The organism is Micromonospora sp. NPDC005553 (assembly GCF_042871765.1).
In the GTDB taxonomy this organism is placed as follows: Bacteria; Actinomycetota; Actinomycetes; order Mycobacteriales; family Micromonosporaceae; genus Micromonospora.
In genome coordinates this window covers 1-56392 of sequence record NZ_JBIAJD010000009.1, presented here as the reverse complement: position 1 = coordinate 56392, position 56392 = coordinate 1, and the positions used below count along the sequence as shown (strand labels likewise).

The 56392-nt window shown below is 71.4% G+C and carries 53 protein-coding genes, 1 tRNA gene and 3 pseudogenes (1 of these 57 cut by a window edge); 36 read left to right on the top strand and 21 right to left on the bottom strand.

The features are described from left to right. Window positions 1-71: the 5' end (the start) of a sensor histidine kinase gene (locus ACFYPG_RS30015; protein ID WP_387354632.1), read on the bottom strand. It extends 1108 nt beyond the left edge of the window; only the first 71 of its 1179 coding nucleotides appear in the window; the start codon lies at window positions 69-71; its stop codon lies off the left edge, out of view. Between the two features lie 328 nt (window positions 72-399). Here ACFYPG_RS30015 and ACFYPG_RS30010 point away from each other — a divergent pair, with 328 nt between their 5' ends. Together ACFYPG_RS30010 and ACFYPG_RS30005 are read left to right on the top strand one after the other, a co-directional pair. Next, window positions 400-1383, top strand: a complete 984-nt coding sequence (locus ACFYPG_RS30010) for a hypothetical protein (protein WP_355008938.1) — start codon at window positions 400-402, stop codon at window positions 1381-1383. Between the two features lie 31 nt (window positions 1384-1414). After that, window positions 1415-1849, top strand: a complete 435-nt coding sequence (locus ACFYPG_RS30005) for a VOC family protein (RefSeq protein ID WP_387354591.1) — start codon at window positions 1415-1417, stop codon at window positions 1847-1849. An 8-nt stretch (window positions 1850-1857) separates the two neighbouring features. Here ACFYPG_RS30005 and ACFYPG_RS30000 read toward each other — a convergent pair whose 3' ends face one another. Next, complete coding sequence (locus ACFYPG_RS30000) at window positions 1858-2898, bottom strand: hypothetical protein (protein WP_387354590.1); 1041 nt, start codon at window positions 2896-2898, stop codon at window positions 1858-1860. Continuing rightward, a complete protein-coding gene (locus ACFYPG_RS29995; RefSeq protein WP_387354589.1) occupies window positions 2898-3395 on the bottom strand; it encodes a SigE family RNA polymerase sigma factor in 498 nt (165 codons plus the stop codon). The genes ACFYPG_RS30000 and ACFYPG_RS29995 overlap by 1 nt, the downstream gene beginning before the upstream one ends. Before the next feature lie 707 nt (window positions 3396-4102). Here ACFYPG_RS29995 and ACFYPG_RS29990 point away from each other — a divergent pair. Then, a complete protein-coding gene (locus ACFYPG_RS29990; RefSeq protein ID WP_387354588.1) occupies window positions 4103-4405 on the top strand; it encodes a MerR family transcriptional regulator in 303 nt (100 codons plus the stop codon). Between the two features lie 150 nt (window positions 4406-4555). Here the strand turns inward: ACFYPG_RS29990 and ACFYPG_RS29985 are convergent, their stop codons facing one another. Both ACFYPG_RS29985 and ACFYPG_RS29980 read right to left on the bottom strand, forming a co-directional pair. Continuing rightward, a complete protein-coding gene (locus ACFYPG_RS29985; RefSeq protein WP_387354587.1) occupies window positions 4556-5287 on the bottom strand; it encodes an LPXTG cell wall anchor domain-containing protein in 732 nt (243 codons plus the stop codon). 224 nt (window positions 5288-5511) lie between these two features. Continuing rightward, window positions 5512-5584 (bottom strand) — tRNA-Arg (locus ACFYPG_RS29980). Between the two features lie 160 nt (window positions 5585-5744). Between ACFYPG_RS29980 and ACFYPG_RS29975 the strand changes: the two genes are divergently transcribed. Further along, window positions 5745-6440, top strand: a complete 696-nt coding sequence (locus ACFYPG_RS29975; protein ID WP_387354586.1) for a hypothetical protein — start codon at window positions 5745-5747, stop codon at window positions 6438-6440. A 184-nt stretch (window positions 6441-6624) separates the two neighbouring features. Here the strand turns inward: ACFYPG_RS29975 and ACFYPG_RS29970 are convergent. Together ACFYPG_RS29970 and ACFYPG_RS29965 are read right to left on the bottom strand one after the other, a co-directional pair. Further along, a pseudogene (locus tag ACFYPG_RS29970) lies at window positions 6625-7632 on the bottom strand (alpha/beta hydrolase); the annotation flags it as partial. A 150-nt stretch (window positions 7633-7782) separates the two neighbouring features. Further along, window positions 7783-8202 carry an HPF/RaiA family ribosome-associated protein gene (locus ACFYPG_RS29965; protein WP_355008931.1) on the bottom strand — a complete coding sequence of 140 codons (420 nt, stop codon included), beginning with the start codon at window positions 8200-8202 and terminating at the stop codon, window positions 7783-7785. Between the two features lie 303 nt (window positions 8203-8505). Between ACFYPG_RS29965 and ACFYPG_RS29960 the strand changes: the two genes are divergently transcribed. From ACFYPG_RS29960 to ACFYPG_RS29950, 3 genes and pseudogenes are all read left to right on the top strand, one after another. Further along, complete coding sequence (locus tag ACFYPG_RS29960; RefSeq protein ID WP_355008930.1) at window positions 8506-9303, top strand: single-stranded DNA-binding protein; 798 nt, start codon at window positions 8506-8508, stop codon at window positions 9301-9303. Between the two features lie 215 nt (window positions 9304-9518). After that, window positions 9519-10499 (top strand): annotated as a pseudogene (locus ACFYPG_RS29955) (cobalamin biosynthesis protein); the annotation flags it as partial. Window positions 10500-10630: 131 nt separating this feature from the next. Continuing rightward, the gene (locus ACFYPG_RS29950) at window positions 10631-12190 is read left to right on the top strand and encodes a cobyric acid synthase (RefSeq protein ID WP_387354585.1); all 1560 of its coding nucleotides are present in this window, start codon (window positions 10631-10633) and stop codon (window positions 12188-12190) included. 200 nt (window positions 12191-12390) lie between these two features. On the opposite strand, the gene ACFYPG_RS29945 is transcribed toward ACFYPG_RS29950, so the two are convergent. Further along, on the bottom strand, window positions 12391-12792 hold the full coding sequence (locus ACFYPG_RS29945) for a rhodanese-like domain-containing protein (protein ID WP_355009007.1): 402 nt from the start codon (window positions 12790-12792) through the stop codon (window positions 12391-12393). Window positions 12793-13149: 357 nt separating this feature from the next. Here ACFYPG_RS29945 and ACFYPG_RS29940 point away from each other — a divergent pair, with 357 nt between their 5' ends. From ACFYPG_RS29940 to ACFYPG_RS29920, 5 genes are all read left to right on the top strand, one after another. Continuing rightward, a complete protein-coding gene (locus tag ACFYPG_RS29940) occupies window positions 13150-13794 on the top strand; it encodes a uridine kinase (RefSeq protein ID WP_387354584.1) in 645 nt (214 codons plus the stop codon). A gap of 67 nt (window positions 13795-13861) precedes the next feature. After that, entirely contained in the window at window positions 13862-15007 is a 1146-nt protein-coding gene (locus tag ACFYPG_RS29935; protein WP_357202977.1) for a M48 family metallopeptidase, read from the top strand. A 36-nt stretch (window positions 15008-15043) separates the two neighbouring features. Beyond that, window positions 15044-16387 carry a dipeptidase gene (locus ACFYPG_RS29930; protein ID WP_357228731.1) on the top strand — a complete coding sequence of 448 codons (1344 nt, stop codon included), beginning with the start codon at window positions 15044-15046 and terminating at the stop codon, window positions 16385-16387. 77 nt (window positions 16388-16464) lie between these two features. Next, window positions 16465-16671 (top strand): hypothetical protein, encoded by a 207-nt coding sequence (locus ACFYPG_RS29925; protein WP_030333429.1) that lies wholly within the window; start codon window positions 16465-16467, stop codon window positions 16669-16671. Window positions 16672-16762: 91 nt separating this feature from the next. After that, window positions 16763-18355, top strand: coding sequence for an ATP-dependent DNA ligase (locus tag ACFYPG_RS29920; protein ID WP_387354583.1), 1593 nt, complete (start codon window positions 16763-16765; stop codon window positions 18353-18355). Between the two features lie 10 nt (window positions 18356-18365). Here the strand turns inward: ACFYPG_RS29920 and ACFYPG_RS29915 are convergent, their stop codons facing one another. Next, on the bottom strand, window positions 18366-19187 hold the full coding sequence (locus tag ACFYPG_RS29915) for an SURF1 family protein (RefSeq protein WP_387354582.1): 822 nt from the start codon (window positions 19185-19187) through the stop codon (window positions 18366-18368). Window positions 19188-19392: 205 nt separating this feature from the next. Here ACFYPG_RS29915 and ACFYPG_RS29910 point away from each other — a divergent pair, with 205 nt between their 5' ends. Together ACFYPG_RS29910 and ACFYPG_RS29905 are read left to right on the top strand one after the other, a co-directional pair. Next, entirely contained in the window at window positions 19393-20796 is a 1404-nt protein-coding gene (locus tag ACFYPG_RS29910; protein ID WP_355008925.1) for a cobyrinate a,c-diamide synthase, read from the top strand. Beyond that, window positions 20793-21362, top strand: coding sequence for a GNAT family protein (locus ACFYPG_RS29905; protein WP_355008924.1), 570 nt, complete (start codon window positions 20793-20795; stop codon window positions 21360-21362). The genes ACFYPG_RS29910 and ACFYPG_RS29905 overlap by 4 nt, the downstream gene beginning before the upstream one ends. A 90-nt stretch (window positions 21363-21452) precedes the next feature. Here the strand turns inward: ACFYPG_RS29905 and ACFYPG_RS29900 are convergent, their stop codons facing one another. Next, window positions 21453-23582, bottom strand: a complete 2130-nt coding sequence (locus ACFYPG_RS29900; RefSeq protein ID WP_355008923.1) for a transglycosylase domain-containing protein — start codon at window positions 23580-23582, stop codon at window positions 21453-21455. A gap of 121 nt (window positions 23583-23703) precedes the next feature. On the opposite strand from ACFYPG_RS29900, the gene cobC reads away from it, so the two are divergent. Genes cobC through cobA form a run of 3 tightly spaced genes read left to right on the top strand, consistent with a single transcriptional unit; the run spans window position 23704 to window position 27252 of the window. After that, window positions 23704-24789, top strand: coding sequence for an Rv2231c family pyridoxal phosphate-dependent protein CobC (gene cobC, locus ACFYPG_RS29895; protein WP_387354581.1), 1086 nt, complete (start codon window positions 23704-23706; stop codon window positions 24787-24789). Continuing rightward, window positions 24789-25889: a nicotinate-nucleotide--dimethylbenzimidazole phosphoribosyltransferase gene (gene cobT / locus ACFYPG_RS29890; RefSeq protein ID WP_355008921.1), complete on the top strand. Its 1101-nt coding sequence runs from the start codon at window positions 24789-24791 to the stop codon at window positions 25887-25889. Before cobC ends, cobT begins: the two co-directional genes overlap by 1 nt. Window positions 25890-25929: 40 nt before the next feature. Beyond that, on the top strand, window positions 25930-27252 hold the full coding sequence (gene cobA / locus ACFYPG_RS29885; RefSeq protein WP_387354580.1) for a uroporphyrinogen-III C-methyltransferase: 1323 nt from the start codon (window positions 25930-25932) through the stop codon (window positions 27250-27252). 98 nt (window positions 27253-27350) lie between these two features. Here the strand turns inward: cobA and otsB are convergent, their stop codons facing one another. The 4 genes from otsB to ACFYPG_RS29865 form a co-directional block, all read right to left on the bottom strand. After that, window positions 27351-29915, bottom strand: a complete 2565-nt coding sequence (gene otsB, locus ACFYPG_RS29880) for a trehalose-phosphatase (protein WP_387354630.1) — start codon at window positions 29913-29915, stop codon at window positions 27351-27353. Between the two features lie 41 nt (window positions 29916-29956). Continuing rightward, a complete protein-coding gene (locus tag ACFYPG_RS29875; RefSeq protein ID WP_030333449.1) occupies window positions 29957-31357 on the bottom strand; it encodes a trehalose-6-phosphate synthase in 1401 nt (466 codons plus the stop codon). A 143-nt stretch (window positions 31358-31500) separates the two neighbouring features. Further along, on the bottom strand, window positions 31501-31893 hold the full coding sequence (locus ACFYPG_RS29870; protein WP_387354579.1) for a hypothetical protein: 393 nt from the start codon (window positions 31891-31893) through the stop codon (window positions 31501-31503). Next, window positions 31890-32174 carry a hypothetical protein gene (locus ACFYPG_RS29865; RefSeq protein WP_387354578.1) on the bottom strand — a complete coding sequence of 95 codons (285 nt, stop codon included), beginning with the start codon at window positions 32172-32174 and terminating at the stop codon, window positions 31890-31892. Before ACFYPG_RS29865 ends, ACFYPG_RS29870 begins: the two co-directional genes overlap by 4 nt. 209 nt (window positions 32175-32383) lie before the next feature. Here ACFYPG_RS29865 and ettA point away from each other — a divergent pair, with 209 nt between their 5' ends. From ettA to ACFYPG_RS29845, 4 genes are all read left to right on the top strand, one after another. Beyond that, a complete protein-coding gene (gene ettA, locus ACFYPG_RS29860; protein ID WP_355008917.1) occupies window positions 32384-34060 on the top strand; it encodes an energy-dependent translational throttle protein EttA in 1677 nt (558 codons plus the stop codon). 12 nt (window positions 34061-34072) lie between these two features. Beyond that, on the top strand, window positions 34073-34519 hold the full coding sequence (locus ACFYPG_RS29855) for a thioesterase family protein (protein WP_141910847.1): 447 nt from the start codon (window positions 34073-34075) through the stop codon (window positions 34517-34519). Further along, complete coding sequence (locus ACFYPG_RS29850) at window positions 34516-35265, top strand: hypothetical protein (RefSeq protein WP_387354577.1); 750 nt, start codon at window positions 34516-34518, stop codon at window positions 35263-35265. The genes ACFYPG_RS29855 and ACFYPG_RS29850 overlap by 4 nt, the downstream gene beginning before the upstream one ends. Window positions 35266-35396: 131 nt before the next feature. After that, a complete protein-coding gene (locus ACFYPG_RS29845; RefSeq protein WP_355008914.1) occupies window positions 35397-35981 on the top strand; it encodes a YbjN domain-containing protein in 585 nt (194 codons plus the stop codon). Between the two features lie 21 nt (window positions 35982-36002). Here ACFYPG_RS29845 and ACFYPG_RS29840 read toward each other — a convergent pair whose 3' ends face one another. The 3 genes from ACFYPG_RS29840 to ACFYPG_RS29830 form a co-directional block, all read right to left on the bottom strand. Next, the gene (locus tag ACFYPG_RS29840) at window positions 36003-36431 is read right to left on the bottom strand and encodes a globin (protein WP_387354576.1); all 429 of its coding nucleotides are present in this window, start codon (window positions 36429-36431) and stop codon (window positions 36003-36005) included. 124 nt (window positions 36432-36555) lie between these two features. Continuing rightward, the gene (locus tag ACFYPG_RS29835) at window positions 36556-37941 is read right to left on the bottom strand and encodes an MFS transporter (protein ID WP_355008912.1); all 1386 of its coding nucleotides are present in this window, start codon (window positions 37939-37941) and stop codon (window positions 36556-36558) included. Between the two features lie 233 nt (window positions 37942-38174). After that, window positions 38175-39233, bottom strand: a complete 1059-nt coding sequence (locus ACFYPG_RS29830; RefSeq protein ID WP_387354575.1) for a mechanosensitive ion channel family protein — start codon at window positions 39231-39233, stop codon at window positions 38175-38177. Window positions 39234-39650: 417 nt separating this feature from the next. Between ACFYPG_RS29830 and ACFYPG_RS29825 the strand changes: the two genes are divergently transcribed. After that, on the top strand, window positions 39651-40187 hold the full coding sequence (locus ACFYPG_RS29825) for an HNH endonuclease (RefSeq protein WP_030333470.1): 537 nt from the start codon (window positions 39651-39653) through the stop codon (window positions 40185-40187). A gap of 15 nt (window positions 40188-40202) precedes the next feature. Here ACFYPG_RS29825 and ACFYPG_RS29820 read toward each other — a convergent pair whose 3' ends face one another. After that, a complete protein-coding gene (locus tag ACFYPG_RS29820; RefSeq protein ID WP_387354574.1) occupies window positions 40203-41783 on the bottom strand; it encodes a DUF6194 family protein in 1581 nt (526 codons plus the stop codon). A gap of 3 nt (window positions 41784-41786) precedes the next feature. Between ACFYPG_RS29820 and ACFYPG_RS29815 the strand changes: the two genes are divergently transcribed. From ACFYPG_RS29815 to ACFYPG_RS29805, 3 genes are all read left to right on the top strand, one after another. Further along, entirely contained in the window at window positions 41787-42611 is an 825-nt protein-coding gene (locus ACFYPG_RS29815; protein ID WP_387354573.1) for a MerR family transcriptional regulator, read from the top strand. An 89-nt stretch (window positions 42612-42700) separates the two neighbouring features. Beyond that, complete coding sequence (locus tag ACFYPG_RS29810; RefSeq protein WP_355008909.1) at window positions 42701-42979, top strand: type II toxin-antitoxin system prevent-host-death family antitoxin; 279 nt, start codon at window positions 42701-42703, stop codon at window positions 42977-42979. Then, window positions 42976-43386 carry a type II toxin-antitoxin system VapC family toxin gene (locus tag ACFYPG_RS29805; protein WP_355008908.1) on the top strand — a complete coding sequence of 137 codons (411 nt, stop codon included), beginning with the start codon at window positions 42976-42978 and terminating at the stop codon, window positions 43384-43386. The genes ACFYPG_RS29810 and ACFYPG_RS29805 overlap by 4 nt, the downstream gene beginning before the upstream one ends. A gap of 23 nt (window positions 43387-43409) precedes the next feature. Here the strand turns inward: ACFYPG_RS29805 and ACFYPG_RS29800 are convergent, their stop codons facing one another. From ACFYPG_RS29800 to ACFYPG_RS29790, 3 genes are all read right to left on the bottom strand, one after another. Continuing rightward, window positions 43410-44183, bottom strand: a complete 774-nt coding sequence (locus ACFYPG_RS29800; protein WP_355009002.1) for a class F sortase — start codon at window positions 44181-44183, stop codon at window positions 43410-43412. Between the two features lie 75 nt (window positions 44184-44258). Next, window positions 44259-44783, bottom strand: a complete 525-nt coding sequence (locus tag ACFYPG_RS29795) for a hypothetical protein (protein ID WP_355008907.1) — start codon at window positions 44781-44783, stop codon at window positions 44259-44261. Between the two features lie 222 nt (window positions 44784-45005). Further along, window positions 45006-45461: an Lrp/AsnC family transcriptional regulator gene (locus ACFYPG_RS29790; RefSeq protein WP_387354572.1), complete on the bottom strand. Its 456-nt coding sequence runs from the start codon at window positions 45459-45461 to the stop codon at window positions 45006-45008. Between the two features lie 148 nt (window positions 45462-45609). Here ACFYPG_RS29790 and ACFYPG_RS29785 point away from each other — a divergent pair, with 148 nt between their 5' ends. The 11 genes and pseudogenes from ACFYPG_RS29785 (at window position 45610) to ACFYPG_RS29735 (ending at window position 56246) form a co-directional block, all read left to right on the top strand. After that, window positions 45610-46512, top strand: a complete 903-nt coding sequence (locus tag ACFYPG_RS29785) for a tryptophan 2,3-dioxygenase family protein (RefSeq protein ID WP_355009001.1) — start codon at window positions 45610-45612, stop codon at window positions 46510-46512. Further along, window positions 46488-47789, top strand: a pseudogene (gene kynU / locus ACFYPG_RS29780) (kynureninase); the annotation flags it as partial. The gene ACFYPG_RS29785 and the pseudogene kynU, both read left to right, overlap by 25 nt. 74 nt (window positions 47790-47863) lie before the next feature. Continuing rightward, window positions 47864-49201 carry an FAD-dependent oxidoreductase gene (locus ACFYPG_RS29775; RefSeq protein ID WP_387354571.1) on the top strand — a complete coding sequence of 446 codons (1338 nt, stop codon included), beginning with the start codon at window positions 47864-47866 and terminating at the stop codon, window positions 49199-49201. A gap of 23 nt (window positions 49202-49224) precedes the next feature. Continuing rightward, window positions 49225-50706: a 2-hydroxymuconic semialdehyde dehydrogenase gene (locus ACFYPG_RS29770; protein WP_387354628.1), complete on the top strand. Its 1482-nt coding sequence runs from the start codon at window positions 49225-49227 to the stop codon at window positions 50704-50706. Window positions 50707-50726: 20 nt separating this feature from the next. Further along, complete coding sequence (locus ACFYPG_RS29765; RefSeq protein ID WP_387354570.1) at window positions 50727-51524, top strand: 2-keto-4-pentenoate hydratase; 798 nt, start codon at window positions 50727-50729, stop codon at window positions 51522-51524. Beyond that, window positions 51521-52456 (top strand): acetaldehyde dehydrogenase (acetylating), encoded by a 936-nt coding sequence (locus tag ACFYPG_RS29760; protein WP_355008903.1) that lies wholly within the window; start codon window positions 51521-51523, stop codon window positions 52454-52456. The genes ACFYPG_RS29765 and ACFYPG_RS29760 overlap by 4 nt, the downstream gene beginning before the upstream one ends. Then, a complete protein-coding gene (dmpG, locus tag ACFYPG_RS29755; RefSeq protein WP_387354569.1) occupies window positions 52453-53535 on the top strand; it encodes a 4-hydroxy-2-oxovalerate aldolase in 1083 nt (360 codons plus the stop codon). The genes ACFYPG_RS29760 and dmpG overlap by 4 nt, the downstream gene beginning before the upstream one ends. Further along, window positions 53532-54305 (top strand): fumarylacetoacetate hydrolase family protein, encoded by a 774-nt coding sequence (locus ACFYPG_RS29750; RefSeq protein WP_355008901.1) that lies wholly within the window; start codon window positions 53532-53534, stop codon window positions 54303-54305. Before dmpG ends, ACFYPG_RS29750 begins: the two co-directional genes overlap by 4 nt. Continuing rightward, entirely contained in the window at window positions 54302-54724 is a 423-nt protein-coding gene (locus ACFYPG_RS29745; RefSeq protein ID WP_355008900.1) for a RidA family protein, read from the top strand. The genes ACFYPG_RS29750 and ACFYPG_RS29745 overlap by 4 nt, the downstream gene beginning before the upstream one ends. Then, window positions 54721-55245 (top strand): 3-hydroxyanthranilate 3,4-dioxygenase, encoded by a 525-nt coding sequence (locus ACFYPG_RS29740; RefSeq protein ID WP_355008899.1) that lies wholly within the window; start codon window positions 54721-54723, stop codon window positions 55243-55245. The genes ACFYPG_RS29745 and ACFYPG_RS29740 overlap by 4 nt, the downstream gene beginning before the upstream one ends. Continuing rightward, complete coding sequence (locus ACFYPG_RS29735) at window positions 55245-56246, top strand: amidohydrolase family protein (protein ID WP_355008898.1); 1002 nt, start codon at window positions 55245-55247, stop codon at window positions 56244-56246. The genes ACFYPG_RS29740 and ACFYPG_RS29735 overlap by 1 nt, the downstream gene beginning before the upstream one ends. Window positions 56247-56392 lie beyond the last annotated feature (146 nt).

The window sequence follows — 56392 nt, the reverse complement described above, 5'->3', positions numbered from 1 at the left end:
AGGCCCAGGGCTCCGCCGGCCGGATTGTCCAGCGTGGGCGGCGGCACGGTTGGGGTGGCAACGGCCGGCATCGGGAAGTGTCCTTCCGACAACGACCCGGTCCGGGTCCACGCGGCGTAGATCGACATCGGACAATAGCATGGCGGACCGTGACGGGGTCATCCCTTGTGTGCGGAGTGTCGCTAATGTGTCACTGTGTGCAGCGGGCTGAAGGAGGCCCCAGCGCGGCGGGCGGGCGTGATCCACTCGCGTTCACGAAAGTCGGGGTGTCCGGAGCCGGCTGACCACCCGACATCATGAAAACCGAGTCGATCACCGGGTGCGATGGAGCGACCACCCGACCGGAACCGGGGGCGCCCGTCGTCCGTCTCATCCCTGGATGGAAAGGTGGTGAGCCGGATGCGCTCGTCCCGTACGGCACTCGCGGTGGCACTGCTCGGCATGACGTTGGGCGGCTGCGGTGGCACGGAGGTTGGGCCGGGTCGGGCCGACGAGCCCGCTCCGGCTCAGATCGTCGACGGGTGGACCTCCTGCGCCACGGAGGCGCCCAGGGCCGGCGAGATGACCACGGAGGCGTCGCCACCGGCCGTGGACGAGCCGACGATCGGTCGCATCGACCCCACGTTCACACCGGTCGCGGCGGTGGTCTGCGGGCGGGAGATTCGGCCGGGGCCCAACGGCGGCCAGGAGCAGGTCGCCACCGAGCGACGCGCCGAGGAGATCACACGGCTGCTCACCGCGCTGCGCCTTCCCGACGAACAGGCCGACGGGGAGGTCGCCTGCACCCTCGACATGGTCATTCCGCCGTGGCTCGCACTGGTGGACGAGCGGGGGCGTTGGCTTCGGCCCCACATCCCGACGGACTCCTGCGACAAGCCGCGCCCCGAGGTGATCGCCGCTCTGGCCGGGCCGCAGTGGACCACTGTGGACACGCGTACCATCCGGCAGGTCGAATCCGCGGCGGCCGAGGCCGCCGGGTGCGCCCAGCAGTGGACGGACCTGGTGTGGGTGGAGACCCGCAACGGCCGCCCCGGGCCGCCTCCGCCGGCCCGCTCGACCGCCGGGCCGCTGCGCCTCTGCGTCTACGAGGTGCCCGCGTCGCTTCAGGAGGGCGAGAAACCGCCGGGTGATTTCGTGTACGGCGGCCCGCTGCCGGCCGAGCGTCAGGCGGGCGTGCTCCGGGGGCTGTCCAACCGCCGGGCGGTGGTCGACTGTGCCACCCCGGCGAGCCGCTTCGCGGTGCTGCGCCCGCTCGAAGGGGCGGGCCCCGACCGATATGTGGAACTCGACGGTTGCCAACGGTTCCTGGTCGCGCCAGCGACGGGCGGTGCGCAACTTGGCCAGGGCGACGCCGCTCTGGCCGCCTTGCTGGGGCCCGTCTAGAAAGTCGGGGGTACGCGCTACCGTCCCGGTCATGGCAGCTCGGATTTCCCTCACCCTCGACTCCACGGACGCACAGGTGCTCGCCGCCTTCTGGAAGGAGGCCCTGGGCTACATCGACGAGCCACCACCGCCGCCCTTCGCCACCCGCGCGGAGTGGCACGCGCAGTTCGACCTGCCAGAGGACGACCTTCCCGAGCACGGGGCGTGGCTGTGCGACCCCGACGGTGTCGGCCCCTACCTCTCCATCCTCACTGTGCCCGAGCCCAAGACGGCGAAGAACCGGCTCCACATCGACATCCGGGTGCCCGGCCACGGCAACTCCGACGAGCAGTGGGCGCGGATCCGGGCTGAGGCCGAGCGGCTGGCGCGCGCCGGCGGACGGGTCCTGGCGGAGTTCGACCAGCAACACGTGGTGATGGCCGACCCGGAGGGCAACGAATTTTGCGTGGCCGCGTCCTCAGCCTGAGCACTGTGTCACCAGGTCTCCAGGCGGTCGAGGTCGCGGGCCGGCCGGTACCCGCCGAGGATCGCCAAGCCCTCCGCCTCGGTGTAGCCGTTCCCCCAACCCTTGCGGAACGCCTCGACGACGCAGGGCTTGACGGTCATCTCCAGGACGTCACTGCCTTGCCGGCGAGCCCGGTACGGGCCGGCGACGAGATCCCCGCGCCGGGCGTCGCGGGTCGGGGCGGGTTGCGCCCGAACGGTCAGCCAACGGCCGGACGCGTCACCGACCACCAGAGCGCCCTCCACGAAGAAGTCCCGCGCCGACCGGCCGAGCGTGACCGAGCACTCCAGCAGCCGTCCCTCGGGCGGCAGCGACTCCAGGCGGAACGGCACGACGCACCGGTGGGCGCCGTCGAACCGCATCCGGCTCGCCGTACCCGTCGCGTCGTCAAGGGTGGTCGCGTAGGTTTCCACCTGGGCCCAGAGCCCGTCGGCGGGTTGCCAGCGGACGAACCACAGCTTTCGGTCGCCGGACGGATCGAACCAGGCGACCCCCGAGCGGTCGCCGACCCGTATCTCGGTCCGTCCCTGCGGTCGCCCCTGCGAGGACAACGTCTGCGGGAGCCCGTCGAGCAACGCCTCGGTGCGCCCCAACACGAAACGGGCCTGACCGCTCGGGCCCCGGAACTCGACGCTCTCGATGCCGCGCCCGGTGCGCCACGAGGCGAAGTCGGCACCGTTCACCAGGGTGTCGGTAGTGAAGTGCACTGTCGCGGGATCGGCGCCGACCTCCTCGGGGCGTAGGGTCCCATCGCTCTGCGCCTTCGGCAGCATCAGTGCCGCAGCCGGCATGACCGGGTCATCGGTGCTCCGAACGCCCGGGATCGCCAGCACCACCGAGGTGAGAGCGACACACGCCGCTGCCACGCCGCCGGTGATCAGCCCCCGCCGCCGCAGTCGCAACCGCCGGCCCCGATGCCGGGCCTGTTGCACTATCGGCGTCGGGTCGATGTCGCCTCCCGCCCGATGCCTGAGCGTGGTGGCAAGCTGCTCGTCGAGGTCACTGAACATCAGAGCTCTCCTGCCCATGCGTGGGTTGCCGCACCCTGTCGTCGACGCAGCGCCGCCAGGGCCCGCTTGGCGTGTGTGCGTACCGTCCCGGTCGAACAGGCGAGGATCTCGGCGATCGACGTGTCGTCCAGATCCTCGTAGTAGCGCAGCACGATCACGGTTCGCTGACGCGCCGGCAGATCACAGACCAACCGCCACAGCGCGTCGCGCTCGGCCACGCCGGCGGCCTCGTCCACCCCGTCGGCCCGATCGAGCACCGCGGCAACCGAGATCTCCCGGCTGCTGAGCCGACGCCACCACGAGTTGTGGGTGTTGACGAGCATGCGCCGGACGTACGCGTCCGGCTGGTCCGTCCGCGAGATGCGCCCCCACCGGGCGTAGGCCCGGGCGAGGACCTCCTGAACCAGGTCCTCGGCTCGGTGCTCGTCACCGGTCAGCAGCCGGGCGAGCCGCACCAGCGCCGAAGTGCGAGCGAACGCGTACTCCTCGAACGTCACGCCCTATTAACGCCGTAGGCCGACCGACCCGTAGACACCCGCCGGGCACTTTGTGCGCAGCTTGCCGACCAACCTCGGGACGCGCCTGCCTGTGGAGGCGTCGGCGGGGCTACCTCCGTCTCTGTCGGGAAAAAATCTATGAGCGAAGCGCTAGACATCCGTGCCAGCGCCGGCTAATGTTCCTGGGGTCGAGAGAGCAAACAAAGACGCTGACGTTGCCGCCCCGCACGAGGGCGAAGGAGTGGAGCCCAGGAAGCTCGTAGGGCCTGCTCAGCTCGGCGACGGGCAGTTGCCGTCGCTAGGTAGTACGTGGAAGGCGTGTGACAGCGGGTGGGGCCGACGCTTGTTCAGGGCTTCACCCGAGGTGAGAAAGGTTCGTCGCACGTGTCAGGGCCATGAAGTCGCGTGGGGCTCGGACACCGACGGACAGCACGGAGTACGACAGAGGAAATCAGAGGCAAGGGAGGGCATTACACCGTTGGATCGCCCGCTGCCAGTCGCTTTCGTGGGCTGGGCGCGGACACCGCAGTTTCCATCGAACGAGAGGTGGTCTTCGGTCACGCTTATGCGATCCTCGCACCCGAAGTCGTCAGTGACGGCTGGTGCGGACAAGACAAGCCGACGTTCTGTCGGTAGATGGTGTTCCTGACCCACAACCCTTGGGCCCCGGTGCTTCCGAGCACCGGGGCCCTCGTGATGGAGGTTCCATGGCTCAACCCGACGACATGTTCGACGATGAGGACTACCCCGCCTACACGATGGGCCGTGCCGCCGAGATCCTCGGCTGCTCGCAGGACTTCCTACGCCGACTCGGCGAAGCGAAACTGATCGACCCGCAGCGCTCCAGTGGCGGGCACCGCCGCTACTCCCGCTACCAACTGCGCCTTGCCGCGAGAGCCCGGGAGATGTGCGACCAGGGCACCGACATGGCCTCGGCCTGCCGGATCATCATCCTTGAGGACCAACTCGAAGAGGCCCTTCAGCGCAATGAGCGCCACCAGCAGGGCTGAGCTGGTTGCGGCGCTGATGGCGGCGGTCACAGCCGCGTGGATCATGCTGGTCTCGGCTGCGTGAGAGCGTGCCGCCGCATCCACTACGGCCAAGCACGGCGCGGAAGCGCCCGGCCCGACGAAGCATCGAGCCGGGCGCATCAGGCTGAGCTATGCCACGAAGCGTGAACGGCGTCGGCGCCCGATCAGGTAGCCCGCGCCGCCGAGGAGCAGGAGCACACTGCCAATGCCGGCCACGGTCGCGGTGTCGGCACCGGTAACGGGCAGCCCACCGCCCTCGCCACCCTCGCCGCCGGGGGCACCCGGGCTGGCGGAGGCAGTAGGAGTCGGTGCAGCGGTCGTCGAGGCGCTGGGCGTAGCGCTCGGTGTGGGTTGAGACGTCGGCGTCGGGGTGGGCTGAGACGCGCAGTCGAGCTCACGGGCGGCGTACAGGCCGTCGTTCAGGTAAGCCAGATAGGCATCGACTGCCGCCTCGCGGAGCACCGTCTGCGCGGCCGCCTCCACGTTGGGGCCAGCATCCGTCAGCGTGCGAACCACAGTGATCCGCAAAGCCGTTGACCAGGCTGCCTGCACATTCGTCTTGAGGAACGCGCGGAGCTCTTCCTCAGTGCCCTTCAGTGCCTCCTGAATGGCACCCGGCAGAATGGGCAACGAGTCGGCGTTCGCCGCGGACAGGATCTGGGCGGCCAACACCCGTATCTCCTGCTCGGGAGCGGTGTCCAGGTCGATGGTGAAAAGCTCGCGGATGTCCTTGTACGTCTTGCGCTCGACCGTCTGGCAGGCCTCGTTCAGCCCGGGCGATTCGATCTGAGCCATCGCCGGTGCCGCCGGAATCAAAAAGGCCAGCGCCAATAGGGCGCCGGCCGGGAACTTCCATCGCATGTGGTCTTCCTCCCCGTTGCAAGCAAAAACACGGAGATACTACCGTCAGTGCGCGAAAGGGCAAGATGGATAGACGTCCCCGCCTGCGTCGCGGCCGCCTTCAGATCGTTGCGCCCAGTACGAGGTTCCCGCTCGTCCGGTGCCTCGCCCCGAACCGTGCTGAGAGGCCGCCGCGGTGATCGTCTCGACCGGGCACGGCAAGCCGCTGACCTGCTGTGGTGAAGTGCGCCCGGCAGGATTCGAACCTGCGGCCTTGGGATTAGAAGTCCCCTGCTCTATCCGCTGAGCTACGGGCGCGTGTGGCGTGGATGTCGCGCCCAGAGGGTACCGCCGTCCCACTGCCCGACGGCGAAAAGGGTGCCCGCGTCCACGTTGCCGAGCAGAGTCTCACGTCCGCCGGGGAGCGGGCATCCGGGTTACCGCGGGACGGCCTCGCCGTGGACCGTACCGTTGGCTGGTGTTGCTGGATTCCGACGCCGAGAGCGACGTCGCCTACGAGCTGTGCCAGGTCGTCGGTCGCGCCATCCTGCCGTACCGGTCATCGGGCGACGTCGGTACCGCGTTCTTCTTCCAGGGTGGCGACGACCCGGTGGGAGAGTCGCTGCTGACGGCGGCCGACCTGGTGGGCGGTTCGGGTGGTGAGTTGACCCTGCGGGCCAGCGTCACCGAGCCGGCGGGAGTGGCCCCGGCCGTCATTTCCGAGGCCGAGATCGTGCCCGGTTGGGCCCGCTTCGCGGGCGATGGGGTCGCCGTGTTGCCGACCGCTGGCCTGCACCGGTATGCCGGCGACGGCGGCTGGCGGTGGCGCGTGCAGCCGGTGCCGGCGGGGATCGCCGCCGGGCCCGAGGTGGTCGCCCGCCTCGGCGCCGACACCAGTTCCGCTTTCGTGCTGGCCCACGGGGTACGCGAAGACGGGTCGCGGCCGCTGGAGGTCGCGATCGAGCGGGTGGTCCGCGACGGGGATGCCGTGCTGATCACCACCGAGCTGCCCCCGGGGTACGTCGGCGCGCCGGTCTTCATCGTGCAGGCCGAAGCCACCGGTGAGGTTTCCCCGTACTGCCTGGGCCTGGTCCTGCCCGGTGTCGGCGCGCACCCGGTCGCGACCTTCGACCGGATCAGCGCCATCCTTCCGGCGACGCCCGGCGACGTCTGAACCGCGCCCGGCCTGGTCAGCCGCCGGCCGTCGTCGCCTTCGCCGCGTCGGCCGGCTGTACGTCGGCCGGCGCTGTGTCAGTGCGGTCGGCATCGGTGGGCGCGGCAGCAGCTGGGACCGCGTCCGTTCGCGCGGCGTCGGGTGGGGTGGCATTGGTCCGGGCGGCGTCGGGTGGGGTGGCATTGGTCCGGGCGGCGTCGGGTGGGGCGGCATTGGTCGGCGCGGCGTCGGCTGGGGCGGTGGGGCCGGCGGCGAGGAACGCCTCGGCCCAGCGGCCCACCTCGTCGAAGACCTTCGTCCGCACGGCCGGGCCGGAGAGCGTGAGGTCGTGCAACCCGCCGTCGAAGCGCGCCAGTGTGACGTGGCGACCGAGGCGGGGCGCATAGCGGACCATGTGCTCGACGTCCAGTACGGCGTCGGCCAGGGTCGCGTTGTCGTGCCACTTGGTGCCCCGGAATGACCGGGTCGAGCAGGCCAGCAGGACCGGCACCTGGATGTCCAGCCCGGCGCGCAGCCGGCGTTGCCCGGTGCGGATCGCGTTCAGCCAACCGGCCCGGACCGGGAACCCGGCCAGCGGCTTCCACGCCAGGTCGTAGGTCCACTCGCCGCGGTGGTCGGAGTGGATGCTCTCGCCGTACACAGTGCCCAGCCCGAACGGCAGGATGCGGTGCGGTGCCCTGCGGCCCAGCCGGGACACGGCGGCCGCGAGGGGTCGACGGACCGCCCAGGGGGCGTTCAGGTCGAAGAAGGGGCTGTTGAGCACCAGGCCGTCGATGGTGCCGGTGTCGCGGCGGGCGTCCGCCCAGAGCGAGATGATCAGGCCACCGGTGGAGTGGCCCATCGCCAGCAGGGTGTCGTGCCCGTCGTCCTTGCGGATGATCTCGGCGGCGGCGTCCAGCTCGGGGAAGTAGTCGCTGATGTCGCGGCAGAAGTTCGGGGTCTGGGCCGGGAGCAGACTCCGGCCGTATTTACGCAGGTCGAGCGCGTAGAAATCCCAGCCTCGCTCGGCGAAGAAGTCAGCCAGGTGAGTCTGGAAGAAGTAGTCGACGAAGCCGTGCACGTAGAGCACGGCCCGCCCGGTGGGGCGCTCGGCCCGCCGCCGGACCAGCGTCGCGACAACGGGGCCTTCGTCGTCGGTGCCCAGGTCGATCGTCTGCCGCTCGTACGGCGGCCCCAACACGTCCGGTTCCACGAACGCGACGCTACGCCGCCAACTTACCCAGCGGTAGCCCACGCCCGCCCGATGCTCGCCCCCGCGATCTTGCACTTTGTGTCCCGGCGTAAGGGGTGATTGCCGCCATTCGGCGTTCGAAAGTGCAAGATCGCGGGGGTGTGGCGTGGGTCAGGCGGTTTCCGCGTCGGCGCGGAGGGCCGGGTCGACGGGCTCGTCGGCGTCGATCTGCGGCTGCGGGACATCGCGCAGGTGCTTGTTGTGCCGGGGCTCCTGGCGGGTCTTGGCGTCGTTGAGCTTGCGGCGCAGGTCGTCCCGGACGTCATTGAGGGCGGCGTGCAGGTCCTCCTCGGTGGAGGTGGTGACGATCTTCTGGCGGCCGGCGATCCAGCACTCCAGGGTGACCTTCTGACCGCGCGCCTCCCGGTCCTTCACCGACACCTCCAGCTCGGTGGCGTCGGCGTGGAAGCTGGCGAGCCGGGCGTCGAGGGTGCCGAACTGCTCGGCGATCCAGTTGCGGTCGCCCTGCGAGAACCCGGCGCCCACCCGCAGGCACTCAGCCACGGTGGCCGGGTTCGCCACGGCGCTCATCGCTGCGCCTCGGAAGCGTTCGCGGAGCCGATGGTAGTGATCATCATGGCGCTGACCTCTCGTCGACGTGGAGCTGTCGGTGGTGCGTTGATCAAGTCCTTACCCAGTTCGGGCGGCCTGGGAAACCGTGGACGGCGGGTCGGGTGGGTCGGGCGTACCACAGCAGGCCTTGATCAGGGCGTTGTCCACAGGTGGGTTCGTCATCCACAGGCCGGGGACGGGTGCTCACGAAGGGCGCCTTCAGTGTCGATGCTCGTGTCGAGTCGACTCGCGCTGGCAGGCCCCGATCCCCCTGGAGGGACGATGTTCGACACTTACGTGACAATCGTCGGCAATGTGCTGACTACGCCCGAGTGGCGGCGTACGACCCAGAGCAACACCCTGGTGGCCAACTTCAAGGTCGCGTCCACCGCCCGGCGACTCGACCGGGACAGCGGCCGGTGGGTTGACGGCAATTCGCTCCGCGTCCGCGTCAACTGCTGGCGCAAGCTCGCCGAGGGGGTGGCGGCCTCCGTCATGGTCGGCGATCCGGTGGTGGTCTGCGGGCGGCTCTACACCCGCGACTGGACCGACGACGGCGGTAACCACCGCACGCTCTACGAGTTGGAGGCGGTGGCCGTCGGCCATGACCTCTCCCGGGGGCGCGCCCGTTTCCTGCGCAACCGGCCGAGCATGGCGACCAGCACGGTGGAGGACGCGGAGGCCGAGAGCCGGGTGCACGGCGAGCCCACCGAGCCGGTGCCGGCCGGGCAGGCGCCAGTGCTGCCCGACGGCAGTGCGTTGGACGACGACTTCGAGCTGCCCGACTACGCGGAGCTGCGAACCAGCCCGTTCGGCAACGTCCCGGCGGACGACGACAGCCCTCCGAGCGGCGGCGTCTTCGGTGACGGCGGAGCACTTGCGAGCGGCGGACAGGGCGGGCCGGCCGACGCTGCGCCGGCACTCGACGACGAGCTGGCCCCGTCGCCCGAGGTGGACGACGACAACGCCGACGGTGACCTGGACGACGAGTTGGGGTCGGTGCCCGACGAGGGGCAGCCGGAGCCGGCGCAGCCCGGTCGAGGGCGGCGTGGTCGGGGCCGGATTCCGCAACCAGCCTGACCGATCGGCTCGGCCGTCGCGGTTGAGCGGCACGACGGGGGCGGGGTGGCGGCGCGACCAGCGTCGTCACCCCGCGTGACAGGACGTCGGCGGGTTTGTCGACCTGTCACTCACGGGTTCTCGTTGCCGGTGCGGCACCGTGGGTTGGGCTGGTTCACGGAATGCTCGTCTAGGCTGGCCGGCCGGAGGTGGTGCGGGTGCGACGGACAGCGCCGATGGCGAACGCGGTGGGGATGCTGGCCGGGTACGCGCTGGACAGGGTGCTCGGTGACCCCCGCCGGTGGCACCCGGTGGCCGGCTTCGGGCAGGCAGCGGGCGCGCTGGAGCGCCACCTCTACCGCCCGGACCGAACGGCGGGTACGGCATTCACCGCGCTGGCCGTGGGCGGGCCGGTGTTGCTCGGGGCGGTCGCCGCGGCGGCTACCCGCCACCGGCCGGTGACCCGGGCGGTGCTGGTGGCGGCCGGCACCTGGACCGTGTTGGGCGGCCGCACGCTACGGCACGAGGCGACCGTCATGGGTCGTACGCTGCGTGACGGTGACCTGCCCGCTGCCCGGCGACGTCTCGGTCACCTCTGCGGGCGGGACCCGTCGACGCTGGGCGAGTCGGAGCTGGCCCGTGCCACAGTCGAGTCGGTAGCGGAGAACACCTCCGACGCGGTGGTCGCTCCGCTGCTCTGGGGTGCGGTCGCTGGTCTGCCCGGGCTGCTGGGCTACCGCGCGGCGAACACCCTCGATGCGATGGTCGGGCACCGGTCGACGCGCTACGCGCGGTTCGGCACGCCGGCCGCTCGGCTGGACGACGCGCTCAACCTCCTGCCGTCCCGGCTGACCGGGCTGCTCACCATCGCCGTCGCGCCGGTCGCGCACGGCGACCGGCAGCACGCCTGGCAGGTGTGGCGGCGGGACCGCAACGACCACCCGAGCCCCAACGCCGGTCAGTGCGAGGCGGCGATGGCGGGCGCGCTCGGGGTCCGCCTCGGTGGTCGAAACGTCTATTTCGGGCGCTCCGAGGTGCGGCCGTTCCTCGGCGACGGTCCCCGCCCCGAGGCGCGGCACCTGAAGCGGGCCGCCCGGATCTCCGGCGCGGTGGGGCTGGCCGCCGTCGGGTTGGCCGCCGCGTACCCGGTGACGCTCGGCCGGCTGGTTGGTGCGCTGAGCAGGCGTGCACTGACCGGTGCCGTGGGCCGGCGAGGGTCGGCGGAGATGGCCGGAGGGCGCGGGTGGGGCGGCGTGGCCGGGGCCCTGCGGTCGGCCGGTGCCGGTGAGCACGGGCTGCGGGCCGTCGGTATGGGCAGGGTCGTCGGGGTGCGCCGGGGGAGTGGGAGGTGAGCGGCGGGCTGCTGGTGGCCGGCACGACGTCCGACGCCGGCAAGAGCGTGCTCACCGCCGGCATCTGCCGTTGGCTGCACCGGCAGGGCGTGAAGGTGGCGCCGTACAAGGCGCAGAACATGTCGAACAACTCGGCGGTGGTCGTCGGGGCGGACGGGCGTGGCGGCGAGATCGGGCGCGCCCAGGCCATGCAGGCCGCGGCGTGCGGGCTCGCACCCGACCTGCGGTTCAACCCGGTGCTGCTCAAGCCGGGCAGCGACCTGGCCAGTCAGGTGGTGCTGCTGGGCGAGGCGGTCGACACGATCACCGCGGGCACCTTCCGGCAGTTGCGTCCCCGGCTCGCCGAGACCGCGTACGCCGCGCTGGCCGAGCTGCGCGAGACGTACGACGTGGTGATCTGCGAGGGCGCCGGCAGCCCTGCGGAGATCAACCTGCGGGCCGGTGACTACGTCAACATGGGGTTGGCCCGGCACGCCAACCTGCCCACCATCGTCGTCGGCGACATCGACCGGGGCGGTGTCTTCGCCTCGATGTTCGGCACCGTGGCCCTGCTCGACCCGGCCGACCAGGCGCTGATCGCCGGATTCGTGATCAACAAGTTCCGGGGCGACCTCGGGCTGCTCCAGCCGGGTCTGGATATGTTGCGTCAGGTCACCGGCCGTCCCACGTACGGGGTGCTGCCCTGGTCACTGGACCTGTGGCTCGACGCGGAGGACTCACTCGCCTACGGTCGGGTGCTCGGTCGACCCGCCGCCCCGCACGGCAGCGAATGGCTGGACGTGGCCGTCGTCCGCCTACCCCGGATCAGCAACGCCACCGACGTGGAGGCGCTCGCCACCGAGCCGGGCGTCCGGGTGCGCCTCACCATCGAACCGGCCGAACTGGCCGCCGCCGATCTGGTCGTCCTACCGGGTTCCAAGTCCACCGTCGCCGACCTCGGGTGGCTGCGCGAGACCGGTCTCGCCGACGCGGTGGCCACCCATGTGGCAGCCGGCAAGCCCCTGCTCGGCCTCTGCGGTGGCTTCCAGATGCTCGGCCGTGCCATTCACGATCCGGTGGAGAGCCGGCAGGGCAGCGTGCCGGGGCTCGGCCTGCTGCCCATCGACATCACCTTCGACCCGCGCAAGACCGTCCGGCAGTCGGTGGGCACCGGCCCCGGTGGCCTTCCGGTGCGGGGCTACGAGATCCACCATGGGTACGTCTCACAGGCCGACCCGAGCCTGACCCCGTTGCTGACCAGCGACGAGGGCGTCGCAGAGGGCGCCGTGCTCGGCGTGGTGCACGGCACGCACTGGCACGGGGCGTTCGAGTCCGACGAGTTCCGCCGGTGGTTCCTCACCGAGGCCGCTCGTCTGGCCGGTCGCAGCGGGTTCCGGGTCGCACCGGCCACCAGCTTCGCCGCCGCCCGGGAACAGTCACTCGAGCTGCTCGGCGACCTGGTCGAGGAACACCTGGACACCGATGCCCTCTGGCGTCTCATCGAAGCCGGCCCACCCGCCGACCTGCCCTTCATCCCACCCGGCCCTCCACCGGTCAAACCCACGTCCGAGAACTAGCTGTATCGCCCAGCCCGTTGCCTTCGCCCACCGCGAATGCGCCGGCCTGGTCGATCATGGAGTTGTGGTGCCCGTTGCACCCCGACTGGCCACTTACGTCCCCCACCACAACTCCATGATCGACCGGTCAGGGTCAGGGTCAGGGTCAGGGGCTGGGGCAGAGGTGGGTCGGGGTTTGGGGCAGAGGGTTCGGTTCGGGGTTAAGGGCGGATGTCGGCGGGACGGTCGGTGGTGGGCAGGCCGGCGGCGAGCCAGGCGTCCACGCCGCCGATCATGTCGGTGGCCCGGCGCAGCCCGAGGGTCTGCAGGCTGGCGGCGGCCAGGCTGGAGCTGTAACCCTGTCGGCACACCAGGATGATCTCCCGGTCGTACCCGGTGGCTTCCGGGATCCGCCAGGCGCTGGCCGGATCGAGGCGCCACTCCAGTACGGTCCGGTCGACGACGACCGCGCCCGGCAGGTCGCCCTGTTCGCGGCGCTGCAGTTCGGTACGGGTGTCGACCAGCAACGCGCCGCCGCGGACCGCCTCGACGGTCTGCTGCGGAGTCAGTCGGTGCAGCCCGGCACGGGCCTGTTCGAGTAGGGCGTCTATACCGGGGCTCATCACGTCTCGGAGCACCACCCGATCATGCCGATTCGGTGGCACCCCGGGCGGCGAACGGGCCGCCCGTCACCCGTCGCCGCCCCAATTCCCCCGGACGTGACGGTGGCCGGCCGGGGCGGTCAGCCGGACGTGTCAGGGTGACCCACCACGCCGCCCCACCGGGCATGATCGACTCGGCTTCAATGAAGTCGCGGTGTCCGGCCGACAGGGATACCGCGACTTCAAGGAAGCCGAGTCGATCACCGTGGTCAGCGGCCGTCGCGGCATACTTCGGGTCATGGGCCACGCGAGGTCGGGCCAGGCCAAGTCGCGTCTCGCCAGGTCGCGCCTGGCCACGCCGCGCTGCACTCGGAGGCTGTGCTGAACCCGGAGACTGGCCTGCCGACCGTGGCGGTTGTCGAGGCGTACGCCGAACTGGCTCGTCGGGTGCTCGCGGGCCCGGCGCGGTTGGGGCGGACCCGGCTGGTCGCGGTCGACGGGCCGAGTGGCGCGGGTAAGAGCCGGTTCGCCGCGCAGCTCGCGGATGCCCTGGCGGGGCCGCTCGGCGGCCGACCGCCGGTGGTGCACACCGACGACCTGCTCGACGGGTGGGACGACCAGGTCACCTTCTGGCCCCGGCTCGACGAGGGGGTGCTCGCCCCGCTGCGTGTCGGTGAGCCGGGTGCCTACCGGCGGTACAGCTGGGTCCGGCGGTGTTTCCTGCCCCGGCCGGTTCCGGTTCCGGTGGCTCCGGTGCTGGTGGTCGAGGGGGTCAGCGCCGCTCGGGCGGTCGTCCGGCCGGAGCTGACGCTGGCCGTGTTCGTCACCGCGCCCGCGTCGCTGCGGCTGGCTCGCGCGGTGGTCCGGGACGGGCCGGAGATCCTGCCCGAGCTGCGCCGCTGGCATGACGGCGAGCGGGCGCACTTCGCCGTCGATGAGACCGCGACCCACGCCGACCTGGTGGTGGACGGCGCGCCGACACTGCCGTACGACGCGGACCGGTACTACGTGCGGCTGCGATGAGCGGGGCATGGACGTGGGCCACGGTCTGCGGCACGATGCGGAGAGCTACGGCGAACGGGGAGCCACCATGACGGCAGCGGACGCGCCAGCGCGGCGTCGGATCACCCTCACCGGCATCAGCTCGCGGGCCTGGGAGCACCCGGCCGACCGGGGTGCCCTGGTCGCGCTGCGGGAGCTGCGCGGTTTCGACGACGTGGTGCGGGCGTTCTTCGGGATGTGGAACGAGCGGGGTTTCCGGCTGTCCGTGCTGGCCTCCGGCATCCGGGTCGACCACCGGCAGTATCCGGCGGTGTGGCAGCGCTACACCGAGGCCGCGGCGGCGCTCGACGTGGCCGAACTGCCCGAGCTTTACGTGACCCAGTCGCCCTGGTTGGGCGCCGAGGCGGTCGGGCTGGAGCGGCCGTTCATCGTGCTGAACTCCGCCTGCGTGCAGCAGTTCGACGAGGACGAACTGCGCTGCCTGCTCGGCCACGAGTTGGGCCACGTGGGCAGCGGGCACGCGGTCTACAAGACCATGCTCATGATCCTCACCCGGTGGGCGGCCAACCTGAGCTGGTTGCCGGTCGGCGCGATCGCGCTGCGCGCCATCATCGCGGCGATGCTGGAGTGGTGGCGCAAGGCGGAGCTCTCCGCCGACCGGGCCGGCCTGCTCGCCGGGCAGGACCCGGCCGCCGCGCTGCGGCTTCTGATGAAGCTCGCCGGCGGCGGTGACCTGTCCCAGGTCGACACCACGGCCTTCCTGGAGCAGGCCGCCGAGTACGCCGGTGGCGGCGACCTGCGCGACAGCCTGCACAAGATCCGGATGACCGCGTGGAGCACCCACCCGGTGCCGGTGGCGCGGGCGGCGTCGCTGCGCCAGTGGATCGACTCCGGGGCGTACGGGCGGGTGCTGGCGGGGGACTATCCGCGCCGCGAGGACGACAGCTCGACAAGCGTGTCGGAGGAGATCAAGGCGGCTGCCGAGTCGTACCGGGAGGAGTTCAGCCGGTCGACCGACCCACTGGTCGGGTTGCTGCGCCGGCTCGGCGACGGCGCGAGCGACGTCGGCGAGTGGGTGGGCGGCACCGCCGGTCGGGCGCGTTCCTGGATGGATGCCGCCACCGAGGCGGCGGGCCGCGCACACCGCGCCGGGCGGGCCGCCCCGGGCGCGCGGGCCGGCGCCGGCCCCGCGGACAGCGGTGACGGTACGGGCTCCGCCGGCACACCCCGGTAAGGCCGGCATACGATGCCGGTCATGACCTCACCGATCATGACCGAGTCCGAGGTACGGGCCGCCGTCGAGCGGGAGATGCCCGGCGTCCGGGCGGACCTGGAACGACTCGTCCGCATCCCCGGCATCGCCTTCGAGGGCTTCGACCACTCACACGTGGAACGCTCCGCCGAGGCGGTCGCCGAGCTGCTGCGCGGCTGTGGCCTGGACGTCGACATCGTGCGATCCGGCGGCCAGCCGGCGGTGATCGGCCGTCGGGCCGCCCCGCCCGGCGCGCCCACCGTGCTGCTCTACGCCCACCACGACGTCCAGCCGGTCGGCGACCGGTCGCTGTGGGAGTCCGACCCGTTCGAGCCTGTGGAACGGGACGGCCGGCTCTACGCCCGGGGCGCGGCCGACGACAAGGCCGGCATCATGGCGCACGTGGCGGCGCTGCGCGCGTACGGTGACGCGCTGCCGGTCGGCGTGGTCCTCTTCATCGAGGGCGAGGAGGAGTACGGCTCCGACTCGCTGGAGCAACTGCTGGCCGAGCACCGCGACGCGATCACCTCGGACGTCATCGTGATCGCCGACTCCGGTAACTGGGACATCGGCGTGCCGGCGTTGACCACCTCGCTGCGGGGCATCGTCAACTGCTTCGTCGAGGTACGCACGCTGGACCACGCGGTGCACAGCGGCATGTTCGGCGGCGCCGTGCCGGACGCGCTCACCGCGCTGGTCCGGCTGTTGGCGACGCTGCACGACGACGCCGGTGACGTGGCGGTGGACGGCCTGGTCGGCCGGGAGGGCGCCACCGTCGACTACCCGGAGGACCGGGTCCGGGCCGAGGCCGGGCTCGCCGAGGGCGTGCAGTTCATCGGCACCGGCCGGATCACCGACCGACTCTGGACCAAGCCGGCGCTGGCCATTCTCGGTGTCGACGCGCCGTCCACCGGCGAGGCGCCGAACGCTCTGGTCCCGGCCGCGAAGGCGAAGCTCAGCATCCGCCTGGCCCCGGGCGACGACCCCAAGCGGGCGTACGCGGCGGTGCGCGCGCACCTGGAGCAGCACGCGCCGTGGGGTGCACAGGTGACCGTCACCTTCGAACACGACGGTGACCCGTGCGTGATCGACGCGTCCGGGCCGATGTTCGACGCCGCCCGTTCGGCCTTCCGGACCGCCTGGGACGGCACCGACCCGGTGGACATCGGCGTTGGCGGCTCGATTCCGTTCATCGCCACCTTCCAGGAGATGTTCCCGAAGGCGGCGATCCTGGTGACCGGCGTGGAGGACCCACACGCCCGCGCGCACGGCCCGAACGAGAGTCTGCACCTGGGTGAGTTCGCCCGGGTCTGCCTGGCCGAGGCACTGCTCCTGCGCAACGTGGCGGCGGTGAGCAGTTAGGCATCAGAACGGCAACTTTGGGCCTGATCTGGGAGTTTACGGCGTGTCGGATGGTCAGCTGTTATAGCCTTTCGTACATGAGTACGAACGAGGTGATGGCCCGGTTGGGGGCCGCTGTCAGCGCGCTGGGAGATGTCGATGTCTCCGCGTGGTCCGAGGACACGCTCAACGAACAGCTCGGTGAGCTCTCCGCCGCACTGGTCGCCCTCGACTCGGTGCTCTCCCGGGTCGCCGGCGAGGTCCGCGCCCGGGGGTTGCGCATCGAGGAACCCGTCTCCGCCTAGGCCCTGATCCGTCGTCCAGTGAGTGGGCGGCACCCTGCCGACACCGCCCGGGCACGGCAATGCCCGGGCGGTGTCGGAGGTGACTGGCAGGATGAGCTGCGTGCGGTTCCTCGATCTGGCAGCCACTTCCGCCGCCGTCGGCGCCACCAGCGGCCGGCGCGCCAAGGTGGAGCTGCTCGCTGACGCGCTGCGCCGGCTCGACCCCGGCGAGGTCGAGCCCGGCGCCGGCTATCTCGCCGGTGAGCTACGCCAACGGCAGACCGGCGTCGGTTACGCGAGTCTGCGTGACCTGCCGCCGCCGGCCGCCGAGCCGACGTTGACTGTGGCCGGCGTGGACGCGGCCATCGCGCAGCTCGCCGCGGTGCACGGCTCGGGCTCACAGGCTCGGCGTCGGGCGCTGCTCGGCGCCCTCTACGCGGCGGCGACGGCAGACGAGCAGCGGCTGCTCACCGGCCTGTTCAGTGGCGAGCTACGGCAGGGCGCCCAGGCCGGCCTCCTCGCGGACGCGGTGGCGCGGGCCGCCGAGGTGCCGGTCGCGGTGGTCCGCCGGGCGCTGCTGCTCGCCGGTGATCTCCGGGCGGTGGCGGTGGCCGCGCTGGCCGGAGGGGCCGCCGAGTTGGCCGGCTTCGGTCTACAGGTCGGCCGCCCGCTGGCGCCGATGCTCGCGCAGAGCGCCCCCTCGGTCGACGAGGCGCTCGCCGCGACCGGCACGCCGGCGGTGGTCGACGTGAAGCTCGACGGCATCCGCATCCAGGTGCACCGCTCCGGCACCGACATTGCCGTGTTCACCCGCAGCCTCGACGAGATCACCACCCGGGTGCCCGAGGTGGTCGCGGCGGTCCGTGCCCTGCCGGGCCGGGAGTTGGTCCTCGATGGCGAGGCGATCGGCCTGGACGAGACCGGCCGCCCACTGCCGTTCCAGCAGACGTCGAGCCGGGCCGCCCGACGCACCACCCCCAGCACCACCGGGCGCACACCTGTCGCTCCGGCGGTGCTCGCGGCGGCTGCCAGCACGGGCGCCACGGTGCTCACCCCGTACTTCTTCGACCTGCTGCACCTCGATGGCCAGGATCTGATCGACAGTCCCGGCCGGGAGCGGTGGGCCGCCCTCGCCGGTTCGGTGGATTCGTCGCTGCTTGTCGGTCGGATGGAGGTTGACGGCCCGGAGCAGGCTGCCGCCGCGTTCGCCGCCGCGCTCGACGCCGGGCAGGAGGGCGTTGTGGTCAAGTCGCCGGACGCCCCCTACGACGCCGGCCGGCGCGGTGCCGCCTGGGTCAAGGTGAAACCGAGGCACACCCTCGACCTGGTGGTGCTCGCCGTCGAGTGGGGCAGCGGCCGGCGCAAGGGCTGGTTGTCCAACCTGCATCTGGGCGCGCGTGACGCGCGCACCGGTGACTTCGTGATGCTCGGCAAGACCTTCAAGGGGCTCACCGACGAGCTGCTGCGGTGGCAGACCGAACGGTTCCTCGACCTCGCCGTGGAACGCGGCGACTGGGTGGTCCGGGTCCGGCCCGAGCAGGTGGTGGAGATCGCCTTCGACGGGGTGCAGACGAGTTCGCGCTATCCCGGTGGAATGGCGCTGCGGTTCGCCCGGGTGGTCCGCTATCGCGACGACAAGTCCGCCGCCGAGGCGGACACGATCGACGCGGTCCGGGCCATCCACGCCGGCCGCGTCACCGGCTGACCGGGCGAGGTCAGGCGGAAGCGGTCGGCGTCGGCTCGGCGGCCCGGTCCAGCGGAGCCGGGGTGGTGCCGATTCCGGCGGCCCGGCGGGCCTCCCGACGGGCCACCCAGCCATAGCCGAACAGCGCCATCACCGCGAACAGCCACCACTGTACGACGTAGCCGAAGTTCTGCCAGTTGTTGGCGTGCCCGACCGGCACCGCCTTGAACACCGGATCGGCTGCCGGGGTCTGCTCGTCGAGCAGCACGTAAGCGCCGTAGACCGGGTAGGGAAGCTGGCCGGCCAGCCGCGACACCCCGATCCGCCGGATCTCCAGCAGCCCGTCGCGGCGGGCCACCGTGCCGGCGCCGCTCTCGGTCTCGTGCACCCGGCCGACCACGGTCACGTCGCCGATCGGCACGGAGGGCACCGACGGCTGGGCGGTCGCCCCACCGGGGGCCGGCGGGATCCAGCCCCGGTCCACCAGCACCGCCGTGCCGTCGGCGAGCACCAACGGGGTGAGCACCTCGAAACCGACCCGGCTGTCCACCGTGCGGCCACGGACCAGCACCGTGTTCGTGGGGTCGTACCGGCCGGTGACGGTGACCCGGGTCCAGACCTTGTCCTCGGCGGGCGCCGGACCGGCCGTCCCCGCGCCCCCGGCGGGAGCGCGCAGCGCGTCGGTGAGCGGCACCGGAGCCATTCGCTGGCCCGCGTCGATCCGCTCGTTGACCTCGGTGCGCCCTCGGTAGCGGTCGAGCTGCCAGTTGCCGAGGAACACCATGACGGCGGCCGCGACCAGGGTCAGCGCGAGAGCGCCCAGCCAGCGTGGGCTCAGCAGGAACCGGTACACGGCACCGAGGCTACTCGTATGACCGGCGCCACTGACCTGGACCGGGCCGGATGGGCCGGGACCGGCGACCGGGCGTCCGGCCAGGGCCGGGCCAGGGACCCCGGTTGGCGGTGCTCGCGCCTCCAGCCGGGCGGGTATCGTCACGCCGACGGATCGGCCTTGGTCGTCCCGTCGCGTACCCGCCGCCGCTCGCGAGGAGTCGATGATGACCGTCGTGCCGCGCCTGGTGCTCAGCGCGCCGTCCTCCGGGCACGGTAAGAACGCGCTGGCGATCGGGCTGCTAGCCGCCCTGGCCGAGCGAGGGGTCGACGTCGCCGGGTTCAAGCTCGGGCCGGACCACGTCGACGCCGCCTATCTCGGTCTCGCCTCCGGCCGGCCGGGTCGGGTGATCGACCCCCGACTGGTCGGCCTCGACCGGCTCGCCCCGCTGGTGGCGCACGGTGCCGCCGGTGCCGGGCTGGCCGTGGTGCAGGGCAGCATGGGCCTGTACGACTCGGTCGGTGGCCGTCCCGAGCAGGAGTCCACTGCCGCTGCGGCCGCCGCGTTGCGCAGCCCGGTGGTGCTCGTTGTCGACGTGGCCGCGATGGGCCAGTCGGTGGCGGCCCTGGTGCACGGTTTCCGCTCGTACGACGAGCAGCTGTGGCTCGGCGGGGTGATCCTCAACCGGGTGGCGTCGTCGCGGCACGAGGGGATGCTGCGCGAGGCGTTGGACGACGTGGGGGTGCCGGTCTACGGCGCGCTGCGTCGACAGGACCTGCCGGCGGTGCTGCCGTCGCGGCGACACGGCGTGGCCCCGGTGGTCGAGGGTTCGGCCGACGCCGTCCGTGCGGTCCGCCGGCTGGGCGAGGCCGTCGCCGCCACCGTCGACCTGGAACGGCTGCTCGGGCTGGCCCGCTCCGCCCCGCCGCTGCCGACGCCGGCCTGGTCTCCCGAGGAGGCCCTCGGCACGTTCACACCCCCGGCGAACCGCCCACTGGTGGCGGTGGCCGGTGGGCCGGGCGGCAGTTTCAGCCACCCGGAGACCACCGAGTTGCTCCGGGCCGCCGGCGCCGAGGTCGTCGTCGTCGACCCGCTGCGCGACGAGGCGCTGCCGGTCGGCACCCGCGCGCTGGTCGTCGGCGGCGCGCTGCCCGAGGCGTACGCCGAGCAGTTGTCGGCCAACCGGCGGCTCTGCATCGCGGTGGCGGAGTTGGCGCGGACCGGGCGTCCGGTGATCGCCGAGGGCGCCGGGCTGCTCTGGCTGGCCCGGGAGCTGGACGGGTTGCCGATGTGCGGTGTCCTGGACGCGGTGGGCGTCAGCCGCGACGGGGTGGTGGCCGGCTACCGGGAGGCGACCGCCCAGACCGACAGCGTCGTCGCCGCCACCGGCACGGTGCTGGTCGGGCACAAGGCACACCGCGCGGTGCTCACCCCCCGCGCCGGTCAGCGCCCGGCCTGGAGCTGGGACGGCGGCACGCCCGAGGGCTTCGTCTGGCGCAACGTGCACGCCTCGCAGCTCACGCTGCACTGGGCGAGCCATCCGGCGACGGCGGCCCGGTTGGTCGCCGCGGCGGCGGCCGATCCGACGAGCGAGGTGGTGCCCGCGCAGTCGGGCGAGGTGTCGGTGTGATCGGTCAGGTGGCGGTGCGCCGATTCCCGGCGCTGACCGTCTCCACCCCGCGTACCGAGGTGCGGCAGCTCACAGCGGCCGACGCGGCGGCGGCCGGGGAGATCTTCGCCGACAAGCTCACCCGGCGTTGGCTGCCGCTGCCCGGCGACTCCGGCCCGATCGACGGGCTGGCCTGGTGCACCGATCTGGCCCGGCAGCGGCGCGACAGCGGAGAGGGTGACCACTACGCGGTGCTCCGGCGGGAGGACGACCAGGTGGTGGGCTCGCTGTGGACCCGGCGCACCGACTGGGGCGCCCGCCTCACCGAGATCTCCTACGCGATGGCGGCGCACGCGCGGGGCTTCGGCTTCGCCGCCGAGGCGGTCGACGCGGTGGCCATCGCGCTGATCCTGGAGCACGGCTTCCAGCGGGTCGAGCTGCGGGTGGCTCCCGGCAACCTGGCCTCGCGCCGGGTCGCCGAGAAGGCCGGGTTCAGCTACGAGGGGCTGCTGCGCAACGCCGGGTTCGTCAGCGGCGGCCGGGTGGATCTGGAGCTGTGGTCGTTCGTCGCCGCCGACCTGCGCTGAGCCTGAGCCCCGCCGACCTGCGCTGAGCCTGAGCCCCGCCGACCTGCGCTGAGCCTGAGCCCCGCCGACCTGCGCTGACTCGCACGCCGGTCAGCCGACGATGGCGTCCGACGGTGGAGTGAACTGACGGGTCGGGGTGCCCTTCAAACCGTCGCGTAGGGTCTCCGAAACCGCCTTGATCGGGATCTGGGACTGCCCGTCACCGACCGCGTTGAACGGGTTGTCCGGGTCGGAGATGAAGCTCGCCGCAGCCAACTCCGGGGTGTAGCCCACGAACCAGGCCGACCGGGTGCTGTCGGTCGTACCGGTCTTGCCGGCCACCGGGCGTCCGACGGTGCCCCGCACGCTGTCGGCGGTGGACCAGCCGCCGCAGCTGCCGCGCGCCGGGGTGTCGCCGGTCGGGCAGCGGGCCGCGTCGGTGGCCGCCCGTGCCGCGTCCGCGCTGACCACCTGCCGGCAGCGCGGCTTGGCCACCTCACGGTGCAGACCACCCGCTGTGGCGTACGTGGCGGGCGTGCCGTCCCGGTTCATGATCGCTTGCACGGGGATGGCCTCGCAGTAGCGGCCGTCGGCAGCGATGGCGGCGTACGCGTTCGCCATCTCCAGCGGGGTGGCGTCGGAGACGCCCAGGGTGAACGCACCCCACTTCTTCGCCTTGTCCGGGGACGCGTGGTCCCGGTCGACGTCGGTGCGCCACCGCAGCCCGAGCTGTTCGGCCAACCTGACCGCCCGGTCCGCGCCGACCTTCTCCTCCAGCCAGACGAAGTACGTGTTCACCGACTTGCCGAAGCCGGACCACATGGTCTGCTGACCAGACATGGCGCCGCTGGCGTTGGAGGGCGCCCAGCCGTCGTAGACCTCGGAGCGGTAGCGGTATGGGGCGTTGAACGAGGTGGAGAGGGTCATGCCCGAGTCGAGCGCGGCTAGCATCGGGAACATCTTGAACGTCGATCCGGCCTGGTAACCGGCCAGGTCACCGCCGCCGAGCAGCGGTGCCACAGTGTTCGGATAGTTGGCCTTCACGTTCGGCCCGGCCTCCGGGTTGGAGCTCTGCGGGTTCTCGGCCAGGTCCAGCGAGTACGTCCGGTTCACCGCCATGGCCTTCACCCGCCCGGTGCCCGGCTCGGAGACCACGATTCCGTTGGCGAACGGGCTGCCGGTGGCCTCCTTGGTGCCGACGTTCTTCTCCGCGGCCTCCTGGATCTTCGGGTCGATGCTGAGCACGATGCGGTAGCCGCCCCGGCGCAGGTTGTCCATCCGTTCCAGCCGGTTCGCCCCGAACGCGGGCTGGGCGCTCCACCAGTTCTTCAGGTAGTCGCAGGCGAAGCCCCAGCTGTTGTACTTTTCCGCCACCGCGGCGCAGTCGTGCGGTGGGGTGGTCAGCTTGAGCCGGATCGGTTCGGACTTGGCGGCGGTGGCCGAGTCGGGGGAGAGGTAGCCGAGTTGGCTCATCCGGTCCAGCACGTAGTTGCGCCGCCCGGTGGCCTCCTTCTGGTCGGAGTCGGCCGGGTCGTACTCCGAGGGGGACTTGACCAGTCCGGCGAGGGTGGCGGCCTCGACCGGGGTGAGGTCCTTCGGGGTCTTGGAGAAGAAGATCTCGCTGGCGGCGTAGATGCCGTACGCGCGGTGCCCGAAGTACGCCGAGTTCAGGTAGCGCTCCATGATTTCTTCCTTGCTGATCTCCTTCTCCAGGTCCAGCGCCATCCGCATTTCCTTGACCTTGCGCAGGCTGGTCTGCTGGGTGGCTTCCTGGACCTCCTTGGGCGTGGTCGCGCTGTCCCGTAGGGCCATCCGGACGTACTGCATGGTCAGTGTCGAGGCGCCCTGGGAGCCGCCGGAGCGGGCGTTGGAGACGAAGGCCCGGGCCACGCCCTTCGGGTCGACGCCGTGGTGCTGGTAGAAGCGGGAGTCCTCGGCGGCGATGATCGCCTGCTGAATGTTCGGCGACATGTCCGACAGCTTCGTGTACTGCCGGTACTCCTCGTAGAACATCGTCAGCACGGTCTTGCCGTCCGGGCCGTAGACGTACGAGGTCTCGGCGGGCAGGGCGGTCTTCAGCACCCGGGTCTTCTGGTCCACGGCGTGCGCGGTGGCCTTCGCGCCGAGCCCGGTGAGGGCGACGACCGGGTAGGCGACGGCGGCGATCACGATTCCGGCGATCAGCCCGGCGCGGAGGAGAGGGACGAGACGACCAGCGGCAGCAAGGGGTCGGTTGCTCACCTGGTCAAGTTATGACATTTCCGATTCGTACATGAGAAGAACTCTTAAACCGGCGAGTGGTGACGCGGCTTACCCCGAGATCGGCTGTCCCACCGGCCACCTTCCCGGCAGGATCGCGGACATGTCTGATCAGCCGAGTGCTGTCGCCCCACCCGCCGGGGTCGAGCCGGACCTCGCCCACCACGGCGACGCGGAGGCGACCGCCGGCCTGATCGACCTCGCCGTCAACGTCCGTCGGGCGCGACCGCCCGCCTGGCTGGCCGACCCGATCGCCGCGACCCTGACCGACCTGGCCCGCTATCCGGACCCGGCGCCGGCCCGGGCGGCGGTCGCCGCCCGACACCGCCGTCACCCGAACGAGGTGCTGCTCACCGCCGGCGCCGCCGAGGGGTTCGTGCTGATCGCCCAGGCGCTGCGCGGCGTGCGTCGCCCCGTGGTGGTGCACCCTCAGTTCACCGAGCCGGAGGCGGCGCTGCGGGCCGCCGGACACCCGGTCGAGCGGGTGCTGCTCGACGCCGCCGACGACTTCCGGCTCGACCCGTCCCGGGTGCCTGCCGACGCCGACCTCGTGATGATCGGCAACCCGACGAACCCGACCTCGGTGCTGCACCCCGCCCAGGCGGTGGCCGCGCTGGCCCGCCCCGGCCGGGTGCTGGTGGTCGACGAGGCGTTCGCCGACACCACCATCACCTCAGGGCACCCCGGCGAACCGGAGTCGCTGGCCGAACGCCGCGACCTGCCCGGGCTGCTCGTGGTGCGCAGCCTCACCAAGACGTGGGGCCTGGCCGGGCTGCGGATCGGCTACCTGCTCGGCGCGCCGGAGCTGCTGTCCCGGCTGGCCGCCGTCCAACCGCTCTGGGCCGTCAGCACACCCGCGCTGGCGGCCGCGTCGGCCTGCGCCAGCGCCGTCGCGGTCCAGGCCGAACGCGCGATCGCCGCCGACCTCGCCGCCAACCGCGAGCACCTGGTCGCGCGCCTCGCCGAACTGCCCGGTGTACGCGTCGTCGGCCGTCCCGCCAGCGCGTTCGTCCTGCTGCACCTGCCGGGCGCGACAGCGACCCGGGCCGCCCTTCGCGAGCGCGGCTGGGCGGTACGCCGAGGCGACACGTTCCCCGGTCTCGGCCCCGACTGGCTGCGGGTGGCCGTACGCGACCGAAACACCACCGACGAGTTCATCGACGTGCTGCGCGAGACCATGGAGGCATGATGCTGGAGACCACTATCGCGGCGATCCGCCCGGCGGACGAAGCGGCAATGGCCGCCGCCCGGGCGCTGCACGGCCGGCTGACCAAGCCGGCGGGCTCGCTGGGCGCGCTGGAGGAGCTTTCGGTACGCCTCGCCGGCCTGGCCGGAGTCTGCCCACCACCGCTGCCCGAGCCGGCCGCAGTGGCGATCTTCGCGGGCGACCACGGGGTGCACGCCCAGGGGGTCAGCCCCTGGCCACAGGAGGTCACCGCGCAGATGATCGGCAACTTCCTGGCCGGTGGAGCGGTGGTCAACGCGTTCGCCAGGCAGGCCGGCGCCTCGGTCACCGTGGTCGACGTCGGCGTGGCCACCCCGCTGCCCACCGATCCGGCCGTGCTCGACCCGGCCGCCGACCCGGTCGTGCTCGACCCGGCCGTGCCTCGGCTGGTTGTCTCATCCGTCCGCCGGGGCACCAACGACCTCACAGTGACGGCCGCGCTGACCCGGGACGAGGCGCTGGCGGCGGTGCGGACCGGCATCCGGATCGCCGACGAACTGATCGACGCCGGTGCCGGCATCCTGCTCACCGGGGACATGGGCATCGGCAACACGACCCCGGCCGCCGTGCTGATCGCCGCGTTCACCGGCGCCGACCCACTCGACACCACCGGTCGGGGCACCGGGGTCGACGACCCGACGTACGCGCGCAAGGTGGCTGTGGTGCGGGCCGCGCTGGCCCGGCACACCCCCGACCCGGCCGACCCGCTGGGGGTGCTGGCCGCCGTCGGTGGTCTGGAGCACGCCGCCCTGGCCGGGCTGATCCTCGGAGCCGCAGCGCGCCGCACACCGGTGCTGCTGGACGGTGTGATCGCGGTCTCGGCCGCGCTCGCCGCCGCCGCGTTCGCCCCGGACGCGGTCTGCGCCATGGTCGCCGGCCACCGCTCGGCCGAGCCCGGCGCCACTGTCGCGTTGCGCCACCTCGGCCTCGACCCGCTGATCGACCTGGGGCTGCGCCTCGGTGAGGGTACCGGCGCGCTGCTGGCGTTGCCCGTGGTCACCGGCGCGGTCCGGGTGCTGCACGAGGTGGCCACCTTCGACTCCGCAGGGGTGGCCGAGAAGTGAGCACGCGCCGCGAACGAGCCGTCCGCCTCGGTGGTGCGGCGTGACCTCCAATCCGTACCCCCTGGGTTTGCGGCTGCACGGGCGGCGGGTGGTCGTGGTGGGTGGCGGCGCGGTCGCCACCCGGCGCGTACCCGCGCTGCTGGACGCCGGCGCGGACGTCCTGCTGGTGGCCCCGGAGCTGACTCCGGCGCTGCGCGCCCGGGCCGACGCGGGTCGGCTGCACTGGGTGCCGCGCCGGTTCGTGCCCGAGGACCTGGACGGTGCCTGGCTGGTCCAGGTCGCTGTCGACGACCCGATGGCGGCGGCTTCGGTGAGCGCCGTCGCCGCCGAGCGGCGGATCTTCTGCGTCCGGGCCGACGACCGGACGGCCGCCACCGCCTGGACACCGGCCGTGACCCGGCACGGCCCGGTCACCGTGGCGGTGCTCGGCGGCGGCGACCCGCACCGGGCGATGACCGTCCGCGACGCCGTCCGCGACCTTCTGGCGGTCCGCTTGGCGCCCGCCGCTGCCGCCGCTGCGCCGCCTGGCGGGCTCGGTGCCGCTGCTGCGCCGTCTGGCCAGGCCGGTGCTGCCGCTGCGCCGTCTGGCGGGCTCGGTGCCGGTGTGACCGAGGCCGGTGTGACGGGCGGGCGGCAGGTCGGGCGGGTGGCGCTGGTCGGGGCGGGGCCGGGGGACCCGGAGCTGATCACCGTGAAGGGCTGGCGGCTGCTCACCGAGGCCGACGTGGTGGTCGCCGACCGGCTGGTGCCCGGACTGCTCCTGGACGAGCTGCGCCCGGACGTCGAACTGGTGGACGCCTCGAAGATCCCCTACGGCCCGTCCCGGGCCCAGGAGGAGATCAACCAGATCCTGGTCGACCGGGCCCTGGCCGGCGCGTTCGTGGTGCGGCTCAAAGGCGGTGACCCGTACGTCTTCGGGCGCGGCGGCGAGGAGTTGTTGGCCTGCGCTGCCGCCGGTGTCCCGGTGACAGTGGTGCCCGGGGTGACCAGCTCGATCGCCGCCCCGGCCGCGGCTGGAATCCCGGTCACCCATCGGGGCGTGGCGCACGAGTTCACTGTCGTCTCCGGACACCTGGCACCCGACGCACCGGCTTCGCTGGTGCGCTGGGACGCCCTCGCCGGTCTGCACGGCACCCTGGTGATCCTGATGGGGCTGAAGAACCTCGCCGCCATCACGGCCACCCTGATCGCCCACGGTCGGTCGCCGCAGACCCCCGCCGCCGTTGTTCAGGAAGCCACGACGGGCACCCAGCGGGTGCTGCGGTCGACGCTCGACGCGGTGGCCGCCGACGTGCTCACGGCCGAGGTACGGCCGCCCGCCGTCGTCGTGGTGGGCGACGTGGTCAACACCCTCGACGGCTGAGGGAGTCGCTGCATCCCGCCGGGAGCCGGGAGCCGGAAGCCGGGACAGACGACGGGCCGGAGCAGCGCTGCTCCGGCCCGTCGTGGTCTCTCCTTCGACTACTGCTTGAGCATGTTGTCCAGCAGCAGGGCGCAGCGGATCAGACCGAGGTGGCTGTACGCCTGCGGGTGGTTGCCCAGGCCGCGTTCGGCGAGCGGGTCGTACTGCTCGGGAAGCAGCCCGGTCGGGCCGGCGGTCAGCACCATCTGCGCGAACAGCTCCTCGGCGTCGGTGCGGCGGCCGGTGCGTAGGTACGCCTCGATCAGCCACGCCGTGCAGATGTGGAAGCCGCCCTCACGGCCGGGCAGGCCGTCGTCCCAGTGGTAGCGGTAGACGACCGGGCCGCTGCGCAGGTCCGCCTCGATCCGTAGGACGGTGGACAGGAAGCGCGGGTCGTCGCCCGGGAGCAGGCCGGAGAGGCCGATCCAGAGAGACGATGCGTCCATGTCCTCGTCCCCGTACGCGACGCTGTACGCCTCGACGTCGGAGTGCCAGCCGTGCTCCAGCACGTTCGCGCCGATCCGGTCGCGCAGGTCCTTCCACTCGGGCCGGTCCTCGCCGCCGTGCTCGCGCATCACATGCAGCGCCCGGTCGACTGTCATCCAGCACATCACCTTGGAGAAGACGTGGTGCCGGGGTGGCAGCCGGGCCTCCCAGATGCCGTGGTCGGGCTCGTGCCAGCGGCGGCGGACCGCCTCGACCATGTTCTCCAGGACCCGCCACTCGTCGTCGCGGACCGAACCGCGAGCGTCGGCGACGGCCGCGATCAGGTCGGCGATCGGGCCGAAGACGTCCAGCTGCAACTGGTGGTTGGCGAGGTTGCCGACCCGGACCGGCCGGGAACCGGCGTACCCGGGCAGCGTGTCGATGACCGCTTCGGCACCCAGCTCGTAGCCGTCGATCGTGTAGAGCGGGTGCAGCCGCTCCGGGTGCCCACCGGTGCGCTCGATGCAGCCGTCCACCCAGCGCAGGAACGCCTCGGCCTCCTCGATGGAGCCCAGGTCGACGAGCGAGCGGGCGGTCAGCGCCGCGTCGCGCAGCCAGCAGTAGCGGTAGTCCCAGTTGCGGACGCCGCCCAGCTCCTCGGGGAGCGAGGTGGTTGCCGCGGCCAGGATCGAGCCGGTGGCCTCGTGGCAGAGCCCGCGCAGGGTGAGGGCGCTGCGCGCGACCAGCTCGCGGGAGGTGGACGGCAACCGCAGCGAGGCAACCCAGTCCTTCCAGGGCTGCTCGGCCGCGGCCTGCCGCTCGTGGATCGGCACCCGGTGGTGCTCCAGGCTGTGCGTGCCGAAGCGCAGCTCCAGCACCACCTGCCCACCGGCGGCGGAGAGGTCGACGGTTGCCTTGGCGGTCTCGTACCCTCCGTCGTTGCCGACCTCCCACTGCACGCCGGGGGCGTAGAGCGCGACCGGTTCGTTCGAGCCGAGCACCAGCAGGCCGTCGCCGAGCGGCTGCAACTGGACGGCCACCTGGCCGAACTCCGGCCTCGGCGCGAACTCGACAGTGGCCTTGCCACTGCCGGTCAGCACCCGGACCAGGGTCGAGTCGCCGGTGAGGACCGCCGGGCTGTCGCCGGGGGTGGTCTCCCGGGCCGGCTTGTCCAGCCAGTCGGTGACGGTGAGCCCGGACCACCGGGTCTCCACCGTCATCGTGCCGGAGCGGTAGCGCTGGCCCAGCGGGATGCCCCCACGTTCCGGGGCGACGCTGAAGTGACCGGCCGGGCTGCCACCCACCAGGTCGGCGAAGATCGCCGCCGAATCCGGCTTGGGGTGACAGAGCCAGCTCACCTTGGCCTCGGGGGTGAGCAGAGCGACGGTACGACCGTTGGCCAGCATGGAGTGCCGTTCGATCGGCACCGCCCGCTCACCGAACAGCCAGTGCCGCCGGGTCTCCAGCAGCAGGGCCAGCGCGCGGGCGGCCTCCAGCGGGTCGGCCACCCGGTAGCTGGCCTCGGTGTCGCCGGGGCCGATCTTGATGCCGAGGTCGGGACCGTGCAGGTGCGCGAACCCGTTCTCGTCGGTGATGTCGTCGCCGATGAACAGCACCGCGCTGGAGGCGAGCTGGGTCCGCAACTGGTCGAGTGCGGTGCCCTTGTGGGTGGCCACCACGGAGAGTTCGATGACCTCCTTGCCCTGGGTCACCGTGACGCCGTCGAAGGTGGCCGGACCGTTGCGGACCGCCTCGATGGCGGCGGCGGCGATCTGCGGGTCGACCCCACGGGTGTGCATCGCGACGCTCGCCGGTTTGCGTTCCAGCCGGATGCCCGGGTGCTGGGCGGCGATCTCACGCAGCGCGTTGCGGACCTGGGTCCGTACGGCGACCAGCTCGGGGGAGAGCCGCTCGACGAAGCCGATGTCGAACTCGGAGCCGTGACTGCCGACGAGGTGCACCTCGCTGGGCAGCCGCGAGAGGGCGGCCAGGTCGCGCAGCGCCCGGCCGGAGACCACCGCCACTGTGGTCTGCGGCAGCGCGGCGAGCGCGCGGACCGCGGCCACTGACTCGGGCAGTGGAACGGCAGTGCTCGGGTCCTCCACGATCGGCGCCAGTGTGCCGTCGTAGTCGCAGGCGACAAGGAGTTGGGGGACCCGGGCTATCCGGCCGATGGCGGAGCGCAACTCAGGGTCCATGACCCCGGTGGCGACTGCCGCCCCATCGTTGAGGGACGTGTTCACTCGGCCTCCGCCTCGGGAACTCCGAGTTCCGAGAGGAAAGACTTGGCCCAGTGGCCCACGTCGTGGGTACGCAGGTGACGTTGCATTGTCCGCATCCGGCGGCGCGCCTCGGTTTTCTCCACGTGCACTGCCCGGAGGAGGGCGTCCTTGACCGCGTCCGGGTCGTGCGGGTTACACAAAAATGCCTGGCGAAGCTCCGTGGCGGCGCCGGCGAACTCACTGAGTACGAGCGCGCCACCCTGGTCGGCACGTGATGCTACGTATTCCTTCGCCACGAGGTTCATTCCGTCTCGCAGCGGGGTCACCATCATCACGTCGGCAGCAACGTACATCGCCGCCAGCTCACTGCGACTGTACGACTGATGGAGGTAATGAACCGCCGGCACGCCGACCCTGCCGAACTCGCCGTTGATCCGGCCGACCTCGCGCTCGACCTTCACCCGTAGTGCCTGGTAGTGCTCCACGCGCTCGCGGCTGGGTGTGGCGACCTGAACCATGACCGCGTCGGGAACTGTCAACTTTCCGTCAGCCAGCAGTTCCCGGAAGGCCTTGAGCCGCAACTCGATGCCCTTGGTGTAATCCAGCCGGTCCACGCCCAGGATTATCGTCTTCGGGTCGCCCAGCTCGGCGCGAATCTGCTTGGCCCGGGCCTGGATCGCCGGGTCGGCGGCCATCCGCTCCATCTCCTGGGTGTCGATCGAGATGGGGAAGGCGCCCGCCTTCACCTGCCGACCGTCGACCTGGATCATCTGCCCCTCGTAGCGCAGCCCGAGCAGGTGCCGGGCCAGCCGGACGAAGTTCTGCGCGGCCAGCCGCTGCTGGAAACCGACCAGGTCGGCGCCGAGCAGACCGCGCAGGATCTCGGTGCGGAACGGCATCTGCATGAACAGCTCGATCGGCGGGAACGGGATGTGCAGGAAGAACCCGATCCGCAGGTCCGGGCGGAGCTCACGGAGCATCGCCGGCACCAACTGGAGCTGGTAGTCCTGCACCCAGACCGTCGCACCCTCGGCCGCCACGTCGGCTGCGGCCTCCGCGAACCGGGCGTTGACCAGGCGGTACGCCTCCCGCCACCGGCGCTTGTAGGCCGGCGTCTCCACCGCGTCGTGGTAGAGCGGCCAGATCGTCGCGTTGGACTGGCCCTCGTAGTACCGCTCCAACTCCTCGGCGCTGAGCGGGACCGGGTGCAGCCGGATCCCCTCCAGGTCGAACGGCTCGGGAGCCGCGCCGGTGCCACCGGCCCAGCCGACCCAGGTGCCCTTGTGCTCGGCGAGTACGGGGTGCAGCGCGGTGACCAGCCCGCCAGGGCTGCGTCGCCACTGCCGGCCCTCGGGTGTGCTCACCTCGTCGACCGGCAGACGGTTCGCCACTACGACAAAGGAGCTACGGACGGTCACGATCGGCCACCTCCGGGTACTGACGGGTCCACCGCGATGAGCGTACTGAGCGTAGCTGCGGCGTCTTGTGCCTAGTGCCGGAGTCTCCTACCCGCCTCGGTGCGACCGAACCCTAAAGGTGATCTTGTCGACAAGCGCGCTGGTCAGAGGTCGATTATCGGCCATTCCTTGGGCAGCACCTCACCCAGTAGTTCCCGCCGATCCGTCATGATCGGCACGAGGGGGTGGGCGGCGGCGTCCATCGCCAACTGGGCCAGGTCCGTGTGCCCGGCCATTCGGCGTGACCATCCGCCGAGGAGTGAGCACATGTTCGGCTCGACCGGGGTTACCTGGATGTGCGGCAACGCGGCGAGCACTTCGAGCATCTCCCACTGACCGGGAGTGGCCTCCTGGTGCGCTCGGACGAGGCAGAGTGCCGGCACCATCACGTTCACGCCATGGTCGGCGGCCTCCGCGATGCGGTGACCGATATCCCGTTCCGCGGACGAATAGGCAAGCAGGGCTGTCGCATCCAGCGCCAGGCCGTAGGCCGTCACCGGCTGGCTCGCAGTCGGGCCGCCATGACCTCTGCCTGGAGCTGGGCCGCCTGTTCGCGCAGTTCGGGGGTGATGTTCGCCCGCAACTGCTCCATCTCGGCGTGTACCCGTGCCACATCCTCGTCGGTGATTTCGAAACCAACCTGACGGAGGATCTCCCGCGTCCTCTCCCCGGCCACCCGCCGTCGCAGCGACTCCGCGACGTAGGCGGAGGCATTCGGCTCCTCGGTCAGCCTTTCCGCAAGATCGTCGGGCAGGCTGATGGTGATCTTCTTGGTCATACCGAAACCGTAATTTGCCTTACCGGCTCTGGCAAGGAGGCGCGCTCGCGTACTCCTGAGGCGGGGTGATGTGGGCGAAGCGCGCCGTACCTGTCAGGATTGACGATGGCGTGCGCGCGGCCGGCTCCCGGCCGGCGGCGGCGGGCGGTCCTCGCAGCCCGCGCCGCGCCGCCGATCAGCGACAGCAACCGACGGAGGTAGCCCGCACCGTGGCCCAGTACATCTACGTCCTGGAAAAGGCGCGCAAGGCGCACGGCGACAAGGTCGTGCTCGACAACGTCACGTTGAGCTTCCTGCCGGGAGCCAAGATCGGTGTGCTCGGTCCGAACGGCGCCGGTAAGTCCAGCCTCCTCAAGATCATGGCAGGGCTGGACAAGCCGAGCAACGGCGAGGCCCGACTCATGCCCGGCTACACCGTCGGCATGCTCGCCCAGGAGCCCCCGCTCAACGAGGCCAAGACCGTGCTCGGCAACGTCGAGGAGGCGGTCGCCGAGACCAAGGCCAAGCTGGAGCGGTTCAACAAGATCGCCGAGCAGATGGCCACCGACTACTCCGACGAGCTGATGGAGGAGATGGGCAAGCTCCAGGAGGAGCTCGACCACCTCGACGCCTGGGACGTCGACTCCAAGCTCGAACTGGCGATGGACGCGCTGCGCTGCCCGCCGCCGGACGCCGACGTGACCCAGCTCTCCGGTGGTGAGCGTCGCCGGGTGGCGCTCTGCAAGCTGCTGCTGGAGGCGCCCGACCTGCTGCTGCTCGACGAGCCCACCAACCACCTGGACGCGGAGAGCGTCTCCTGGCTGGAGCAGCACCTGGCGAAGTACGCCGGCACCGTCATGGCGATCACCCACGACCGGTACTTCCTCGACAAGGTGGCCGGCTGGATCCTGGAGCTGGACCGTGGCCGGGCCATCGGCTACGAGGGCAACTACTCCACCTACCTGGAGAAGAAGGCCGCCCGGCTCGCCATCGAGGGGCGCCGCGACGCCAAGATGAAGAAGCGCCTCACCGAGGAACTGGAGTGGGTCCGCTCCAACGCCAAGGCCCGCCAGACCAAGTCCAAGGCCCGCCTGGACCGGTACGACGAGATGGCCACCGAGGCGGAGAAGACCCGCAAGCTCGACTTCGAGGAGATCCAGATCCCGCCGGGCCCGCGCCTGGGCAGCACTGTGATCGAGGCGAACAAGCTCAGCAAGGGCTTCGGCGACCGGCTGCTGATCGACAACCTGTCGTTCTCGCTGCCGCGCAACGGCATCGTCGGCATCATCGGCCCCAACGGCGTCGGCAAGACCACGCTGTTCAAGACCATCGTCGGGCTGGAGGAGCCGACCGGCGGCGAGGTCCGGGTCGGCCCCACCGTTTCGCTGTCGTACGTCGACCAGAACCGTGAGGGCCTCGACGGCGACAAGACCGTCTGGGAGGTCGTCTCCGACGGGCTGGACTACCTGATGGTGGGCAAGGTCGAGATGCCGTCGCGGGCGTACATCGCCGCGTTCGGCTTCAAGGGCCCGGACCAGCAGAAGCCGACCAAGGTGCTCTCCGGCGGCGAGCGCAACCGGCTCAACCTGGCGCTGACCCTGAAGATCGGCGGCAACGTCATCCTGCTCGACGAGCCGACGAACGACCTGGACGTGGAGACGCTGTCCAGCCTGGAGAACGCCCTGCTGGAGTTCCCCGGCTGCGCCGTGGTCATCTCCCACGACCGGATGTTCCTGGACCGCGTCGCCACGCACATCCTGGCCTGGGAGGGCGACGACCAGGACCCGTCAAAGTGGTTCTGGTTCGAGGGCAACTTCGAGGCGTACGAGAAGAACAAGATCGACCGCCTCGGAGCGGAGGCCGCCCGGCCGCACCGGGTGACCTACCGCAAGCTGACCCGCGACTGACCGGCCGAAAAGGTGTCTGACCGCTTCGTCTACCACTGCACCCTGCGCTGGTCCGACCTGGACGCGTACGGCCATGTCAACAACTCGCGCTTCCTCACCCTGTACGAGGAGGCGCGGGTGGCGTTGATGTTCGCCGGCGGCCGGGCCTGGGGCGTCGGCTCGTTCGCCGATGGGGTGGTGATCCGCCGGCACGAGGTCGACTACCTGCGCCCGGTCGACTACGCGCTCGGCCGGGCCACCGCGGAGGCTGCCCCCACAGTGCGGATCGAGCTGTGGGTGGAGGAGATCCGGGCCTCCCGGTTCACCGTCGCCTACGAGCTGTACGACGGTGAGGTGCTGGCCAGCCGGGCCCGCTCGGTGCTGGTGCCGTTCGACCTGACCCGCCAGGTGCCCCGGCGGATCACCCCGGAGGAGCGGGACTTCCTGCTCACGTACGCGCCACAGGGCGGGGTGGCGTGACCCGGCCCGGCACCGCCGAGCCGGGTCGGACGGCGGCGCCCACCCACGGTGTCGAAGGGGTGGCGGACGCGGGGGCCTTCCTGGCCCGGCTGGTCCGGTTGGATCCGGTCGCACCGGTCCGGCTGCGGCCGGCCGGCGCACCGGGCCGGATCGCCCTGTGGGCCCGGCTGCCGTGGCAGGTCCTGGTGGTCCGCACGGTTGCCGGCGGGCCGGCCGACGGCGTCGCGGAGGACGTCACTGTGGCAGCCGCGGAGCTGCTCGCCGAACTGGATCGGAGCGGCGCGACCCTGCCGACCCGCCGGGACGCCCAGTGGCGGTGGCCGCTGCCGCCGACGCGGAGCCGCCAGGTGGAGGCGCTGCCCGTTGCCGACCTGCGACGAATCGCCGACGCGGCGGCGGGCACCCTGCGGACGGCGAGCGAGCAGGGTGTGGCGGGCCGTGCCGTGGGCCAGCGGGCCTTGCGTGACGCGTTGCTCGACCACGTGGCGGTGTTGATCACCCCGGACGGGACGCCCGATGGGACGCCTGCCGCGCCGGTCGAGGTGCCGCAGCGGCTGGTGCAGGGGGTGGTGCGGATGGGCTTCCTCGGTGCCGTCCAAGGCTCGGCGGCCGGCGAGGGTGGGGACGCCGTTCAGGTGCGGGTGGCCGGTCGTTGGGTGGGCCTGGTGGGACCACACGGAGCGGCGTGGTTGCAGAAGGCCACGGATCTTGCCGTGACACCCCTGAGCGCTCGTCCGAACGGATGACCCCGGATCATTCTTCTGGTCAGGGGCGGTCGTTGGGGGGGTGCTTCAACCCGGCTGTCCGGGTACCGTCCATCCTCGGATCCAACGCACCGTAGGCGACTGGATCCGCTGGGGAGTGAGGTGCGCGAGCGATGCCGTGGTGGTCATGGCGCCCCGGTCCCGCCGACGGCGGCGAACCGGAAACCCGAAGCGGGATCACAGTCGATAGCGCGGTCCGGATCGGGCCGCCCAGTCCTCGCCAGCCGGGGGACGACTGCCCGTCCAACGAGCGGCCCGTGCTGACCGATACGCCCGCCACCGTCGAGCCGGTGAGTCTGCGCCGGGTCTGTGACGCACTCGATCTTCTCGACGTGCGTTACCTGGCCGACGGCGACGGCAACCTGCTGGCGATGTGGGAGCGGCACGCGGTGCTGGTCACCCTCGAAGGGCCGGAGGACGAGATCCTGGTCATGCGGGCACGCCCGCACGCCACGGTCCCGCCGGACTGGGCCGACCGGGCATACCGGGTGGTCAACGAGTGGAACCACACCCGCCGGTTCTGCAAGGCGTACATCGGTGACCCGACCGAGCGCGGTCAGCTACCGATCTACGCCGAGCTTCAGGTGCCCCTGGGTGCCGGCACTCACGACGCGCTCCTGGTCGAGATGCTCGACTGCGGCGCGGCGGTCGCCACCAGCTTCGTGGACTGGCTGCACGACGAGGGCGCGCTGCTCTGAGGCCGCTCCGGGTGCTCCGGGTCAGCCGCCGTTGGCCGGGTCGTCCTCGACGTTGACCATGAAGTACGCGGCCCGCTCCAGGTAGTCCCAGAGGGTGGCGGCGATCTCCGGCTCAAGGTCGAGCCGGTCCACGGCGCGGCGCATGTTGCGCAGCCAGGCGTCCCGTTCGGCCGCTCCGATCCGGAACGGCGCGTGGCGCATCCGCAGCCGAGGGTGCCCCCGCTGAGCGGAGTACGTGTTCGGCCCGCCCCAGTACTGCATGAGGAACAGGGTCATCCGGTCCGCGGCCGGGCCCAGGTCCTCCTCCGGGTACATGGGTCGCAGCAGGGGGTCGGTGGCGATCCCGGCGTAGAACTCGTCGACCAGCTTGCGGAAGGTGGGTTCGCCGCCGACCGCTTCGAAGAGGGTCATCGACGCACCGGGACGGTCGGATTCACCTGCGGAAGTCACAGTTCCATCCTGCCAGGTGCGTCCGGTGCCGACCCGACCCGCACGGCGTGCGTCGGATCACGCCGGGTCGACAAGCCCGAATGTCGGCACCCCGGCCTGCCCGGGCGAAGGTCGGTTCGACGGGTCAGGTGACAGCGTGCCGGCGCTGGCCGTCACCGGTATGCGGGTTGGGCCTGCCTTCCACCGGGCGGTCGCCGGCTGGGTCTCCGAGGCCGGGGGATGGCGGAGCGGCGTTGGCCAACGAGGCGGCAGTGATCGCGTCGTCCACCGTCTCCCGGTCCGGCCACCGCAGCGTGGCCACCGTCATCAGCACCACCCCGGCTGCGCTCCAGACCCCCACCACGACAGGAATGGGGAACCGTTCGGCGAGCATCCCGGTGACCAGTACCGCGAAGCCCTGGATGACCTGTATGCCGGTGGCCATCACCCCGAAGGCGCGGGCTCGGAAGCCGTTGGGCAGCGCCTGGACGAACAACCCGTTGGCCATCGGCATCATGCCGGCGACCGCGAACCCGCAGAGCGCGGCGAGCAGTGCCACCACCAGCGGCGGGGGGTCGAGCAGCACCGGTACGAGCATCAACGGGGCGAGCACCGCGAGCGGCCGCATCAGCTTCAGCCGGCGAGCCGGACCGAACAGGCGACTCACCAGCAACCCACCGAGGATGAAGCCGATCGGGTTGGCCACCATGATCGCTGCCTGTGCGGTGCCCGCGCTCAGCGCACCACGTCCCTCGTCGTTGGCCCAGGCCGCGGCCAGACCCTCGGGAACGATCGAGAAGAGCATCGAGCTGAACACCAGCACCGCGATGGCCCGCAGCACCGGTGTGCGGAACACGATGCCGAACCCCTGCCGAGTCTCACGCAGCAGGTGGCTGCGGTGCTCCGGGTTCATCATCGCCGGATGGTGGCGCACGCCGAGGCGAACCAGCAGCGCCGAGAGACCGAACGTGACCGCGTTGAACAGCAGCGCCGCCTCCGGGTCGACAGCGGCGACAGCGGCGCCGAAGACGTACCCGACGACCTGGGCGGCCTGCCCGACACTGCCGTTGAGCGACAGCCCCAGCACCAGCCGGTCCCCGGTGAGCAACTGCGGGATCAGCGCGGACTTCGCCGCCTGGCTCGGCGGGTTCGCAAGCGTGGCGGCGAAGATGAGCACCAGCACCGCCTGGTACGGCAGGCTCGGAATGGCGATGACCAGCATCAGCGCCATCCGGATGAGGTCGCAGGCCACCATCACCCGTCGGAACGGGTACCGCTCCGCGAGTGCGGCGAGCACTGGACCGCCGAGCAGCCAGGGCAGGAAGCTGACCGCGAAGGCAGCCGCGGAGAGCGCGACGGACCGGGTCTGCTGATAGACGAGCAGGGTGACGGCGGCCTTCGCGACGTAGTCGCCGACCCAGGAGAGAGCACCAGCCACGAACACGGCCCGGAACTCGTGCTGGCCGAAGACGTCGCGGAATGTGGCGGGGCCTTCCGCGGAAGGTCGCTCGTCAGGCACCGTCGCCTCCATCGGCCCCGGCTCGGCCGCTCGTGGCAGCCCGGTCGGAAGCGCTCGTCAGATCTACGGATCAGCGAGGTTGTGATCACGCTTCGGTGGGAACGCGTGCTCCGGATTCTGCCCGATCGTCTGACAACTAGCTAGGTCGAACGGGTCGTTCGTCGCCTCCCCGACTGAACGAACGGACGATACCCGAGGGGCCGGCCGGCTCGCGACCCCTGAATTGCCGGACAATGAGGGCGGTGTCAGGTGGCGCCACCCTGACCGGTCTCGCCCTCGGACAACGGCCGGGTCGACAGACCGGGATAGATGCGGGCCGCAGCGATCTGCGCGGTGATCCCCGAATTCTCCAGCGCCTCGGCGAGACGCCGACGCAGTTCCCGGCCCACCGCGAACTGCCCGTCAGCGGTCGTCTTCACCACTGTGCGGATGACAGCGCCGTCCACAGTCACCTGCTCGACACCCAGCACCTCGGGCGCCTCCACGATCTCCGGCGACAGCTCCGGGTCCATGGCGACCGAGGCGGCCGCGGTCCGTAGCACCGCCGTCGCCTCCTCGGTGCTGTTGAAGCCGATCGGCAGGTCCACCACCACGAGCGCCCAACCCTGGCTCTTGTTACCCACCCGGATGATCTCGCCGTTGCGGATGTACCAGAGCACGCCGCGGCCGTCGCGCACCGTGGTGACCCGCAGGCCGACCGACTCGACCACGCCCATCGCCTCGCCCAGGTCGACGTTGTCACCCACTCCGTACTGGTCCTCGATCAGCATGAAGAGGCCGGCGATCAGGTCCTTCACCAGGCTCTGCGCACCGAAGCCCAGCGCCACACCGGCGATCCCCGCGCTGGCCAGCAGCGGGGCCAGGTCGAAGCTGAACTCCCGCAGGATCATGAGCAGCGCGATGCCGAAGACGAACGCGGTGGTCAGGCTGCGTAGCACCGACCCGATCGCCTCGGCCCGCTGCCTCCGTCGCTCGGGCACGAACTCGGCCGGGTCGACCGCGGCGGTGGGTACGCGCTCGCGCAGCGGCCGTAGCATCGTCGGCACCGCGCCGTTGGTGGTCGTCCGAACCAACCGGTTGATCGTCCGGTGCAGCGCCCAGCGGGCCACCATCGCCAGGGCCAGGATCAGCAGCACCCGAAGCGGTTTGAGCAGGATCCAGTAGCTTCCCTCGGCGAACCAGGACGACCCGGTGATCCGGTAGATCCACTCGCAGGAGGTGCTGCCCTGGCAGCTCACCGAGACGGCGTCGGACAGGGCTAGGGGCGTCACGCTGGCGGCACTCACTATGTCTTCGTACCGCAAGGAGTCCGAGCGTCCGCCGCCGACCCACCGGCCGGCGGACCGGCGTGGCGAGCACGGCGAGAAAGAGGTGGAGCGTGCGCGTCGACCCGACAGGGGCTGTTCGCGCTCTTCTCGGCTGCGATCGGCTACCGCCTGTTGGTGCGGTGACACCCCGGCGCGGCGCACCGACGAAACCGGGTTGGGGTGCCAGTCGTGTGGAGCAACCCGGCCGAAGCGGTGGGTTCGGCATCTATCGCGTCCCGGCGTGGGTGATCCGCTTACCAGAACGGAGATTAGTACGTGCAATCCGGGGTCCGATCAGGGACTATTGGCGCAACGGACGTCGGTGATCGGCCCGGCGTCGACCGTGTGGGCCCTTGTGCCCGGCCCCGGTCGACGGCGGTCCGCAGCAGCCGCTGAACCGGGAGGGTGAGCGCGATGCCTGACATACGACCCACGGTGGGCTCCGGCGCGTTGGTCCTCAACGCCACCTACGAGCCGCTGTGTGTCGTGTCGGTGCGCCGCGCCGCGATCCTTGTCCTCTCCGCCAAGGCGGTCTGCGTCGCCGACGGCGACGGCATCCTGCACAGCGCCCGGGACGCGCTGCCGGTGCCGTCCGTGGTCCGGCTGACGCGCTTCGTCCGGGTGCCGTACCGGACGCATGTCGGGCTGTCCCGCCGGGCGATCTTCGCCCGGGACGGGTGGCGGTGCGCCTACTGCCGGGGCCCGGCAGAGACCATCGACCACGTCTTTCCGCGTAGCCGCGGTGGCCGGCACGCCTGGGAGAACGTGGTCGCCGCGTGTGCCCGGTGCAACCACACGAAGGGCGACAAGACCCCGGCCGAGATGGGCTGGCGGTTACACGCGTTGCCGGCCGCCCCGAAGGGCACCGCCTGGCGGGTGCTGGGCCACCGCGCCCCCGACCCCCGCTGGGCCGACTGGCTGGACCTGCGGGAGCCCGAGGCAGCCGCCTGACTCCGGTCGGTCGCGCTACCCGGCGGTCCGCCGCGCCGCCCGCTCGCGGCGACGCACGGCACGGTCGTGCGCGATCGTCAGCAGCCGGTCCACCTCGGGCAGCAGTTGCGGACCGGGCATGACGATGCTGGCGAAGCCGTACCGGGCGTAGCCCGGGTGCGGTACGAGCGTGTCCAGTCGGGCGAAGTCGAACTCGTGCCGGTGCTCCTCGAATGCCTTTGGCGGAAAGCCGAACAGGCGCTCGAACTCGGCCCGGCCCAGGTCCAGGTTGAGGCGGAAGACGCCGGGGCGGTCAAGCTGTGCGGCCTCGTCGAAGCCGGGCACGTCATGCTCGACGATGGTGGCGAACGGCTGGCGGCGGTCCGGGCCGACGAAGAAGAACCGGTCGCCCCAGGCCGCCTCGGGGGACCCGTTCTCGTCGCTCGCCACGAGCTGCTCGACGTCGGGCAGTGCGGCGATCCGATCGGCGAGCACGGCCGTGTCGACACCGGTAGGGACGTGCAGGACCGCGTCGGCGTGGTCGATGGTGGCCCGGTCCAGCGGGAAGTAGCGGTAGTCGTGCGTTCGCTGCTCGGCCGCTTCGATGTCGGACGTCGGCAGGTACCGGGGAAGGCTGCTCTCCTGCTGGAGTCGGCCCTCGTAGGTGTCGGCGGCTGGCGGCCCGATGCCGAGTGCCGGGCTCGCGCCGAGGCTGCCGGCGATCACGGCGTACCGGTCGCCCAGCAACGACGCGATGATCGCGCCAGCGCCGGCCCATGACACCTGCGTGTCGGCCAGCGTCATGGTGCTCGGGTGGCGCTGAAGGTGCGTGTTGTGCGCGAAGACCAGTGTCGGCCCGCGGTGTGCCTCGACCGATCGGATCGCGAGCAGGTTCTCGGCCATCAGCGCGTCCCGGACTCCGGCCAGGCGGGCGAAGCGTTCCTCCTGAGCCAGTGGTGCGGCGGCCGCGGCGTGGTAACGCAGCAACGCGACAGCGGCCGTGGCGTGCACGAACGCCGTCTGCCACCCCGCCGACCTCCACGGCGCCCGCAGGTACAGCTCGGTCAGCAGGTCGTCGGCGAGCACCCGCAATCGCTGGGCGTCGGTCGAGCGCCCGACCGATCGGCCCGGTTCCCAGATCGCGGCCGTGTCACTCCACCGTCCCTCGTCCCCGATCAGGTCGTCGATCTCGGTGGCCCGGTCCAGGTCGAGGAACTGGCAGACCTGGGTGAGGTGACGGCGCGGGCTCGGGGCGCTCTCCAACTCGACCGGAGCGTCGAAGCCGTGGAATGTCAGGCGTTCGGCGACGGGCCGCCCGGCGTTCCACTCCCGCATCCGCAGCAGGAGGTCACGGTTGGCCGGGGCTGCCCCGAACCCGTGGCTGAACCCTGCGGCGAGCGCCTGGTCGAGCGTCACGGCCGCGACGCCCTGCACGAACTCGTCGGCGATCAGCCCGGCCGTCCGGTCGCTCTCCAGGGCGATCGAGCGGTAGCCGTTCTCGGCCAGCGACAGAAAGGCCTCGTTACGGAGCTGGAGGAAGGCGGACTCACCGTGCGTCGGCTCGCCGAGAGCGAGCAGGTCCGGGGTAACCGCCAGCAGGTCGAGAAAAGGTGGCATTCCATGAACCGTATCGTTGAACCAGCGGTTGAGACTCATGAGCAGTGGAGCGCGGTGACAGCCACAAAACCCTCAAACCCGGGGGTACGCCGACCGGTCGACCTCGCGCGCGCTCACGGTCTCTCCGCGCAGGCCGTGCGCAACTACGAACGAGACGGCGTCCTGCCTCCGGCCCGGCGCACGCCGAACGGCTACCGTCGCTTCACCGAACTGCACGTCAAGGCGCTGTGCGCCTACCTTGCGTTGATCCCGGGCCACGGCTACGCGGCCAGCGGCGAGATCATGCGGGCCATCAATCGGGGCGAGATCGACGCGGCGTTGCGCACCATCGACCAGGGGCATGCGCTGCTCCAGCGCGATCGGGAGACCCTGGACGCGGTCGAGGCGGCGGTGTTGACGCTCACTGGAACGAGACCGCAACCGCAGAGCCAGAAAGCCGTGCCGATCAGCGTGCTGGCTCACCGGCTCGGTCTGCAGGCGGCCACACTGCGCAAATGGGAGCGGGCCGGGGTGCTGCGACCGGCACGTGATCCGGTGACCCACTACCGGCTCTACCTTCCCGACGACGTCCGGGACGCCGAACTGGCCCACCTGTTGCGCCGCGGTGGCTACCGGCTCGACCACATCGCGGGCGTGCTGCGTCGAGTACGCGAGGCTGGCGGTGCGGAGCCGCTCGCCGCCTCGCTGCGTCAGTGGCGGCAACGGCTCACCGAGCGAGGCCGGGCCATGCTCACCGGGGCCGCCCGGCTCGCCGAGTACGTCGACGCCGGTCAACCGCCTGAACGCTCCTTGACCAGCGAGGCGAAGACCACCACGTTGTCCGCGTAGCCGGTCTCGCCGCCGACCCACTGGCCGCCGTCTTTCACTACGTGGTGAACGGACTCGGAATGTAGAACATTTAGTTCTACACTATCTCTATGGAGCGCATCGGGGTTCGAGAGCTGAACCAGAACACGAGTCAGGTGCTGGCTCGGGTGAGGGGCGGGGAGACGGTCGAGATCACCGATCGCGGGCACCCGATCGCCCGACTGGTTCCGGTCAGTGACGACAGGTCGGTGCTGGCCAAGCTTGTCGCGGCGGGGCGGGCTGTCGCTCCAACCGGCGGCGGTCCTGTTCCGCTTCCGCCCAAGCTCGGTGCTGAGGACGTGGACGCTGCTGCCGCCCTCGCCGAGATGCGCGACGAGGAGCGCTGGTGATCTATCTTGACTCCGCTGCGGTCGTCAAGCTTGTTCGTCAGGAGGCGTACAGCGCCGACCTCGTCGCCTGGCTCAACGGCTACGGTGACGTCCCGCTGGTTTCCTCAGCCCTCGTCGAGGTTGAAGTGCCCAGAGCGTTGCGCCGATCAGCCCCGCAAGCGTTGATCGGCGTTCCGGCGGCCGTCGGGCGTCTCTTCCGGCTGGAGATCGACGGCACTGTCCGTGCGACCGCAGCCGCGTTCGCCGAGCCCACGCTACGCAGCCTCGACGCCATCCACCTTGCCACGGCCCAGGTTCTGACAAACGAGTCCGGAGCGGCGCTCATCGCATTCGTCAGTTATGACCGGCGACTGCTCGAGTGCGCCAAGGCCGCAGGGTTGCCCGTGGCAAGCCCAGGGCAGAACTGACCCCCGTGCCGATCTGCCCGACCTCACCCTGAACGCTCCTTGACCAGCGAGGCGAAGACCACCACGTTGTCCGCGTAGCCGGTCTCGCCGCCGACCCACTGGCCGCCGCAGGTGATCAGTCGGAGGCTCGGGCGGCTGAAGTCGCCGTACACCTCGTCCACCGGCAGTCGGCCCTTGTCGAACTTCTCCACCGAGTTGACCTCGAAGACCGCCACGCGCTGGTCGGTGCGGGTGACCTCGATCTCGTCACCGGAGCGCAGCTCGCGGAGCTTGTGGAAGACCGCCGGCCCGCTGGTGGTGTCGACGTGCCCGACGATCACGGCTGGACCGTACTGGCCCGGGGTGGGCCCCTGGTCGTACCAGCCGGCCTCCTGGGCGCGGGCAGCGTCCGGCACGGCGATCGTGCCGTCCGGGGCGATACCCACGTCGTGTACGGGCGCCCGTACGTCGATCTTGTCGATGACGAGGCTGGTCGGGTCGGCGGCCGGCAGCACCGGGAACTTCTTCGGCGGCGGTCGCAGCCCGGCGCTGAGCCGATCCGGCAGCAGGCTCATCCCGGTCACCTGCTCGACGCCGAGCATCGCCACGATCAGCACCATCAACGCGGCGATGGCCAGCACCGGCAACCCGGGGCTCGTAACGAACCGGTGGCGGGCCGACGAGGGCCCGGCCGGAGGTCGCGGCGGTAGCGGACGGGCGGCCGGATCGGTGGTGGTGACGCTTGCCGAAACGGCCTGCCCGGCGACCCGTCGCAGCCGTCCGGAGACGCGGGCCACCAGCCGGCCGGACGCGCGCAGCGCCGGCCCGGCCCGGAGGCGGGCGCGGCGGTCCGGCCGCGCCCGCGCGGATCTGCGGGTCATGGGTGATCCGGCTCAGGAGCCGGCTCCCGGTCGACGTCGGCCGCCGGCCATCCCGAGCACGATCGCGGTGGCCACCAACGCCACGCCACCGAACACCAGCAGCGAGCCGGTGCCGCGACCGCCGGCCATCCCACCACCACCGGTCGCCGGGCCCTTGCTGGGTGAGGCCATGTTCAGCACGGTCAGCGTGGTCGACGACGTCTGTCCGTTTTCACACCGCAGGTCGACCGGGTACTGATCGGCCGGTTTGTCGCGTGGAACAGTGGCCTGCGCGGTGAGGAAGCCCTTGTCGGGTCTCAGCGTCACGGACCCGAACGCGTCGGAGTGCACGCTGGACTGCCTGTTGTTGTTGTCGTTGTCGCAGCTCGCCTTGATGCTGACCCGGCTGCCGGCCTGGACGCTGTTGGGTGTCACCTCGACGAAGACGTTCTCGCCGGCTCGCGCCGGTGCGACCGACAACAGGACGAACGCCCCGACCAGTCCCACCAGTGTCAGTGCGGACGAGAGCGCGCGGTTGATCGTGCGGACTGCCTGCATGATTTCCCCCCAACCGGCGACGACCGCCGGAACCCTCCCCTGGGCACGCGCGCTGCTTTCCCCGCACCCCGAAGCCAAACCCGCCCGGCCCTCGCCCTCACCCGACCGCCCCAACCCGCGATCTTGCACTTTCTGCACCGACGAATGCCCGCACAAAGAACATAAAGGCAGCAGAAACTGCAAGATCGACGCAGGGGAGGGCGGGGGGAGGGCGTGGTGGGGTCAGCGGGGCGGGAGGGGGAGGGGGAGGGGTGTGACGGGGTGCCAGTTCAGGGGGGAGGAGAGGACCATCGTGCTCGACGGTTGGCCGTACGGGGCGAGCCGGTCGATGACCCCCTCGAACGCGCCGATCGAGCCGGCCGCCACCTTCAGCACGCTGCACGCGTCCCCGGTGATCCGGTGGATCTCCAGGATCTCCGGCCAGTCGGCCACCGCCGGGTCGTGCAGGATGCACCGCGCGCCGTAGCAGGACATCCGGATCAGCGCGACCACTGTGCGGCCGGCGCGGCTCAGGTCGACGTGGGCGTGGTAGCCGGTGATGATCCCGGCCTCCTCCAGCCGGCGAACCCGCTCCGCTACTGACGGTGGCGACAGGTGCACCCGCCGGGACAATTCGCTGAAGGAGAGCCGCGCGTCGGCCTGCAACTCGCGCAGCAGCGCCCAGTCCATGTCGTCCACGCTCAGACCTTACTTTCGTGAACCGACTTCGCCTAGTTGCCTTTGGTTTGCCAGGAGAAGCCGGCGGAAGCCGTTGATTCGGCATTCCGCAGGCCGATCCGACCGCGAGATCATGACGTCGGCTAGTCCGGGGGAGGGAGAAGAGATGGTGGATCAGACGGAGCGGCGGGCGCCGAACCGCCGCGCCACGGTGCGACCGGTGACCCCTGGGCAGCGTGTCGCGCAGGCGGAGCGCACCGGTGGCGAACCGACGCTGGAGTTCGCCGACATGGTGCCGTACGACGCGTATGTGCAGGCCAGCGCTCTGCACAAGATGCAGCACCCGCTCAGCAGCGACCCGGGCGAGATGTCCTTCCTGATGGTCAGCCAGATCATGGAGCTGTACTTCGGGCTGACCTGCCACGAGCTGCGCGAGACCCAGCGGCTGATCCACGCCGACCAGATCTGGGAGGCGTTGGCCCCGCTGGGCCGAGCCAAACTGCACCTGGAGGGGCTCAACGCCGCCTGGCAGGGCCTGCGCTGGATGAGCCCGGCCGATTTCAACCGGTTCCGCAATCTGCTCGGTGAGGCCTCCGGCTTCCAGTCGGCGATGTACCGGCAGTTGGAGTTCCTGCTCGGGCTGCGCGACCCGACGCTGATCCGCCCGTTCCGCCGGCAGGCCGAGGTGCATGCCGAGCTGAGCGCTGCGCTGACCACCCCGAGCATCTGGGACGACGTGCTCGCGTTGCTCGCCCGGCGCGGCTTCGACCTCCCCGCCGACCTGCTCGACCGGGACGTGGCCGTCGAACACGACCCGCACCCGTTGGTGGAGGCGGCCTGGGTGCGAATCTACGACGACGCCAGCCCCGACAATCACCTGCGGCTGCTCGGCGAGGCGCTGAGCGCTGTCGCCGAGGAGTTCGGCGACTGGCGCTGGAACCACGTCAAGGCGGTGCAGCGGACGATGGGCGCCAAGGTCGGCAGCGGAGGCTCCGCCGGCCTGGCGTGGTTGCAGCGCAGCATGGCCCGGGTGGTCTTCCCGGAGCTATGGTCGGCCCGCACCGCGATGTGACCGGAGAGCGAGACATGCAAACCCCAGAACAAGAAGCGCATCGCCGTGACGAGGCCGACCCCGGTCACCGGCACCTGTTCCACGTGCCGCCGGCCGACGGCGGCGACCACCCCGAGTCGGCGTACCTGGCCGGCAACTCGCTCGGCCTGCAACCTCGGGCCACCCGAGACGAACTCCTGGCCGACCTGGACGCGTGGGGGCGGCTCGGCGTGGAGGGGCACCTGGAGGCGGAGCGCCCCTGGCTGCCGTACCACGAGCTGTTGACCGGGCCGGCCGCGCGACTGGTCGGCGCCCGGCCCGCGGAGGCCGTGGTGATGAACTCGCTCACCGTCAACCTGCACCTGCTGATGGTGAGTTTCTACCGACCGGCCGGCGCGCGCACCCGCATCGTCATCGAGGACGCTGCTTTCCCCTCGGACAGCTACGCCGTGCGCAGCCAGGCCCGGTTCCACGGCCTGGACCCGGACGACACAGTGGTCCGGTTGCGTCCGCGCGCGGGTGAGGACGCCCTGCGTACCGAGGACGTGACCGACTACCTGGCCGCCGAGGGCGACCGGGTGGCGCTGCTGCTGCTCGGCGGGGTCAACTACCTCACCGGTGAGCTGCTGGACATCCCCGCGATCACGGCTGCCGGCCGGGCCGCCGGTGCGGTTGTCGGTTGGGACCTGGCCCACGCGGTCGGCAACGTGCCGCTGGCCCTGCACGACTGGGACGTCGACTTCGCCGCGTGGTGCTCCTACAAGTACCTGAACTCCGGCCCGGGTGCCCTCGCTGGCGTCTTCGTGCACGAGCGTCACCTCGGCGACGAGAACCTCCAGCGGTTCGAGGGGTGGTGGAGCACAGCGGCGGCCACCCGGTTCGAGATGACGCCGGTGTCCCGACCACCGGCCACTGTGGAGGCCTGGCAGATCTCCAACCCGCCGATCTTCGCGATGGGCCCGGTGCGTACCTCGCTGGAGCTGTTCGACGAGGTGGGGATGACCGCGCTGCGCGCGCGCAGCCAGCGCCTCACCGGCTGGCTGGAGTCACTGCTCGCCGAGGTGACCGTCGGCCGGCCGCTGCGGGTGGTCACCCCGCGTGACCCGGCCCGCCGAGGCTGCCAGCTCTCCGTGCGCATCGGGTCGGGCAGCGCCGCCGAGCTGACCAAACGCCTACGGTACGAACACGGGGTCATCGCCGACGCCCGCGAACCCGACGTCGTGCGGTTCGCCCCGGTGCCGCTGTACTCCACGTACCTCGACTGCTGGCGGGCCGCCGCGGCGCTCGCCGCAACGGTGGGGGCGACCTCTGTGAGCGCGAGGAGTGAGCCGGGGTCGCGAGCCCCGCAGTCGCGAACGAAAGGCGGCTCAGCATGACCGCGCGGCGTGACGAGATCGCGATCATCGGTGCCGGGCTGGCCGGCTGTCTGGCTGCCTGCTTCCTGGCCCGGCGCGGCTACCCGGTGGCCCTCTACGAGCGCCGCTCCGACCCGCGTGCCGGCACCGCCGAACGCGGTCGCTCGATCAACCTGGCGCTCTCCGAGCGCGGCCTGGACGCCCTGCGCCGCATCGGGCTGGCCGAGCAGGTGATGGCCGACGCGCTGCCGATGCGCGGTCGGATGATCCACCCGGTCGAGGGCGAGCAGCAGTTCCAGTCGTACAGCGCGGCCGGCGACCGGGCGATCAACTCGATCAGCCGGGGCGCGTTGAACAACGCCCTGCTGGACGAGGCCGCCGCGCTGCCGGGCGTGCGGGTCGTCTTCGACCACCGGCTGGTCGGGCTCGACCCGACCGACGGCGCCCTGAGCTTCGAGACCCCGCAGGGCACGGTCGCGGCGAAGGCGTCGGTCGTGCTGGGCGCCGACGGCGCCGGCTCCGCGGTGCGTGGGCAACTGCTGGCGTACGGGCTGCTGAACGAGAGCGTGGACTTCCTCGACTACGGCTACAAGGAGCTGACGATTCCGCCGCTGGGCGGAGACTTCGCCCTGGACCCGGACGCGCTTCACATCTGGCCGCGCGGCACCTCGATGATGATCGCGCTGCCGAACCCGGACCGCTCCTTCACCTGCACGCTGTTCTGGCCCAACGACGGTGCCGGCAGCTTCGCCTCGCTGACCAGCCCGGCGGAGATCGAACGGCACTTCACCGAGCACTACCCGGACGTGGTCCCGCTGGCCCCGAACCTGGTCGACGACTACCAGCACAACCCGGTGGGCGTGCTCGGCACCGTGCGCTGCACCCCGTGGCAGGTCAGCGGAAAGGTCGGCCTGCTCGGCGACGCGGCGCACGCCATAGTGCCGTTCTACGGTCAGGGCGCCAACTGCGCCTTCGAGGACGTGGTGGAGCTGGACCGCTGCCTGGACGAGTGCGCCGACGACTGGTTGGCGGCGCTGCCGCTGTTCCAGCGGCGCCGGCAGGAGAACGCCGAGGCCATCGCGGCGATGGCGCTGACCAACTTCGTGGAGATGCGGGACAAGGTCGCCTCCCCTGTCTTTCAGACCCGACGGCGGGTGGAGCACGCACTGGAACGGGCACTGCCCGGCCGGTACGTTTCCCAGTACGAGCTGGTGTCGTTCTCCACCACCCCGTACGCGGAGGTGCGCCGCCGGGTGCGCCAACAGCACCTGGTGCTCGGGGCGGTCGTCGGCGGTGCCGCGCTGCTGCTGGTCGGCGCGATCGGCGCGGCACTGGGCCGAGGGAGGCGCGCATGACCGGCAACTGGGATCCGCGGCTGATGGCCGGCCACGCGCCGAGTGGTCCGCAGCGGTTGCGTAACTTCGTCGCCGGTGAGTTCGTCGACGGCGGGAACACGTTCGCCAAGGCCAGCCCGGTCACCGGGGAGCAGGTCTTCGAGGTGGACGAGGCATCCCAGTCGACAGTGGACGATGCGGTGGCCGCCGCCCGGGCGGCGCTGCGGGGGCCGTGGGGCCGGATGGGGGAGCGCGAGCGCGCCGAGGTGCTGCGCCGCGTCGCCGACGAGCTGGAGCGCCGCTTCGACGACCTGGTCACCGCCGAGGTCGCCGACACCGGCAAATCCATCGCCCAGGCCCGCACCCTGGACATCCCGCGCGGCGCCGCGAACTTCCGCGCGTTCGCGGAGATCGTGGCGACCGCCCCCACCGAGTCGTTCACCACAGTCACCCCGACCGGCGGACGGGCACTCAACTACGCGCTGCGCAAGCCGGTCGGCGTGGTCGCGGTCATCGTGCCGTGGAACCTGCCGTTGCTGCTGCTCACCTGGAAGGTGGCTCCGGCGCTGGCCTGCGGCAACGCCGTCGTGGTCAAGCCCAGCGAGGAGACTCCCGCCTCGGCGACGGTGCTCGCCGAGGTGATGGCCGCCGCTGGCGTACCGGCCGGTGTGTTCAACCTGGTGCACGGCTTCGGGCCGGACTCGGCGGGCGAGTTCCTCACCCGCCACCCGGGCGTCGACGCGATCACCTTCACCGGCGAGTCGGCCACCGGCGGCGCGATCATGCGGGCCGCCGCCGATGGGGTGAAGGCGGTGAGCTTCGAACTCGGCGGCAAGAACGCCGGCCTGGTTTTCGCCGACGCCGACCTGGACGCCGCGGTGGCCGGCTCGGTGCGGTCCAGCTTCACCAACGGTGGTCAGGTGTGCCTCTGCACCGAGCGCATCTACGTGCAGCGGCCAGTCTTCGAGGAGTTCACCGCCCGACTGGCGAAGCGGGCGGGCGAGCTGGCGTACGGCTGGCCGACCGATGAGGCGACCGCCACCATGCCGCTGATCTCCCACCAGCACCGGGCGAAGGTGCTCGGGGCGTACGAGCTGGCCAGGTCCGAGGGCGCCGAGGTGCTCACCGGCGGCGGTACGCCCACCTTCGGCGACACCCGCGACGGCGGGTCGTACGCGCAGCCGACGGTGCTCACCGGGCTCGGCCCGGACGCCCGCACCAACCGCGAGGAGATCTTCGGCCCGGTGGTGCACGTCGCGCCGTTCGACACCGAGGACGAGGCGTACGCCCTCGCCAACGGCACCGAGTACGGCCTGGCGGCGACCGTGTGGACCCGGGACGTGGGCGTCGCGCACCGGGCCGGCGCCCGGCTCGACGCCGGCATCGTCTGGGTCAACACCTGGTTCCTGCGGGACCTGCGTACCCCGTTCGGCGGGGTGAAGGCGTCCGGGATCGGTCGCGAGGGCGGCGTGCACTCGCTGAACTTCTACTCCGAACTCACGAACGTCTGCGTGGACCTGTCGTGAGCCGTAGCGAGGGAGCGGGCATGGAAGCTGACATCGAGGCCGCCAACCGGGAGCTGGCCGACGCCCGCAGCACCGGTAAGCCGTGCGCGCCGCTTCGGGGCCGGCTGCTGCCGGAGGGCGACGTCGAGGCCGCGTACCGCGTGCAGCAACTCCAGGCGCGGGCCTGGCAGGGCCGCGGCGAACGCCGGGTCGGCGCGAAGATCGGGCTGACCTCCCGGGCGGTGCAGGAGACCTTCGGGGTGTTCCAACCGGACTTCGGCATGCTGACCGACGCCATGGCGGTCGGCGACGGGGTCGAGGTGCCCATCGACCGACTGCTCCAGCCTCGGGTCGAGGCGGAGATCGCGTTCGTTCTCGACAAGGATCTCCCGAACCCGCAGCTCACCACCGTCGACCTGATCCGCGCGGTCGACCACGTGTTGCCGGCGATCGAGATCGTCGACTCCCGGATCGCCGCCTGGGACATCTCCATCGTGGACACCATCGCCGACAACGCCTCCAGCGGGCTCTTCGTGCTCGGCACCACGCCGCGCCGGCTCGCCGACGTGGACCTGCGACTGTGCGGGATGGTGCTTGAGCACGCCGGCGAGCCGGTCTCGGTGGGTGCGGGCGCCGCCTGCCTGGGCAACCCGCTGCACGCCCTGCTGTGGCTGGCTGGCACCCTCGCCCGCGCCGGTGACCCGCTGCGTGCCGGGGACGTGGTGCTCTCCGGGGCGCTCGGCCCGATGGTGCCGGTCACCCCCGGCGCCGCGTACGAGGCCCGGATCTCCGGGCTGGGTTCGGTGCGCACCTGCTTCAGCAAGGAGACCTCCGCGTGACCACCGGTATAGCGGTGCTTGGTTCCGGGAACATCGGCACCGACCTGATGATCAAGGTGTTGCGGCTGAGCGACAGCCTGCGCATGGTGGCGATGGCTGGCATCGACCCGGCCTCCGACGGCCTGGCGCGTGCTCGTCGGCTCGGCGTCGCCACCACCGCCGACGGCGTGGACGGGCTCGTCGCGCTGCCCGAGTTCGCCGACGTCGAGTTGGTGTTCGACGCCACCTCGGCCGGCGCGCACCGACGCCACGACGAGGTGCTGCGCGCCCTCGGCCGCACCGTGGTCGACCTGACCCCGGCCGCGATCGGCCCGTACGTGGTGCCGCCGGTCAACCTCGACGAGCACCTGCATCAGCCCAACGTGAACATGGTGACCTGTGGCGGACAGGCGACAGTGCCGATCGTCGCCGCGGTACGCCGGGTCACCCCGGTGGCGTACGGGGAGATCGTCGCCTCGATCGCGTCGAAGTCCGCGGGGCCGGGAACCCGGGCCAACATCGACGAGTTCACCGAGACCACGGCCCGCGCCATCGAGGTGGTGGGCGGTGCCGAGCGGGGCAAGGCGATCATCGTGCTGAACCCGGCGGACCCGCCGCTGCTGATGCGGGACACCGTCTACTGCCTCTGCCCGGACGCCGACGCGGACACCGACGCCATCGCCGCCTCGGTGGCGGACATGGTGGCGACAGTGCAGGAGTACGTCCCCGGTTACCGGCTCAAGCAGGACGTGCAGTTCGACCGGGTCGAGGCGTACCTGCCGACGCTCGGGCGGCGGCTCACCGCTCTTCAGGTGTCGGTCTTCCTGGAGGTCTCCGGCGCCGGGCACTACCTGCCCGCGTACGCCGGGAACCTGGACATCATGACCTCCGCCGCGCTGCGCACCGCGGAGCGGCTGGTCGCCCTGCGTTCCTCGGAGGTGGCCGCGCCATGACCGACCTTTACATCCAGGACGTGACGCTGCGCGACGGCATGCACGCCATCGCCCACCAGTACACAGTCGACCAGGTACGCACCATCGCCGCCGCGCTGGACGCCGCCGGGGTGGCCGCCATCGAGGTGGCGCACGGTGACGGGCTCGCCGGTTCCAGCGTCAACTACGGCCACGGCGCGGCCAGTGATGCCGAGTGGATCTCCGCCGCCGCCGAGGTGCTGACCACGGCGAAGCTGACCACGCTGCTGCTGCCCGGGATCGGCACCATCGCCGACCTGAAGGCGGCGAAGGCGCTCGGGGTGACCAGCGTGCGCATCGCCACCCACTGCACGGAGGCGGACATCTCCGCCCAGCACATCTCGTGGGCCCGGGAGAACGGCATGGACGTCGCCGGGTTCCTGATGATGTCGCACATGAACGATGCGGCCGGGTTGGCCGGGCAGGCCAAGCTGATGGAGTCGTACGGGGCGCACTGCGTCTACGTCACCGACTCCGGCGGTCGGCTGCTGATGTCCGACGTGGCGCAGCGGGTCGACGCGTACCGGCAGGTCCTCGCCCCGGAGACGCAGATCGGCATCCACGCGCACCACAACCTGTCACTCGGGGTGGCCAACAGCGTGCTCGCCGTCGAGCACGGTCGGGTCACCGGGTCCGCGCCGGTCGGCCCCGACGCGGTGCACGGTCGGACGGTCCGGGTGGACGCCTCCCTCGCCGGCATGGGCGCGGGCGCCGGCAACGCGCCGCTGGAGGTCTTCGTCGCGGTCGCCGAGCTGCACGGCTGGAAGCACGGCTGTGACGTGTTCGCGCTGATGGACGCGGCCGACGACATCGTCCGCCCGTTGCAGGACCGGCCAGTCCAGGTGGACCGGGAGACGCTCTCCCTGGGGTACGCGGGTGTCTACTCCAGCTTCCTGCGGCACGCCGAGCGGGCCTCCGCGAAGTACGGCGTGGACGTCCGGTCGATCCTGGTCGAGCTGGGCCGCCGCCGGATGGTCGGCGGCCAGGAGGACATGATCGTGGACGTGGCCCTCGACCTGTCCGACAAGGAGCAGTCGCGAACGGAAGGTGGCACAGCATGATCGGCGTGGACATCGTCGGGATCGCCGAGAAGCTGGGCACGGCGGCTGACACGGCCACCGCCATCCCGCAACTCGCCGCCGAGACCGGCCTCGACGTGGACACCGCGTATGCCGTGCAGGCCGCGTTGCTGCAACGCCGGCTGAACGCCGGTGAGCGGTTGGTCGGGTTGAAGATGGGGCTGACCAGCAGGGCGAAGATGGCCCAGGTCGGCGTGGACGAGGTGATCTGGGGGCGGCTCACCAACGCGATGCGGGTGCCCGACGGCGGTGCCGTGGACCCGGCCGCGTACATCCATCCCCGGGTCGAGCCGGAGGTGGCCTTCCTGCTGGACCGGCTGCCCGAGCCGGGCGAGCCGGTCGGCGACTTCGCCACGGCGGTCCGCGCGGTAGCCCCGGCCATCGAATTGATCGACTCCCGGTACGCGGACTTCCGTTTCTCGTTGCCCGACGTGGTCGCTGACAACACCTCGGCCGCCGCCTTCGTGGTCGGGCCGTGGTCGCCGGTGCCGGCGGGGCTGGACAACCTGGGCGTGCTGCTGGAGGTCGACGGGCGGGTGGCGCAGGTCGGTTCGACGGCGGCGATCCTCGGTGATCCGCGCCGGGCGCTCGACGAGGGCATCCGGTTGGCGGGCCGGCACGGGGTGCGGCTGGAGTCCGGCTGGGTCTTCCTGGCCGGTGCCGCCACCGCCGCTGTTCCGTTGCGTCCCGGCGCCCACGTCCGCGCCGTCGTCGAGAAGCTCGGCACGGCCTCGCTGCGGGCGTCGTCGTGACCGCCCGGGTGGTGGCCGGGAACGCCGTCCCGCGGGGGGCTTTTCCGCACGTCAAGGTCGCCGGTGGCTTCGTCTTCGTCTCCGGTACGTCGTCGCGGCGCGCGGACAACACCTTCGCCGGCGTCGAGGTGGACGGGTTCGGCACCACCAACCTCGACATCCGGGTGCAGACGCGGGCCGTCATCGAGAACGTGCGGGATCTGCTGCGTTCGGTCGGCGCGGACCTCGACGACCTCGTCCAGGTGACCTCTTATCTGGTCAACATGAACGACTTCGGTGGTTACAACGAGGTGTGGGCCGAGTTCTTCGACGCCTCCGGACCGACCCGTACGACGGTGGCGGTACACCAGTTGCCGCACCCGCACCTGCTGATCGAAATCCAGGCCGTGGCCCTTCTTCCCTCGGGAGGTCAGTCGTGAGTGAGATCGCCGAGCCGTTCAGCTTTCCGGGCTGGATCGCCGACAACCAGCACCTGTTGAAGCCCCCGGTGGGCAACAAGGAGATGTTCCCCGGCGGGGACGACTTCATCGTGATGGTGGTGGGTGGGCCCAACCAGCGCACCGATTTCCACGTGGACCCGTACGAGGAGTTCTTCTACCAGGTCAAGGGCAACATGCACATCAACCTGATCACCCCGGAAGGGCCGCGCACCGTGCACGTGCGCGAGGGGCAGATGTGGATGTTGCCGCGAAACACCCCGCATTCGCCGCAGCGGCCGGAAGCCGGCTCGATCGGCATGGTCGTGGAGCGGGTCCGTGAGGAGGGCACCCTGGAGACGTTCCAGTGGTACTGCCCGGAGTGCGGCGACAAGGTGCACGAGGTCGAGTTGCAGGTCCGCGACATCGCCGCCGATCTGCCGCCGGTGTTCCAGGCGTTCTACGCCGACGAGTCGGCGCGTACCTGTGCCAACTGCGGCACCCTGCACCCGGGCAAGGGCTGATGCCCGCAGGCGTGGTGGACGTGCACACGCACGTCGTACCGAAGGGTTGGCCGGACCTCGGCGCGGCGTGCGGCGGGTCCGACTGGCCGTGGTTGCGGGTCGACTCCGAGCGCGCCGCCATGATCATGGTGGGGGAGACGGAGTTCCGCCCGGTCGGCGCGGAGTGCTGGGACGCGTCGCGCCGACTGGCCGACATGGACGACGACGGCGTGGCCGTGCAGGTGGTCTCGCCCACCCCGGTCTTCTTCAGCTACGACCGCCCGGCCGACCAGGCGGTGAAGGTCGCCCGGATCTTCAACGACCTGACCCTGGAGGTCACCGCGGCCGGGGGTGACCGGCTGGTGCCGTTCTGCCAGGTGCCGCTCCAGGACCCGGACGCCGCCTGCGCCGAGCTGGACCGCAGCCTCGCCGCCGGGCACGTGGGCGTGGAGATCGGCAACCACGTCGGCGACCGGGACCTGGACGACTCCGGTGTGGTCACCTTCCTCCAGCACTGCGCCGAGGTGGGCGCACCCGTCTTCGTCCACCCGTGGGACATGCCGGGCGGGCCACGACTGGACCGTTGGATGGCCCGCTGGCTCACCGGGATGCCCGCCGAGACGCACCTGTCGGTGCTGGCGATGATCCTCGGCGGTGTCTTCGACCGGGTGCCCGAGACGCTGCGGATCTGTTTCGCGCACGGCGGCGGCAGTTTCCCGTTCTGGCTCGGCCGCGCCGACAACGCCTGGCACCGCCGTGGCGACCTGGTCCGGGGCGCGTCCGCCGGCCCGCCCAGCAGCTACCTCGACCGGTTCAGCGTCGACTCGGTGGTCTTCGCGCCGCCCGCCCTGCGGCTGCTGGTCGACACCCTGGGGGAGGATCGGGTGCTGGTCGGCAGCGACTACCCGTACCCGCTGGGTGAACGGCCGGCCGGCGCGGTGGTTCACGCGGCCGACTTCCTCAGCGAGGACCAACGCGACAAGCTCCTGTCCACCAACGCCCTGCGCTTCCTGCACGGCTGAGCGCGGCTCACGTCGCCGGCATGCGCAGATCTTGGACACTTTCCGTTCGAGCGTGACTATTCAGTCCCATGACATCTGTCAGTGGTGAAGTCCCGATACATGTGTCAGTTGGTAGGGATCTTGGGTCTGCCGGTGGATGGTGCCTG

What these genes read in the sequence shown, in the direction of transcription:
- ACFYPG_RS30000 (WP_387354590.1), bottom strand. Translation starts at nt 2,898, where the DNA reads ATGTTCAGTGACCTCGACGAGCAGCTTGCCACCACGCTCAGGCATCGG.
- ACFYPG_RS29820 (WP_387354574.1), bottom strand. Translation starts at nt 41,783, where the DNA reads ATGCCACCTTTTCTCGACCTGCTGGCGGTTACCCCGGACCTGCTCGCT.
- ACFYPG_RS29865 (WP_387354578.1), bottom strand. Translation starts at nt 32,174, where the DNA reads ATGACCAAGAAGATCACCATCAGCCTGCCCGACGATCTTGCGGAAAGG.
- otsB (WP_387354630.1), bottom strand. Translation starts at nt 29,915, where the DNA reads ATGGACCCTGAGTTGCGCTCCGCCATCGGCCGGATAGCCCGGGTCCCC.
- ACFYPG_RS29795 (WP_355008907.1), bottom strand. Translation starts at nt 44,783, where the DNA reads ATGCAGGCAGTCCGCACGATCAACCGCGCGCTCTCGTCCGCACTGACA.
- ACFYPG_RS29945 (WP_355009007.1), bottom strand. Translation starts at nt 12,792, where the DNA reads ATGAGCCCCGGTATAGACGCCCTACTCGAACAGGCCCGTGCCGGGCTG.
- ACFYPG_RS29930 (WP_357228731.1), top strand. Translation starts at nt 15,044, where the DNA reads ATGACCGAGTCCGAGGTACGGGCCGCCGTCGAGCGGGAGATGCCCGGC.
- ACFYPG_RS29990 (WP_387354588.1), top strand. Translation starts at nt 4,103, where the DNA reads ATGGCTCAACCCGACGACATGTTCGACGATGAGGACTACCCCGCCTAC.
- ACFYPG_RS29735 (WP_355008898.1), top strand. Translation starts at nt 55,245, where the DNA reads ATGCCCGCAGGCGTGGTGGACGTGCACACGCACGTCGTACCGAAGGGT.
- ACFYPG_RS29965 (WP_355008931.1), bottom strand. Translation starts at nt 8,202, where the DNA reads ATGAGCGCCGTGGCGAACCCGGCCACCGTGGCTGAGTGCCTGCGGGTG.
- ACFYPG_RS29825 (WP_030333470.1), top strand. Translation starts at nt 39,651, where the DNA reads ATGCCTGACATACGACCCACGGTGGGCTCCGGCGCGTTGGTCCTCAAC.
- ACFYPG_RS29750 (WP_355008901.1), top strand. Translation starts at nt 53,532, where the DNA reads ATGATCGGCGTGGACATCGTCGGGATCGCCGAGAAGCTGGGCACGGCG.
- ACFYPG_RS29845 (WP_355008914.1), top strand. Translation starts at nt 35,397, where the DNA reads ATGCCGTGGTGGTCATGGCGCCCCGGTCCCGCCGACGGCGGCGAACCG.
- ACFYPG_RS30010 (WP_355008938.1), top strand. Translation starts at nt 400, where the DNA reads ATGCGCTCGTCCCGTACGGCACTCGCGGTGGCACTGCTCGGCATGACG.
- ACFYPG_RS29935 (WP_357202977.1), top strand. Translation starts at nt 13,862, where the DNA reads ATGACGGCAGCGGACGCGCCAGCGCGGCGTCGGATCACCCTCACCGGC.
- ACFYPG_RS29765 (WP_387354570.1), top strand. Translation starts at nt 50,727, where the DNA reads ATGGAAGCTGACATCGAGGCCGCCAACCGGGAGCTGGCCGACGCCCGC.
- ACFYPG_RS29810 (WP_355008909.1), top strand. Translation starts at nt 42,701, where the DNA reads ATGGAGCGCATCGGGGTTCGAGAGCTGAACCAGAACACGAGTCAGGTG.
- ACFYPG_RS29835 (WP_355008912.1), bottom strand. Translation starts at nt 37,941, where the DNA reads ATGGAGGCGACGGTGCCTGACGAGCGACCTTCCGCGGAAGGCCCCGCC.
- cobC (WP_387354581.1), top strand. Translation starts at nt 23,704, where the DNA reads ATGTCTGATCAGCCGAGTGCTGTCGCCCCACCCGCCGGGGTCGAGCCG.
- ACFYPG_RS29910 (WP_355008925.1), top strand. Translation starts at nt 19,393, where the DNA reads ATGACCGTCGTGCCGCGCCTGGTGCTCAGCGCGCCGTCCTCCGGGCAC.
- ACFYPG_RS29815 (WP_387354573.1), top strand. Translation starts at nt 41,787, where the DNA reads ATGAACCGTATCGTTGAACCAGCGGTTGAGACTCATGAGCAGTGGAGC.
- ACFYPG_RS29775 (WP_387354571.1), top strand. Translation starts at nt 47,864, where the DNA reads ATGACCGCGCGGCGTGACGAGATCGCGATCATCGGTGCCGGGCTGGCC.
- ACFYPG_RS29920 (WP_387354583.1), top strand. Translation starts at nt 16,763, where the DNA reads ATGAGCTGCGTGCGGTTCCTCGATCTGGCAGCCACTTCCGCCGCCGTC.
- ACFYPG_RS29770 (WP_387354628.1), top strand. Translation starts at nt 49,225, where the DNA reads ATGGCCGGCCACGCGCCGAGTGGTCCGCAGCGGTTGCGTAACTTCGTC.
- cobT (WP_355008921.1), top strand. Translation starts at nt 24,789, where the DNA reads ATGCTGGAGACCACTATCGCGGCGATCCGCCCGGCGGACGAAGCGGCA.
- ACFYPG_RS29960 (WP_355008930.1), top strand. Translation starts at nt 8,506, where the DNA reads ATGTTCGACACTTACGTGACAATCGTCGGCAATGTGCTGACTACGCCC.
- ACFYPG_RS29985 (WP_387354587.1), bottom strand. Translation starts at nt 5,287, where the DNA reads ATGCGATGGAAGTTCCCGGCCGGCGCCCTATTGGCGCTGGCCTTTTTG.
- ACFYPG_RS29925 (WP_030333429.1), top strand. Translation starts at nt 16,465, where the DNA reads ATGAGTACGAACGAGGTGATGGCCCGGTTGGGGGCCGCTGTCAGCGCG.
- ACFYPG_RS30005 (WP_387354591.1), top strand. Translation starts at nt 1,415, where the DNA reads ATGGCAGCTCGGATTTCCCTCACCCTCGACTCCACGGACGCACAGGTG.
- dmpG (WP_387354569.1), top strand. Translation starts at nt 52,453, where the DNA reads ATGACCGACCTTTACATCCAGGACGTGACGCTGCGCGACGGCATGCAC.